The organism is Kitasatospora sp. NBC_01300, assembly GCF_041435235.1.
Classification (GTDB): domain Bacteria; phylum Actinomycetota; class Actinomycetes; order Streptomycetales; family Streptomycetaceae; genus Kitasatospora.
The window spans coordinates 6,920,269-6,977,939 of sequence record NZ_CP108408.1 but is presented as its reverse complement, the minus strand read 5'-3'; the positions used below and the strand labels follow the sequence as shown (position 1 = coordinate 6,977,939).

General features: G+C 73.0%; 46 protein-coding genes and 1 pseudogene (2 of these 47 only partly in view). 15 read left to right on the top strand and 32 right to left on the bottom strand.

Annotated elements, in window-relative coordinates; all coding sequences use genetic code 11:
- From OG556_RS30400 to OG556_RS30390, 3 genes are all read right to left on the bottom strand, one after another.
- Nucleotides 1–2,425: the 5' portion of a SpoIIE family protein phosphatase gene (locus tag OG556_RS30400; RefSeq protein ID WP_371521744.1), read on the bottom strand. It extends 233 nt beyond the left edge of the window; 2,425 of the gene's 2,658 nt are visible here — the first part of the coding sequence; it begins with the start codon at nt 2,423–2,425; the stop codon falls past the left edge of the window.
- A gap of 347 nt (nt 2,426–2,772) precedes the next feature.
- A complete protein-coding gene (locus tag OG556_RS30395; protein WP_371521742.1) occupies nt 2,773–3,756 on the bottom strand; it encodes an alpha/beta hydrolase in 984 nt (327 codons plus the stop codon).
- 56 nt (nt 3,757–3,812) lie between these two features.
- Nucleotides 3,813–4,880, bottom strand: coding sequence for an alcohol dehydrogenase catalytic domain-containing protein (locus OG556_RS30390; RefSeq protein ID WP_371521740.1), 1,068 nt, complete (start codon nt 4,878–4,880; stop codon nt 3,813–3,815).
- Between the two features lie 128 nt (nt 4,881–5,008).
- Here OG556_RS30390 and OG556_RS30385 point away from each other — a divergent pair, with 128 nt between their 5' ends.
- On the top strand, nt 5,009–5,620 hold the full coding sequence (locus OG556_RS30385) for an ABATE domain-containing protein (RefSeq protein WP_371521738.1): 612 nt from the start codon (nt 5,009–5,011) through the stop codon (nt 5,618–5,620).
- Nucleotides 5,621–5,782: 162 nt separating this feature from the next.
- On the opposite strand, the pseudogene OG556_RS30380 reads toward OG556_RS30385, so the two are convergent.
- A pseudogene (locus OG556_RS30380) lies at nt 5,783–5,911 on the bottom strand (family 1 glycosylhydrolase); the annotation flags it as partial.
- A 374-nt stretch (nt 5,912–6,285) separates the two neighbouring features.
- Here OG556_RS30380 and OG556_RS30375 point away from each other — a divergent pair.
- The gene (locus tag OG556_RS30375) at nt 6,286–6,948 is read left to right on the top strand and encodes a DUF4011 domain-containing protein (protein WP_371521736.1); all 663 of its coding nucleotides are present in this window, start codon (nt 6,286–6,288) and stop codon (nt 6,946–6,948) included.
- Nucleotides 6,949–6,959: 11 nt separating this feature from the next.
- Here OG556_RS30375 and OG556_RS30370 read toward each other — a convergent pair whose 3' ends face one another.
- Entirely contained in the window at nt 6,960–7,844 is an 885-nt protein-coding gene (locus OG556_RS30370) for an IS982 family transposase (RefSeq protein WP_331744010.1), read from the bottom strand.
- Between the two features lie 98 nt (nt 7,845–7,942).
- On the opposite strand from OG556_RS30370, the gene OG556_RS30365 reads away from it, so the two are divergent.
- The 3 genes from OG556_RS30365 to OG556_RS30355 all read left to right on the top strand — a co-directional run bounded on the left by OG556_RS30365 (nt 7,943) and on the right by OG556_RS30355 (nt 13,577).
- Nucleotides 7,943–11,311, top strand: coding sequence for an AAA domain-containing protein (locus tag OG556_RS30365; protein WP_371521734.1), 3,369 nt, complete (start codon nt 7,943–7,945; stop codon nt 11,309–11,311).
- Nucleotides 11,311–12,150 carry a hypothetical protein gene (locus tag OG556_RS30360; RefSeq protein WP_371521732.1) on the top strand — a complete coding sequence of 280 codons (840 nt, stop codon included), beginning with the start codon at nt 11,311–11,313 and terminating at the stop codon, nt 12,148–12,150. Before OG556_RS30365 ends, OG556_RS30360 begins: the two co-directional genes overlap by 1 nt.
- 332 nt (nt 12,151–12,482) lie before the next feature.
- Nucleotides 12,483–13,577: a hypothetical protein gene (locus OG556_RS30355; protein ID WP_371521730.1), complete on the top strand. Its 1,095-nt coding sequence runs from the start codon at nt 12,483–12,485 to the stop codon at nt 13,575–13,577.
- A 12-nt stretch (nt 13,578–13,589) separates the two neighbouring features.
- Here the strand turns inward: OG556_RS30355 and OG556_RS30350 are convergent, their stop codons facing one another.
- Both OG556_RS30350 and OG556_RS30345 read right to left on the bottom strand, forming a co-directional pair.
- The gene (locus tag OG556_RS30350; RefSeq protein ID WP_371521728.1) at nt 13,590–14,201 is read right to left on the bottom strand and encodes a hypothetical protein; all 612 of its coding nucleotides are present in this window, start codon (nt 14,199–14,201) and stop codon (nt 13,590–13,592) included.
- Between the two features lie 367 nt (nt 14,202–14,568).
- The gene (locus OG556_RS30345) at nt 14,569–15,909 is read right to left on the bottom strand and encodes a GH1 family beta-glucosidase (RefSeq protein ID WP_371521725.1); all 1,341 of its coding nucleotides are present in this window, start codon (nt 15,907–15,909) and stop codon (nt 14,569–14,571) included.
- A 251-nt stretch (nt 15,910–16,160) separates the two neighbouring features.
- Here OG556_RS30345 and OG556_RS30340 point away from each other — a divergent pair, with 251 nt between their 5' ends.
- Nucleotides 16,161–16,385 carry a hypothetical protein gene (locus OG556_RS30340; RefSeq protein ID WP_363377142.1) on the top strand — a complete coding sequence of 75 codons (225 nt, stop codon included), beginning with the start codon at nt 16,161–16,163 and terminating at the stop codon, nt 16,383–16,385.
- A gap of 127 nt (nt 16,386–16,512) precedes the next feature.
- Here OG556_RS30340 and OG556_RS30335 read toward each other — a convergent pair whose 3' ends face one another.
- Genes OG556_RS30335 through OG556_RS30325 form a run of 3 tightly spaced genes read right to left on the bottom strand, consistent with a single transcriptional unit; the run spans nt 16,513 to nt 20,440 of the window.
- On the bottom strand, nt 16,513–17,910 hold the full coding sequence (locus OG556_RS30335) for an NAD(P)/FAD-dependent oxidoreductase (RefSeq protein ID WP_371521723.1): 1,398 nt from the start codon (nt 17,908–17,910) through the stop codon (nt 16,513–16,515).
- Nucleotides 17,907–19,352: a cytochrome P450 gene (locus OG556_RS30330; protein WP_371521722.1), complete on the bottom strand. Its 1,446-nt coding sequence runs from the start codon at nt 19,350–19,352 to the stop codon at nt 17,907–17,909. The genes OG556_RS30335 and OG556_RS30330 overlap by 4 nt, the downstream gene beginning before the upstream one ends.
- Nucleotides 19,349–20,440, bottom strand: a complete 1,092-nt coding sequence (locus tag OG556_RS30325) for a terpene synthase family protein (RefSeq protein ID WP_371521720.1) — start codon at nt 20,438–20,440, stop codon at nt 19,349–19,351. The genes OG556_RS30330 and OG556_RS30325 overlap by 4 nt, the downstream gene beginning before the upstream one ends.
- Nucleotides 20,441–20,690: 250 nt before the next feature.
- Here OG556_RS30325 and cpt point away from each other — a divergent pair, with 250 nt between their 5' ends.
- Nucleotides 20,691–21,257, top strand: a complete 567-nt coding sequence (gene cpt / locus OG556_RS30320; protein ID WP_371521718.1) for a chloramphenicol phosphotransferase CPT — start codon at nt 20,691–20,693, stop codon at nt 21,255–21,257.
- 102 nt (nt 21,258–21,359) lie between these two features.
- Here the strand turns inward: cpt and OG556_RS30315 are convergent, their stop codons facing one another.
- From OG556_RS30315 to OG556_RS30285, 7 genes are all read right to left on the bottom strand, one after another.
- Nucleotides 21,360–22,130, bottom strand: coding sequence for a class I SAM-dependent methyltransferase (locus OG556_RS30315; RefSeq protein ID WP_371521716.1), 771 nt, complete (start codon nt 22,128–22,130; stop codon nt 21,360–21,362).
- 3 nt (nt 22,131–22,133) lie between these two features.
- The gene (locus OG556_RS30310) at nt 22,134–22,904 is read right to left on the bottom strand and encodes an SDR family oxidoreductase (protein WP_371521715.1); all 771 of its coding nucleotides are present in this window, start codon (nt 22,902–22,904) and stop codon (nt 22,134–22,136) included.
- Nucleotides 22,901–23,761, bottom strand: coding sequence for a TauD/TfdA family dioxygenase (locus OG556_RS30305; RefSeq protein ID WP_371521713.1), 861 nt, complete (start codon nt 23,759–23,761; stop codon nt 22,901–22,903). Before OG556_RS30305 ends, OG556_RS30310 begins: the two co-directional genes overlap by 4 nt.
- 18 nt (nt 23,762–23,779) lie before the next feature.
- The gene (locus OG556_RS30300) at nt 23,780–25,054 is read right to left on the bottom strand and encodes an aspartate aminotransferase family protein (RefSeq protein WP_371521711.1); all 1,275 of its coding nucleotides are present in this window, start codon (nt 25,052–25,054) and stop codon (nt 23,780–23,782) included.
- Between the two features lie 160 nt (nt 25,055–25,214).
- Nucleotides 25,215–29,621, bottom strand: a complete 4,407-nt coding sequence (locus tag OG556_RS30295) for an amino acid adenylation domain-containing protein (RefSeq protein ID WP_371521709.1) — start codon at nt 29,619–29,621, stop codon at nt 25,215–25,217.
- A complete protein-coding gene (locus tag OG556_RS30290; protein ID WP_371521707.1) occupies nt 29,618–30,208 on the bottom strand; it encodes a DUF6309 family protein in 591 nt (196 codons plus the stop codon). Before OG556_RS30290 ends, OG556_RS30295 begins: the two co-directional genes overlap by 4 nt.
- Before the next feature lie 92 nt (nt 30,209–30,300).
- Nucleotides 30,301–31,098: a phytanoyl-CoA dioxygenase family protein gene (locus OG556_RS30285; protein ID WP_371521705.1), complete on the bottom strand. Its 798-nt coding sequence runs from the start codon at nt 31,096–31,098 to the stop codon at nt 30,301–30,303.
- Between the two features lie 363 nt (nt 31,099–31,461).
- On the opposite strand from OG556_RS30285, the gene OG556_RS30280 reads away from it, so the two are divergent.
- Together OG556_RS30280 and OG556_RS30275 are read left to right on the top strand one after the other, a co-directional pair.
- A complete protein-coding gene (locus tag OG556_RS30280) occupies nt 31,462–32,139 on the top strand; it encodes a TetR/AcrR family transcriptional regulator (RefSeq protein WP_371521703.1) in 678 nt (225 codons plus the stop codon).
- A gap of 169 nt (nt 32,140–32,308) precedes the next feature.
- Complete coding sequence (locus tag OG556_RS30275) at nt 32,309–32,503, top strand: DUF1918 domain-containing protein (RefSeq protein WP_350883986.1); 195 nt, start codon at nt 32,309–32,311, stop codon at nt 32,501–32,503.
- Between the two features lie 197 nt (nt 32,504–32,700).
- Here OG556_RS30275 and OG556_RS30270 read toward each other — a convergent pair whose 3' ends face one another.
- The 7 genes from OG556_RS30270 to OG556_RS30240 form a co-directional block, all read right to left on the bottom strand.
- The gene (locus OG556_RS30270) at nt 32,701–33,450 is read right to left on the bottom strand and encodes a PIG-L deacetylase family protein (RefSeq protein ID WP_371521701.1); all 750 of its coding nucleotides are present in this window, start codon (nt 33,448–33,450) and stop codon (nt 32,701–32,703) included.
- Between the two features lie 225 nt (nt 33,451–33,675).
- On the bottom strand, nt 33,676–35,274 hold the full coding sequence (locus OG556_RS30265; RefSeq protein ID WP_331742799.1) for an IS1634 family transposase: 1,599 nt from the start codon (nt 35,272–35,274) through the stop codon (nt 33,676–33,678).
- Between the two features lie 151 nt (nt 35,275–35,425).
- Nucleotides 35,426–36,691 (bottom strand): MFS transporter, encoded by a 1,266-nt coding sequence (locus tag OG556_RS30260; RefSeq protein ID WP_371521699.1) that lies wholly within the window; start codon nt 36,689–36,691, stop codon nt 35,426–35,428.
- A gap of 5 nt (nt 36,692–36,696) precedes the next feature.
- Nucleotides 36,697–37,308, bottom strand: coding sequence for a GNAT family N-acetyltransferase (locus tag OG556_RS30255; RefSeq protein WP_371521698.1), 612 nt, complete (start codon nt 37,306–37,308; stop codon nt 36,697–36,699).
- Nucleotides 37,305–38,483 carry a type III PLP-dependent enzyme gene (locus OG556_RS30250; RefSeq protein WP_371522983.1) on the bottom strand — a complete coding sequence of 393 codons (1,179 nt, stop codon included), beginning with the start codon at nt 38,481–38,483 and terminating at the stop codon, nt 37,305–37,307. The genes OG556_RS30255 and OG556_RS30250 overlap by 4 nt, the downstream gene beginning before the upstream one ends.
- 114 nt (nt 38,484–38,597) lie before the next feature.
- Complete coding sequence (locus tag OG556_RS30245; RefSeq protein ID WP_371521696.1) at nt 38,598–39,977, bottom strand: DUF6271 family protein; 1,380 nt, start codon at nt 39,975–39,977, stop codon at nt 38,598–38,600.
- Nucleotides 39,959–41,053, bottom strand: coding sequence for a phytanoyl-CoA dioxygenase family protein (locus tag OG556_RS30240; protein ID WP_371521694.1), 1,095 nt, complete (start codon nt 41,051–41,053; stop codon nt 39,959–39,961). The genes OG556_RS30245 and OG556_RS30240 overlap by 19 nt, the downstream gene beginning before the upstream one ends.
- Before the next feature lie 453 nt (nt 41,054–41,506).
- Between OG556_RS30240 and OG556_RS30235 the strand changes: the two genes are divergently transcribed.
- On the top strand, nt 41,507–43,456 hold the full coding sequence (locus OG556_RS30235) for an FUSC family protein (RefSeq protein WP_371521692.1): 1,950 nt from the start codon (nt 41,507–41,509) through the stop codon (nt 43,454–43,456).
- 129 nt (nt 43,457–43,585) lie between these two features.
- Here the strand turns inward: OG556_RS30235 and OG556_RS30230 are convergent, their stop codons facing one another.
- Nucleotides 43,586–44,989 (bottom strand): amidase, encoded by a 1,404-nt coding sequence (locus OG556_RS30230; RefSeq protein ID WP_371521691.1) that lies wholly within the window; start codon nt 44,987–44,989, stop codon nt 43,586–43,588.
- Nucleotides 44,990–45,229: 240 nt separating this feature from the next.
- Between OG556_RS30230 and OG556_RS30225 the strand changes: the two genes are divergently transcribed.
- Nucleotides 45,230–46,561 (top strand): cytochrome P450, encoded by a 1,332-nt coding sequence (locus tag OG556_RS30225; RefSeq protein WP_371521689.1) that lies wholly within the window; start codon nt 45,230–45,232, stop codon nt 46,559–46,561.
- 51 nt (nt 46,562–46,612) lie between these two features.
- Here the strand turns inward: OG556_RS30225 and OG556_RS30220 are convergent, their stop codons facing one another.
- From OG556_RS30220 to OG556_RS30210, 3 genes are all read right to left on the bottom strand, one after another.
- Nucleotides 46,613–47,068, bottom strand: a complete 456-nt coding sequence (locus OG556_RS30220; RefSeq protein ID WP_371521687.1) for a hypothetical protein — start codon at nt 47,066–47,068, stop codon at nt 46,613–46,615.
- Between the two features lie 113 nt (nt 47,069–47,181).
- The gene (locus OG556_RS30215; RefSeq protein ID WP_371521685.1) at nt 47,182–47,763 is read right to left on the bottom strand and encodes a DUF421 domain-containing protein; all 582 of its coding nucleotides are present in this window, start codon (nt 47,761–47,763) and stop codon (nt 47,182–47,184) included.
- A 109-nt stretch (nt 47,764–47,872) separates the two neighbouring features.
- Nucleotides 47,873–48,682, bottom strand: coding sequence for a LysR family substrate-binding domain-containing protein (locus tag OG556_RS30210; RefSeq protein ID WP_371521684.1), 810 nt, complete (start codon nt 48,680–48,682; stop codon nt 47,873–47,875).
- Nucleotides 48,683–48,740: 58 nt separating this feature from the next.
- On the opposite strand from OG556_RS30210, the gene OG556_RS30205 reads away from it, so the two are divergent.
- The 4 genes from OG556_RS30205 (at nt 48,741) to OG556_RS30190 (ending at nt 53,122) form a co-directional block, all read left to right on the top strand.
- Nucleotides 48,741–49,169 (top strand): DUF5997 family protein, encoded by a 429-nt coding sequence (locus OG556_RS30205; RefSeq protein WP_371521682.1) that lies wholly within the window; start codon nt 48,741–48,743, stop codon nt 49,167–49,169.
- A gap of 121 nt (nt 49,170–49,290) precedes the next feature.
- On the top strand, nt 49,291–50,232 hold the full coding sequence (locus OG556_RS30200) for an SDR family oxidoreductase (RefSeq protein ID WP_371521680.1): 942 nt from the start codon (nt 49,291–49,293) through the stop codon (nt 50,230–50,232).
- Between the two features lie 153 nt (nt 50,233–50,385).
- On the top strand, nt 50,386–52,086 hold the full coding sequence (locus OG556_RS30195; protein ID WP_371521678.1) for a DUF885 family protein: 1,701 nt from the start codon (nt 50,386–50,388) through the stop codon (nt 52,084–52,086).
- Between the two features lie 274 nt (nt 52,087–52,360).
- Complete coding sequence (locus OG556_RS30190) at nt 52,361–53,122, top strand: hypothetical protein (protein WP_371521676.1); 762 nt, start codon at nt 52,361–52,363, stop codon at nt 53,120–53,122.
- A gap of 76 nt (nt 53,123–53,198) precedes the next feature.
- On the opposite strand, the gene nadE is transcribed toward OG556_RS30190, so the two are convergent.
- The 4 genes from nadE to OG556_RS30170 all read right to left on the bottom strand — a co-directional run.
- Entirely contained in the window at nt 53,199–54,032 is an 834-nt protein-coding gene (gene nadE / locus OG556_RS30185; protein WP_371521674.1) for an ammonia-dependent NAD(+) synthetase, read from the bottom strand.
- 301 nt (nt 54,033–54,333) lie between these two features.
- Nucleotides 54,334–56,250, bottom strand: coding sequence for an ATP-dependent zinc metalloprotease FtsH (gene ftsH, locus OG556_RS30180; RefSeq protein ID WP_371521673.1), 1,917 nt, complete (start codon nt 56,248–56,250; stop codon nt 54,334–54,336).
- Nucleotides 56,251–56,365: 115 nt separating this feature from the next.
- Nucleotides 56,366–57,025: a DsbA family protein gene (locus OG556_RS30175; RefSeq protein ID WP_371521671.1), complete on the bottom strand. Its 660-nt coding sequence runs from the start codon at nt 57,023–57,025 to the stop codon at nt 56,366–56,368.
- Between the two features lie 16 nt (nt 57,026–57,041).
- Nucleotides 57,042–57,671, bottom strand: the 3' end of a protein-coding gene (locus OG556_RS30170) for an alpha/beta fold hydrolase (RefSeq protein ID WP_371521669.1). It continues 966 nt past the right edge of the window; the window shows 630 of its 1,596 coding nt (coding positions 967–1,596); the start codon falls outside the window, past its right edge; it ends in the stop codon at nt 57,042–57,044.

Genomic DNA, 57,671 nt, shown 5'->3' with positions numbered 1-57,671 from the left:
TCGGTTCGGTCCCGTGGCGGATGGCATTGGTCACCAGCTCGCTGAGCACCAGTTCGGTGACGAACACGGCCTCCTCAAGGCCCCACTCGGTGAGCTGCCTGGTCGCCTCGGCCCGCGCCCGGCCCACGGCCTCGGGGGTCGCGGGCACGTCCCACTCGCTGGTCCGATCGGGCGCCAGCACCCGGGTCCGGGCGACGAGCAGGGCGATGTCGTCGGTCTGGCGGACGGGCAGCAGGGCGTCGAGCACGGCGTCGCAGATCTCCTGGGGCGACCGGTCGGCGCGGGCCAGAGTGGCGGTGAGGACGTCCAGGCCGACACCGATGTCGCGGGTGCGGTCCTCGATGAGGCCGTCGGTGTAGAGGACCAGGTTGCTGCCCTGCGGCACCCGCACCTCCGTGGCCTCGAAGGGCATCCCGCCCAGGCCGAGCGGCGGACCGGCGGGAAGGGTGAGGACCTCCACCGTGCCGTCCGGGTGAACGAGGGCGGGCGGCGGGTGGCCCGCCCGGGCCAGGACGCAGACGCCGGTGGTGGGGTCGTAGATGGCGTAGAGGCAGGTGGCACCGGTGATCGCGAGCTCGCCCTCGGCCGCCGCCGTCTCCTGGTCGATGTGGGCGACCAGTTCGTCCAGGTGTCCGAGGAGCTCGTCCGGCGGCAGGTCGAGGGTGGAGAAGTTCTGGACCGCGGTGCGCAGCCGGCCCATCGTCGCGGCCGCGTGCAGGCCGTGGCCGACCACGTCCCCGACGACGAGCGCGACCCGGGTGCCCGACAACGGGATGACGTCGAACCAGTCGCCGCCGACCCCCGCCTGGGCGGGGTGGTAGCGGTAGGCGACGTCGAGGGCGCTCTGCTCGGGCAACGCGCGCGGCAACAGGCTGTGCTGGAGGGTGACGGCCATCGTGTGCTCGTGCGTGTAGCGGCGGGCGTTGTCGATGGACACGGCCGCCCGGGCGGCCAGTTCCTCGGCCAGGGACAGGTCCTCCTCCTCGAAGGGGCCTCTGTCACGGCTGCGCCAGAAGCAGGCGATGCCCATCAGCACACCCCGTGCCGACAGCGGAACGGCGATCAGCGATGCCAGGCCGAACTCCAGCACCGCCTGCGTGCGCTCGGTGTCCTGCATGCGCCAGCCGGCGTCGGTCGCCAGCTCGGTGACCAGCGTGGGGCGCCCCCTGACGAAACCCGCCGCCTGCGGGGTGGCCCGGCCCCACCTGACGAGCTCCCCCTGGGGGTACAGCGGCGAATCGTCCCGGACGCCCGCGAGCGCCACCCGCCGCAGCTCCACCGGGGCATCGACCACCAGGGCCCGCGGGTCCTCGCCGTCCAGGACCGCCTCGGCGAGGTCGACGGTGGCGTAGTCGCAGAATTCGTGGGCGGCCGTCCGGACGAGCTCCTCCGCGGTGCGCCGGACGTCCAGGGTCGTGCCGATGGCCAGGCTCGCCTCGTACAGCAGCCTGAGCCGGCTGCGGGCGACCTCGGCCTTCCCCGCGAGGGCGCGCAGTTCGGTGGAGTCGCGCAGGGTGGTGACGCTGCCCGGCGGGCCTCCCCCGCTGTCGGTGGGGCGGCTGTTGACGGCCAGCAGGCGGTCTCCGACGGGGAGCACCTCGTCGGTGACCGCACGGTCGGAGATCAGCAGTTCGGCCGTGCGGGGGGCGAGGCCGAGGTCGGCGACGGGGCGCCCCTCCACGTCGGGGGGCAGGTCGAGCAGGCGGCGCGCCTCGTCGTTGGCGAGCAGGACCCGGCCGTCGCCACCGACGATGGCCACGCCCTCGCGCACCGCGTGCAGCACCGCGTCGTGGTGCTCGTACATCCGGGTCATCTCTTCCGGCCCCAGGCCGCGGGTCTGCCGCAGCAGCCGCCTGCCCACCAGCGCCGTACCGGCCGTGGCCAGGCCGAGCGCCAGGGCACCGACGCCCAGGACGACCGGCAGCTGGCGGTTGAACGCGCTGCTCACGTTGGAGACCTTCATCCCGGACGAGACGATGCCCACGACCGCCCCGTGGGAGTCCTCCACCGGGACGACCACCTGGTACTCGGAGCCGAGTGGCCCGTGCACGTCCTCGGTGGTGACCTGGCCGTGCAGCGACGGCGCGATGGTGCCGATGAACATCTTGCCGATCAGCTCCGGATCGGGGTGGGTGTAGCGGATGCCGTTGCGGTCGGTCACCACGATGAAGTCGACCCCGGCAGCCGTGCGGGCCGCTTCGGTCAGCGGCTGGAGCACCGCGCTGGGGTCGGGGCCCTGCATCGTCGCCACCAGGCCGGGACCGTGGGCGAACGCCTGGGCCGCGGCGAGCGTGCGGCCGTGCGCCGCGTCGAACCGGTCGCTGCGGGACTGGAGCAGCAGCACGACGACGGCCGTCACCACGAGCAACAGCACGATCAGCACCTGGAGGATGAACATCTGACCGGCGACACTCCGGATGCTCATCACCGACCACAGGCGATGCGCCGACTGCTCCCGCGGGGCTGAGCGTGGGTGTCGCCGCTCACGGCGGCTACCCGATCGGCGCAGGGGCAGCCAGGAGGAGCGGCCCGTGTCTCTGGCCATACACCCATGATCTACCGCGCCCCTCGCACGGGCGGGCCACACTACGCTGATGGGGGCGAAGCGCAGGTGGCAGCGTGTCCCGCCGCAACATCGAACGGCTCACCCGCCCCGCGGGACCGGCCGGGCGCACGCCGTTCCTCTCCTCTCGCCTCCTCTTGTTTCCTCTCGCCTCTCGCCTCTCGTCTCCTCTCGTCTCCTCCACGGTCGAACAGTCGTCGGCGCGGCTGTCAGGCGGGGGACGAAGCCGCGTGGAACTGGCGGGTGAGGTAGTTGGACCAGGTCTGGTGGAAGGTGGTGGCGAGCCGGGAGTCGGGGGCGATGAGGTCGAAGGCATGGTAGGCGCCGGGGTAGAGGTGGAATTCGACCGGGACGCCGTGGGCCCGCAGGCGGGCGGCGTAGTCGAGGTTCTCGTCGCGGAAGCAGTCGAGGTCGCCGACGGTGATGAAGGTGGGTGGCAGGGCGCTGAGGTCGGTGGTGCGGGAAGGGGCGGAATAGGGGCAGACGTCGTCGGTGCCGGCGCGGTCGCCCAGGATCGCCTGCCAGGCGAGGAGGTTGGTCGAGCGGTCCCAGATACCGATGTCGGTGATCTCGTGGCTCGACGCGGTGCGGTTGCGGTCGTCGAGCATGGGATACGTGAGTGATTGGAACAGCGGTGCCACGCCGCCGCGGTCGCGGATCAGGAGGGTCGTGGCCGCCGCGACGCCTCCGCCGCCGCTCTGGCCCCCGATGCCGATGCGGGTGCCGTCCAGGCCCAGGGCCTCCGCCTCGCGGCCGAGCCACTGGTAGGCGGTGAAGCCGTCCTCGGCGGCGCCGGGGGCGGGTGTCTCGGGGGCGAGCCGGTAGTCGACCACGGCGACGGCGCAGCCGAGGCTCGCGCCCAGCCGGGTGAGCCACGGGTCGTCCTGGGCCGCGAAGCCGAGGACCTGTCCGCCGCCGTGGAACCAGAGCAGGACCGGCAGCGGTCCGGGCGCTTCGGTGGGGCGCAGAAGGCGGATCGGTACGTCGGGGCCGTCCGCTCGGCTCGCGAGGTGCGTCTCGATGGTGACCGACGGGTCGCCGGGCTGGGCGTCGGCGGCGGCCTCGGCCTGCGCGCGGAACGCCGCGCGCGTTGCGGCGAGGTCCGTCAGGTCGAACGCGCCGTTGGGGGTCATGGGGACTGCGTCGAGGGCCAGGCTCAGTTCCTGGTCCATCAGTTGACGGGATGCGGGCATGGCCGTTCCTGCTCTCTGGGGGTGTTTCGGGGGGAGACGATTCAGGAGGAGACGTCTCAGGGGCGGAACGAGTCGATGACGACCACGCCGGTGGGTCCGTACGTCTCCAGGGACTCCAGGACCTCGCTCGCCTCGTGGAGGCCGACGGTGCGCGAGACGATGCGACCGGGGTCGAGGCGACCGGCGGCGATCATGTTCAACATCGTGCCGAAGCGCTGGCCCTGCATGCCGAAGGCGCTCAGGAACTCCAGTTCCTTGACCATCATGACGTCGACCGGCAGCGCGACGTCCCCCTGCTCCGCAGCGGTGGTGTGGCCGAGCTGGAGGTGGCGGCCGCGGGTGCGCAGGGAGAGGACGGAGTTGCGGCAGGCGGCGGCGATGCCCACGGCGTCGACCGACACGTGCGCACCGCCGCCGGTGAGGGTCTTCACCGCTTCGGCGGGATCGTCGGTCGCCGCGTTGACAGTGTGGACGGCGCCGAGTGCGCGGGCGGCGTCCAGCTTGTCGTCCGTGATGTCGATCGCGATGACGTTGGCACCCGTCGCCGCCGCGATCTCGACCGTCGACAGCCCCATGCCGCCCCCGGCGCCGTACACCGCGACCCATTCGCCGCCGCGGACCTTCGCCTGGTCGACGACGCCGTGGAAGGCCGTCATGTAGCGGCAGGCCAGCGCGGCGACGTCCACGAAGCCGACGCCCTCCGGCACTTCGACCAGGTTGACGTCGGCGAAGCGGACCATGACGTACTCGGCGAAGGCCCCCCAGTAGGACACCCCGGGGACGAGCGAGTCCACGTGCTCGCAGACGTGCTGATTGCCGCTGCGGCACATCTCGCACGAGCCCTCGCCGGGGTTCATCGGGAAGATGACGCGGTCGCCCTCCTTCCACCCCCGCACCTCGCGGCCGACCTCCACGACGGTGCCGGCGAACTCGTGGCCGAGGACGAACGGGGCCTCGACACGCGGTCCGCCCGTCCAGAACTCCCCGGCCCACAGGGCCCAGTCGGTCCGGCAGATCCCGTTCGCCCCGACGCGCACGATCGCGCCGTCCGGCGGGCAGGAGGGATCGGGCACGTCACGGATGACGAGCGGCTTGTGGAGTTCCTCGATGACTGCGGCGCGCATGGCGCGGCCTCCTCGTGCTGGGAGCTGGCGGGAGCGGAGAGCAACCGCCTGAAGTCCACCGGTTCAAGTGGTGGACTTGGAAGCTAGCCGCTTGCCCGGAGCCATGTCAACCGCATAAAGTGGTGGACATGGACGACAGAGACGGCAGCCGCGAGGGGCGCCAGCGCGCCAAGGCCGACTTCCGCTTCGACGACGCGCGGTTGTGCTTCGCCTTCGCCGGCACCCTGGCCGACCGCGGCGCGGACACGCCCTTCGAACGGCTCGCCCGCCCCGAGGACCTGAGCCGCTGGGCCGTCGAAAGCGACTGCACGACAACGGCGCCGCCCTGCACCGAGGCCGACCTCGACCGCGCCAGGCAACTGCGTGAGGCGATCCAGCGGACCGGCCGCGCCCTGGCGGACGCCGCGCCGCCCGCGCCCGAGGACATCGCCCTCGTCAACCGCGCCGCCGCCGAGCCCCCCTCGACACCCGAACTCACCCCCGACGCGACCACCGTGCACTGGCACGGCGACGCGCTCGCCGCGGTGCTCTCGATGGTCGCCCGGGACCTGATCGCCCTCTGCGCATCGGAGCACCGCACCCGCGTCCGCATCTGCGGAAACCCCGACTGCGGCGCCCCCTTCGTCGACACCTCCCGCGCAGGCGCCCGCCGCTGGTGCTCGATGAAGACCTGCGGCGCCCTCGTCAAGAAGCGCGCCTACCGGGCCAGGCACCAGACACCCACCGACGGCGCCCGGTAGCCCATAGGCCGCCGCACGGGCGATCGAAAGCAGCAAAGAGTCAGGCAGTAGCCAGGTCACCAGGCATTCGCAGTGCACCACGCAGACATGCGCTTACAGCCCTCGGATCCCCGCCGAACCCGCCCTGATCCCGCCGGGCGCTCCATCCGACCGGCGCCCCAACTACCGCACACACCGCGCCCGGTGGGCGGCGATCAGGTCGCGGTACCAGGTGTAGGAGGCTTTCGGGGTGCGTTCCAGGGTCTGGAAGTCGACGTGGATGAGGCCGAAGCGCTGGTGGTAGCCCTCGGCCCGTCGGACAGGCTGTCATTCTATCGGTCGACCATGAAGACCTCATTGTCTACGGTTCGGAGAGGTCAGCGCCTCTTTCGCAAACAAGCTGGCCGGTCGGCCGACCACGACCGAATGACACGGCCGGCAGGGCCGAACACCCGGCGGCCGTGGAACCTAGAACCCACACTTCGCCTGTCGCTGAGTGGGAGAGATGCCCGCTCCCCGCCCGGCGCACGGGGGCGCAAGACTTCAGGCAAGTGGCACTCCTATGCGCTCCCCCCAATCTCCGATCAAGCTCCGAATTCATACTCGTCCTCTCAAGTCGCGCCGTACCCTGGTGCGTTCGCCTACCGACCAGGTGAGCTCAGGACGACGGACCGGAGGGTCAGCAAGTGGACGGCACCGCCAGCCGCGCGAGGGAGGAGGCCGTGGCCTCCCAGGCTCAGCGATGGGCCGACGAACTCATTGATTTCGGACCGCGCAACACATTGCTGCACTTCAAGGACACCAAGACTGGCAGCCTCGACCTGACCACCGTCTCGATCGAGGCACAGCACGCGCTGCTGACCGGCCGGAAGGTCCGGCTCGCGAGTCTCGTCCCCGATTCATCCGATCACAAATCCGCCTGCCTCCGCGCACGCTACCTGCGGCGCCGGATCCTGGAACTGGACGAGGAACAGGGTATCGAGGCCGGTCGCCTAGCCTGTGGACTGCTCAACGTAGACCCGCCGAAGACACGTGGCACATCCACCGTCCTCCCGCTGCGCGCTCCCCTCGTGCTGCTGCCCCTGACGATCCAACCGCGCACAGCCACCGAGAACGACTTCGTCCTCCAGGTCGACGGCGAGCCGGAGATCAATCCGGTCCTGTTCTATGCGCTGAGCCGCCAGTACGGCCTGGACGCCGACATCGACCAACTGGCCGACCAGGCATCAAGCACGCTTGAGGACCAATCGGATCCGGGGACCCGGGTGCGCGCTGTATACGACCTCCTCGCCAAGACCCTCCACCGGAGCGGGCTGTCCGCGTCGTTCGAGGAACGCCTAGATGAATGAGTCCGATGTCCTCAGTGGTCATAGGCGATGAGTGAGCGCTTGAGCGCGGCGCCGGTGTTCCAGTTGTGCCAGATCGCGGCGGCGAGGGCGAGCAGGCGTTGACCGGTGCGGGCGAAGACGCCGGCCTCGGTTCGTGCGCCGTGCTGTTCGAGACTGAGCTGGCCCTTGAGGGTGTCGATGACCGCCTCGATCCACTGGCGGACGCGGGCGAGCCTGCCGAATCGGGCAGGCTCGCCCTTGCGGTCGGGCCGGACCAGGTGCGCGCCGAGCTCGTCGGTGACGAAGGCCTCGAACGCGGCTCCGGCGAAGCCTTTGTCGCCGAGGATCACCTGGCCCCGGCGCACGAGGTGTCGGTCACGGCCGAGCATGGCCTCCATGACCTCGCGCTCGCCGAGTTTCGGGTTGGCCAGGCACCAGCTGACCGGCATGCCCTCGGCCGTGGTCAACAGGTAGAGCCGCAGACCCCAGAAGAAGCGGGAGTGACTGGCGCAGTAGCCGTACCCTGCGGTGCCGGCCAGGGCCGAGCGCTTGACCGTCTCACGGGAGGCCGCGCAGGGCAGCGGCGTGGAGTCGATCAGCCGCAGGTCGTCGTGCCAGGTCGGCACCTGCCGGGCCAGTGCGCCGACGACCTGCGGGATGAGCGGGCCGGCCGCGTTCAGACGCTTGTTGTAGCCGGACTGCCCCGGCAGGTACGGGAACAGGTGCCGCAGCCGGCCACTCGCGAAGCGGTGCCAGTGCCTCGCCGACGGGAAGCCGAGCAGTACCTGCGCCACGGCCAGGCACAGCAGTTCCGCATCCGAGAGCCTCGGAGGTCGCCCGATCCGGTGACGAGGGGCCATGTGATCGTCGATGAACACGTACAGTGCCGTCAGAAGGGTGTCCAGGTTCGTCTTCACAAACCAACCAACGGGCACCCTTCGTCATGGTCGCGGCCAGCCCAACAATCGGACTCATTCATCTAGTGGTCGGGGCCTTCAGCTTTGACCGGCTGCCCATGGTCAACGACCTGAAGAACTCGAGCTCATTGCTTGCCGAGCACCCCGTCATCGCCGCCATCGCCGGTGACAGCACGGCGGCCCACTCACTGCTGGAGGACTCGGAGGACCCTCCCGCGGGAGGCGAGGTCCCGCCGCAACAGGAGTTCCTCGTCCACGACGCCGATGCCTCTCAGCAGCAGGCGATCCGCGCCGTACTGGCCGGCCGGCACGTGGTCATCGAGGGCCCTCCCGGAACGGGCAAGAGCCAGACCATCGCCAACCTCATCGCCGCACTGGCTGCTGAGGGACGCCGCGTCCTCTTCGTCGCGGAGAAGCGCGCCGCGATCGAGGCGGTCACCGACCGGCTCGCCCAAGTCGACCTCGACGGACTCGTTCTCGATCTTCACGGGAACAAGCTGAACCGCCGCCAGCTCGCCCAACAGCTTCTTGAGACCCTCGACCGGTCCGGCCAGGAGCCGCCGCCGCGCCCTGATCAGTTGCACACCTCGCTCGAGCACTTCCGCGGTCAGATCGGCCAGCACGTCTCCGAGTTCCACCAGCCGAGGTCCCCGTGGGGGGTCAGCGCCTACCAAGCGCTGACGGAGCTGTCGGGAGTTCCGTCCGAGCAACAGACCCGCTGGCGCCTGCGCGGTGGTGTCCTGCAACACCTGGACCGGGCTGCCCGGCAACACGTGGAGCAGGACCTGCACAAGTTCGTCAGCCGGAAGGGGCTGCAGATTCGGCGCGGCCAATCTCCTTGGGCGCGCACCCGCGTACGGGACGCCACGGAACTCCGTCCCGTCCTCGAACGACTCGACCACCTGGCGGGCACGGCCTTCGTGGACACCCGCCGGGAGATCGAGGCGCTCATCACCGCAGCGGGGCTGTGCCAGGCACAAGACATCGACGGCTGGCAGCACTTGCTGGACCTTCTGCAAGCCGTGTCCGGCACCTTCGAGGAATTCACTGCGGAGGTCTTCGGACCGCAGCTCGACCGGCTCGTCGCCGCCACCGCCGACCGAACTTGGCGCAAGCAGCATGGGCAACCCATCGGCTGGTGGCAGCAGCGCTCCTTGGTCCGTGAAGCCAGGGCCGTCCATCGGGACGGACTGCGCGACCACCGGGCACTCCACACCCGGCTGGTCCAGGCACAGGAGCAACGGGCCCGCTGGCAGAGCGTGTCGTTGGACGGCGCACCGCCGTCCGCCGTCCCTGAGCTCGGCGCCGCTCTGAAAAACTTCACCGAACTTCGCGACCGGCTCGCCGCAGTGGCCCTCTTTGCCGGTGTCGACGACTGGGCGAAGAAGCCCGCCGACGAGGTCGCCGAGATCGTGCGAGAACTCGACGCCCACCGCGCGACGCTGTACCAGATGCCCGAACTCAATCAGCTGACCGACCGCTTGGAGGCCGCCGGTCTTGGCCCGCTGCTCGACGAGTTGACCAAGAGCCTCCCCACGCCCGAGGCGGCGGTCGCCCGGTTCCAGTACGCCTGGTGGTCATCCGTTCTCGACGAGATCAAGATGCATTCCCAGCACGTTCGCACCTTCGCCGGACGGGAACACGATCACGCCGTCACACAGTTCCGCCGCACCGACAGCGACCACATGACCGCCAACGCCGGCCGCGTGCGGTACTCCGTGGCGGCCCAACTGCGAAAGGCCCGCGATGCCTACCGCGAACAGAACGCCGTCGTCCGCGACCAGGCCGCCCGCAAGACTCGGCACCTGCCCCTGCGCAAACTGGTCGCCAAAGCCCCCGACGTGCTGCTGGCAGCCAAACCCTGCTGGGCCATGTCGCCGCTCGTGGTCAGCCGAGTGCTACCGGCCACCCGGCTGTTCGACGTGGTGGTCTTCGACGAAGCCAGCCAGATCCTGCCACACGACGCCATGACGTCGATCATGCGGGGCCGCCAGGTCGTCGTCGCGGGTGACCGGAACCAACTGCCGCCTACCTCGTTCTTCAGCCGCGTGCTAAGCGGCACCGACAGCCAGGAGAACACTGATGAGGAGGACGGGAACGATCCCGGCGTCTTCGAATCGCTCCTGGACCTGCTCAGCAGTCGGCTGCCCAACGTCCACACCCTCCGCTGGCACTACCGGAGCAGTGACGAGAGACTGATCGCCTTCTCCAACCGCGAGATCTACGGCGACCGGCTCGTCACCTTCCCCGGGACCGCCGTCGAGAGTCCGATCCGTCTGGAAGTCGTCGACGGCCATACGCTACCCGGCCAAGACGGCTCCGCACCTCAGGAGGTCGAACGAGTGGTGGAGCTGGCGCTCGACCACGCCGCCCGCACCCCCGACCTCAGCCTCGGCATCATCACCATGGGCCAACGGCACGCCGATCGCATCGATCTCGCCTTGCGCAGAGCCCTCGAGGAGCAGCCGGACCTACAGGAGTACTTCAGCCCCGAGGCGGGCCCCGGCCGACGCTTCTTCATCAAGAACCTCGAACGCGTGCAGGGTGACGAACGCGACGCGATCATCCTCAGCATCGGATACGCCAAGGCCGCCAACGGCCGGCTTGCCCAACGTTTCGGGCCGCTCAACAACGAAGGGGGAGAGCGTCGGCTCAACGTCGCCGTCACGCGCGCCCGCAAGCGTATGACGGTCGTCAGCTCGTTCTCCCATCACGACTTCGACCCGCGTGCCGAGACGAAGAACCGCGGCCCCGAACTGCTGCGCCTGTTCCTCGAGTACTGCGCTGTCCAGGGTGACCTCTCCCGGTCGGGCGGCCGCCAGGAGACGTACGAGCTGAACCCGTTCGAGCGGGAGGTTCTGGAGGCCCTGCAGTCCTCGGGCGTCCCCGCCGTCCCGCAATGGGGCGTTTCCGGCTACCGTATCGACTTCGCACTGGCCCATCCGGAGCGACCCGGTCAGATGCTGCTCGCTGTGGAGACGGATGGCGACCGCTACCACCGCACAGTGAGCGCACGAGACCGTGACCGACTCCGCCAGGCACACCTGGAACGGCTCGGATGGCAGTTCCATCGAATCTGGGCCGCGGACTGGTTCGCTGACCCCCAGGCCGAGACGGACCGCCTCGTCGGTATCTGGCAGGACATCGTCCGCGCGGCCGATGAGCCGCCGAGCTGCAGAGTGATTCAGGACCCAGTCCCCGCTCCGCGCCGGGCAGAAGAGCCGTCGACTCGGCGAGGACCTAAACCATCGTTGAGGCCCGGTGGCAGCATCGGCACCTACTCCGATATGGACCTCCGAGCGCTCGCTGGCTGGATTCTCAGCGACGGTTACCAGCTCGACCGTGATACCCGGATCAGTCAGGCCATGACCGAACTCGGCTTCCGGAAGCGAGGACGGGTCATCGTCGAACGCCTCAACCAGGCCTTCGATCACTCTCAGCAGTTCGCGGACAAGGAGCACATCTGATGCCCCAGCTCGATCCCATGACAATCCAGCGCATCGCGCGACTCGTCGTGGACACGGACGGTCCTTTCGAACGCCCTGGCTACCAGCTGGCCGAGCTTCTGAAACGCGCGGCCTGGCCGGTACCCGTTGAATACGACGGCACGGCGAGGGTGCCCTGGCTGACCGAGACGATCATGGAATCGGCCCATGACGAAGCCGCCGTCAGCCGCTTCGTCTGCCGCATCTGCAATCCGCTGGAGTACGAGGACGGCATGGCGTCCGCCGACCTCCTCCGGCAGGGACTCAACCAGGTCCTCGCCGCAGAGCAGCTGTCGATCACGTACGTCGGCGGCCGCCCGATGCTGGGTGCGCTCGGCGAGGACGGTCGATCGACCACCTTCAGTCCACCCGACGACTTGGAGGCACGTGTCCGACGACTGGTCAGCAGCGACGAGATCACTCGTCAGCTCATGCAGCGGGTGAACGAGACCCGTATCTGCGCGGACAACGGTGCGCACGTCTTCGCCCTCATCGGCATCGGGAGCTTCACCGAAGGTCTACTGCTCGACGTGCTGACCAAACGCGAACCGAGCCTGGCGCAGGGATTCCCGAATCCCAACGGAGGAAGGCCGGTGCTGGCGGCGAAGGCCAGCCTGGCACTGCTACTCGACACTGCACGGTCCCGGGGCTGGATTCAGGTCGACGCTCACGACTTCATGAAGATCGTCCGCGAGTACCGCAACTTCGTCCACCTTCGTCAGCAGCGGGAACGCGGGATCGACCCCGACCACGACACTGTCATGATGTGCTGGGGCCCGGTCCTAGCCGTTCTCAACGATCTCGAGTCGAGCCTGCAATGACTACTGCCTGGCATATCGCGCCCGGTGGGTGGCGACCGGGTCGCAGTACCAGCCGCACGACGACCCCTTCCCCGCAACACATGACGTCGTCCTGGCCACAGTCACCTGACCTTCGGCCAACTCTTGTGTTCTCTCCGATGACTGGTATCGCTGCGAACCGCGGAGTGTCGCTCCGCTCCGTACAGTAGAACCACGAGTACGTCGTCGAGTGTTTCCGCCGATTCGAAGGCGAGGCAATGTCCGACTCCTCCATCCCGCGCTCCCGTCCACGCGGATCCTCCCGACGCCGGAGGTCCCGTTTCATCGACCAAGCTCGTTTCACTCAACCCGAGTTGCTCGCCGAACGGCTGCTCATCCACGTGGACGCCGCGCGAGTGGGTTGGGTGCGGGACCAGCTCAACACCGGCCGGAGCGGGCTCGTGATCGGTGGGCCGAAGGCCCTCAGGAGGACACTGGACCTGCGGGAGGAGGGCTACGAGGACGTACTCCTCGCCGACCCGGCGTTCTACGAGGTCGGCATCGCGACGGCAGACCTGCCCTATCTGCAGCGGACCGATGAGTTCCCCGCCATCGACCCGCTCGGTCAGGCAGTCCAGGAGCAGCTCGCCGTCGGCGCGACGGCGGCTCTCACGCCAACCGGGTACCTCCGAGCCGGGGACACGGCCGCCGTACGGGCCGCCGTACGCGAGGTGGCCGTGCGCGAGGATCCCCGAATCGTGCTCGCGCTACCGATCGACGTCGGCTGGCTGCAGATCGACCTGGTCGACCGTCTCATCGAAGAACTGAGCGCAGCACCGGGTTCCAAGGCCATCATGCTCGGCGGCCAGTTGGACCCGCTGGCGAGCTTCCCCGAGGCTCTCCGCGGCCTGACCCGGGTCCTGGCCCAGGTGCCGGGCGCCGCCCTGCTACGGGCCGATCTCGCGGCGTTCGGTGCGCTCGCCGGGGGCGCGGCATTCGCCGGCTACGGGCTTTCGGGGCGCCTCCGGCACGTCGTCCCGCCCGGCGAGCCGGCGGAGAGTTCGGGCTTCGCCGACTCCCCGTCCGTTCTGTTCCCCGAGTTGATGGCCCTGTTCCTCGGAAAGACCCTCGCACGCCGCTTCGCCGCGACGCACGCACCCGTTTGTGAGTGCACGGCCTGCGAACATCGACCACTGGACAGCTTCCCGAGCAATCGCGACGCCCGATCAGCAGCCCAGCACAACACATCCGTGTTGTTGTCCTGGCAGCAGACGTTGCAGACCCTGGCCCCCGGGCCCGATCGCCAACGGTGGTGGCAGGAACGCTGCCGTGCCGCAGTGAACCGCTATCCGCTCGTCAACGCCGCCATCCAGCAGCCGAACGGCTTCAAGGTCCAGCCGCAACTACTGCGGTGGTCCCTCCTCGATGCGGCGGCGCCTTCGACATCGACGGGCGCAGGAGCGGACTGAGGCGCGGGCGGTTCAGCCAAGTCGTCCGTACAACTCCTCGACGAAGTGCCAGGCCGCTGCGGTGTGCCTCAGCGGCCGGTACGCCTCGGGCTGCAGGGCCATTCGGATCCCGTCCTGCTCATGGACGAACACGCCGATGCCGTAGAAGGCAGCTTCCGTCAAGATCTCGTCCAGCCCTGCGTACGGAGCCGAGCGGAGCAGGACGGCTCGACGGCAGAACGGCGCAAATCGGCCCGCACGCTCAAGACCCGTCCGCCAGTCGGTGGCCGACACAACCGCGAGGTCAACGGTGAGCGGCCGGACCGCTCGACGCGTCACCAGCTCCGCGTCCCGCTCGACCGCACCACGAGGGATACGACGAAGCTCTACCCGATGCGGGAGAGAGCCCACCGAAACGGGAAGGTCGACCGGAAGGCCGAGCAGGCACTCCAACACGGGGATGCTGTCCAACTTCTCAGCACCAACCGCTTCCCGCCTGCGGTGCTCAGCTTCGTCGATCCGGTACAGCAGGAGGGCACGGGTACCCAGGACCGAAAGCGCGACGCCTTCGCTGTTCGAGGGCACCTGCAACAAGGCCGCCTCGCGGACCGAGCGCCAAGCCGCAGGATTCGCCACACTTGCCATGGACCCCACCTTGCCCTACCGCGCGGTACGACGGCGAGGCGCCCCTCCGCTCGGACCTCAGAAGAGTCCACGGGTGGATCTCGCATCCTCAGGACAGCACGATCCGGGCCTCGTCAGTACCGAAAGGATTCTCCTGGCACCGAAATCCCTTCGGCTGGGCGCGCGATTGTGATGTTCTCGCAGCCGCAAGGGCACCCCGCCATGCGCAGCCGGCCCACAGCCGAACCACTGGAGGCGGGGTCCGGAATCGTCGAGCACCCTGTCTTCTGCTCTGAGTCCGGGGCGCAGCTGCTACGGGCCACTCCATCCGGATGGCCTCTCGGCCGACGCCGAGAGGCCGCACATCCTGCGGTCGTGGGAGGGCCAACTACAGCGAGCGAAGGGCCCGGTGGGCGGCGATCAGGTCGCGGTACCAGGTGTACGAGGCTTTCGGGGTGCGCTGTTGGGTCGCGAAGTCGACGTGGATGAGGCCGAAGCGCTGGTGGTAGCCCTCGGCCCACTCGTAGTTGTCGAGGAGGGACCAGGTGTAGTAGCCGCGGATGTCGATGCCTTCGGCGGTGGCGCGGGCGAGGGCGTCGAGGTGGGCGGACATGAAGTCGATGCGGGGTTGGTCGGGGGTGGTGGACTCGGTGACGGAGCAGCCGTTTTCGGTGATGGTGATGGGTGGGAGGGCTTTGTCGTAGGTGTCGCGGAGGTTGAGGAGGAGTTGGCGGAGGGCGTCGGGGACGACGGGCCAGCCGAAGGCGGTGTGGGGGACGTCGGGGATGTCGACGAAGTCGAAGGGGAGGCCCGGTTCGGTGGGGGCGGCGATGCGGGTGGGGTTGTAGAAGTTGAGGCCGAGGCCGTCGAGGCCGGGGGCGGCGATGAGGTCGGTGTCGCCGGGGTGGATGGCGCCGTAGAGGTCGTCGGGGACGCCCAGGGCGGAGAGGTCGGGGTAGCGGCCGAGGAGGACGGGGTCGGTGAACAGGCGGTTGTGGAGGGCGTCGTAGGCCTGGGCGGCGGCGCGGTCGGCGGCGGAGGAGGTGGCCGGCTCGACCGGGGTGAGGTTGTTGGAGAGCATCACCTCCAGGCCGTGGTCGTGGAGCACCGAGGCGGCCAGGCCGTGGGCGAGGAGCTGGTGGTGGGCGGCCGGGAGGGCCTCCAGCATCAGGGTGCGGCCGGGGGCGTGGGTGCCGAGGGCGTAGCCGAAGACGGTGTGGACGAAGGGCTCGTTGAGGGTGATCCAGGCGGGGACGCGGTCGCCGAGGCGGTCGGCCATGACGGTGGCGTACTCGGCGAAGCGGTACGCGGTGTCGCGGTTCAGCCAGCCGCCGTTGTCCTCCAGGGCCTGTGGGAGGTCCCAGTGGAAGAGGGTGGGGAGCGGGGTGATGCCCGCTTCCAGCAGGGCGTCCACCAGGCGGTCGTAGAAGGCGAGTCCGGCGGGGTTGACGGTGCCAGCGCCGGTGGGGAGCACGCGGGGCCAGGCGATGGAGAAGCGATAGCCGTCCAGCCCGAGGTCCTTCATCAGCGCGATGTCCTCGGGGTACCGGTGGTAGTGGTCGCAGGCCACCGCGCCCGTGTGGCCGTCGCGGACGGTGCCGGGGCGGGCGGCGAAGACGTCCCAGACGGAGGGCCCGCGGCCGTCCTCGGTCACCGCACCCTCGATCTGGTAGGCGGCGGTGGCGGCGCCCCAGCGGAACCCCGTCGGCAGGTCGTAGCGGTCCGGCATGACTGCCTCCTGACGTGAACGTGAGGAGAACTCATGTTACTGGCGCGACACCGAAACGCCAGGGCCAACCGGCCACCGCCACAAGGGAACAGCCGCCACCCGAGCGGAGGAGCGCGGCGCACCCCCGGCGGGCGCGGTCGGACAGGCCCCTACCCGCCCGCGCGCCATCCCACCGGGCCCCGTCCGGTGGCCGACCGCCGGGGAGGGGGGTTGCATGGGGTGACCGGGCCCCAGCGATTCGGGAGGCTACCGTGTACGAGATGTGGGCCGAGCACGACCCGGCGGTGTCACCGCCGGCCGTGGTGTGGCACGTGGTGACGAAGAACGACTCGTCGACGTCCCTGTGCGGACGCTTCCTCGAACCCGCCCAGCGCGTCGCGCCGGCTGCGGGCGTCGAGGAGTCGGCGGGCCCGGACCGCTACTGCGATCCATGCCTGATCACCGTTCGCGAGGCCATGGCCGCGGCGGCTCGGTGAGCGGAGCCGCTTGGCCGCCCCAGGCCTGTCCGACCGATCTGGACGGGACAGAGCCTGGGCGTTCGACGGCGGCGACGGCGTGAGCTGTGGTACCGGAGCGCAAGGTTGGGCGGACCGGTCGGTACGGTCAGTACGGCCCGGCCAGTGCGGCCACCCCCGGGAAACGGGCGATCGCCTGGCCGGCGGTCGGCGGGTGGGCGCGCCGGGGTCTCAGTGCGCCGAGGGCCACCGCGGGCCTGGCCAGCCGGGCGGGTCTGGCGGCGAGGGAGAACACCTCGAAGTAGGCGGCTGAGACAGCGGGGTCGGTGAGGGCCGCGCCCAGCACCCGGCGGGTGTACCAGCGGGTGAACACGGCGGCGGGCCCGGCGGCGGTGGCGGGGTGGCTCGACAGCGCGTCCGGGAAGCCCTCGTCCTGGTCCTTGGCCATGTCCCAGGGCGTGTCGACGACCCTGGCGATCCGCCGCTGGATCAGTCCGCTCACCCCCGGGTGCAGGCCTTCGCTGTCGACGGCGGCGCGGATGGCGGCCGCGCACTGGGCGGCGACCGTCATGCCGTGTCCGTACACCGGGTTCAGCGCCGCCACCGCGTCGCCGGTGGCGGCGAACCCGGCCAGCGGGCCGCCCTCGTAGCACTCGTAGCGGCGCCGGCGGTTCAGTGTCCCGTGGCAGGTGCGGATCGGGCCGAGCGGGCGGGCGGCGCGGGCGAGGTCGTGGACGACCGGGTGGTCCAGCGCCTTCAGGAAGTCGTGGAACTCGCGCTCGCCCCGGGCGGGTTCGCCGCCCCGGGTGCCGGAGAGCGTGACGATCCAGCGCCCGTCCTCGATCGGGATGATGGTGGCGCCCCGGCCGGGCCGGCCACGCCCCGGGACGGGCACGATGCTCACCACCGGGAAGCCCTCGTTCCCGCCCGGCGTCTCGAACACCCGGGCGGCGTAGGCGAGTCCGGCGTCCACCGTCTCCTCGCACAGGCCCTTGACCCCCAGCGCGCGCAGCCACTCCGGAGCACGGGAGCGGCGGCCGGTCGCGTCCACGACCAGGTCGGCCCGCAGGGTCTCCCGCGAGCCGTCCGGGTTCTCGATGTGGACCCCGACGATCCGGCCCGGGCCGCCCACCAGGCCGAGGACGGAGGTGCGTTCGCGGACCGTCACGTTCGGCTGCTCGCGCAGCCGCCGACGCACGACGTGGTCGAGCAGGTGGCGGCTGCACGCGATCAGGTAGGCCGGCGAGTCGAAGCCCTGCAGCCAGCCCGGCCCGAGGCGCATCAGCAGGCCGGCGGGGATCGAGCGGTAGTGGGCGCCGGCGGCGAGCAGGGCGTCGAGCGTCCCGGGCAGGACCTCCTCGACGGCGTCCGCGCCGCCGCCGAGCAGGATGTGGCTGAACTCGCCCTGCGGCAGGCCCCGGCGCGGGCCGGGCAGGACGGGCAGGACGTCCTGTTCGAGAACGGTGACGGTCCGGGCGTGCGGCGCCAGGGCGGCGGCCGCCAGCGTGCCGGCCAGGCCGCCGCCGAGGACGAGGGCCGTGCTCACCCGGCGGCTCCGGTGGGGGCGAGGCCGTCCCGGCGGGTCGCGCGCATCCACACCGGGCCGGGGCGCAGCGTGGCGAGCGGCAGCTCGCGGACGGTCCGGCCGGGGACGTGCTCCAGCCGCCAGGCCCGCATGATCGTGGCGAGCAGCAGGACGGACTCGGTCATCCCGAACTGCTCGCCGACGCAGCGGCGCGGTCCCGCGCCGAAGCCGATGAACGGGCCGCGCTGCGGGTGGACGCCCACCCACCGCTCGGGGTCGAAGCGGTCGGGGTCGGGGAACAGGGCGGACTGGCGGTGCAGGAGGTAGGGGCTGTAGACGACCGTCGTGCCCTCGCGCAGGCGGTGCGCGCCGAGTTCGGTGTCGGTGGCCGTGACGCGGGTGAGCAGCCAGCCCGGGGAGTACAGCCGGACGGCCTCGCGGACGACCCGGGTGGTGAGCTCCAGCCCGTCGACGCTCGCTGACGTGCCGGCCGCCGGGGTGGCGTCGGTCTCGGCCGCGTCCACTCCGGCCGCGTCCGCCTCGGCCGCGTTCACTCCGAGCACGTTCACTCCAGCCGCGTCCACCCCGGCCGCGTCCACCGCGGCCGCGCCCACGTGGGCCGCGTCCACCTCGGCCCGGACCCGATCGGCGATGTCCGGGTGCTGGGCGAGCAGGTGCAGGGCCCACACGGTGGAGTTGGCGATGGTGTCGAAGCCGGCGGCGAAGATCGTCATCACCTGGTCGGTGACCTCCGCGTTGGAGAGCGCCTGCCCGCCCGCGTCGGCGGCCACCAGGGTCGACACCAGGTCGCCCCGGTCCTCCGGATCCGCGCGGTAGGCGGTGACGACCTCGTCGACCAGGCGCACCAGCCGGGTGCGGGCGGCGTCGTAGCGGCGGTTGGCCGGCAGCGGAAGCCGGTTGATCCGGTGGGGCAGCAGCATGCGCCGGTAGGAGCCGCCGATCAGCAGCACGAAGTCCTCGACGGTCTCCTGGAGGCCGGTGAACGGCAGCCGGGTGAACAGGGTCGAGACCAGGCTGCGCCCGGCGGCCAGGCTCAACTCGGCGGTGATGTCGACCTCCTGCCCGTCGCTCCAGGACCCGGCCAGCCGCCGGGCCTCCCGGGCCATCACCTCCGTGTACCGCGCGATCCGGTCGGCGCGGAAGGCGGGCTGGACGTAGCGGCGCTGGCGGCGGTGGTCGGCGTGCGGGCAGGTCACCAGGCCGTTGCCGGCGAAGTCGCGGACCCGTTCGAACAGGAACCCGCCCTTGTCGAAGACCCGGTCCTCGCGCAGGACGTGCCGGGTCAGCTCCAGGTCGCAGACCACCACCGCCGAGACCGGCCCCAGTCTGATCTGGACGAGGCCGCCGTACCGGGGCAGGGAGCGCAGGAACGCCAGCGGGTCGCGCAGGAACGGCACCAGGTGCCCGAGCAGCGGCAGGCCGCCGGGCGGACGGGGGATCATCGCGGTGACTCCGTACGGTAGCGGGCGGCCGTCGCCGTCCAGTGGATGAGCGCGCGGGTGAAGCGGACCAGTCCGAGGGCGAAGGCCCGCACCTCGCCGGGCGCCGAGGGGTCGCGGGCGATGCCGTCCGCCAGGAACTCCAGCGTCGTCGACTCGGCCTCGCACAGCGCCCCGAGCCGGGCCGACGCCTCCTTGGGGGCCAGGCCCTCGTGGACGGTGAACGAGCGCAGCAGGTTCTTGCCGTTCCCGGCGGCGGACTCCCCCTCGGCGGAGTAGAGGTCGTTGACCCAGCAGACGACGTGGTTGAAGCGCATCAGCAGGTCCGCCACCCTCGGGTGCCGGAACACCTCGTCGGCGAGGTCCAGGCCGTGGGCGAGCTCGATCCAGCCAGCCGCGCACGACACGGCGCCGTCCTGGTCCCGTCGGCGCAGGTACTCGGGGACGGTCTGCACGGCGCCGGCCGGGGCGGCGGCCCCGGGGGCGTGGAACGGGGTGTCGCGGAAGGGAGTGCCGTGGGAGGAGGAGTCGCTTAAGGGGGTGTCGCGGAGCGCGGCCTCGTCGAGGTAGCCGAGGGAGGTGTCCAGGTACGCGCGGAAGTACGCCGCGTAGCGTGCCTGCCACTGCGGCGGTGTCAGCTCGACCGTGTCACGCCACAGCACCGCGAACGCCTCGACGAGTGCGTCGCCGTCCGGAACACCACCTCGAACGCCCTCCAAGCCCGCGTCCAGGACGTCCGTGAGCGCCCGGACGGTCCGCCGGGCCGCCGTGACGGGCCCGCCGATCCACTGGTCGTCGAAGCGGTCGTCGAGGATCCAGGTGAGCACCAGCCACTTCGCCGCCGCGACCAGCCGCGGACCCCGGGGAACGTCGCCCCACGCCTCCGCCACCAGGTCCAGGTGGCCCTGTGCCAGGAACCCTTGGACGTCACCGCCGAGCGCGCCGCTCGCCACCAGCCACGCCCCGACGTCCCGGCGGAGGGCGTCGGCCTCGCCGTGCGGCGCCGGTCTGGCGACTCCCGCGAGGAGGTCGGGGCCTCCGGGGTGCTCGGCGGCGAGGCCACACATGCCGCGGTACGGCGAAATGCCCATGCCCGTGCTCCCCCTCGCTCACCACCTCCGACCGGCCGGTCGGAGAAGGACCAGTCTGGCCAGCCACCGCGACTGTTCAAAGCGCAACCATCGCTTTTCCCCCGCACGAGTGACCGCGCCGTCACCACGTCGACACGGACCGTGACCAATCCCGCTCCCTCCCGACCCGCCCCGCCCGTCGGCGGCCGGTCTCCCGCCGGACGTCCGATATCCGGTTGGGCCGTGGTGCCGGAGTGGCTACGGTGGCGGGATGGCGACTCAGGTGGTTGTGCTGAACGGTGGTTCCAGCTCGGGCAAGTCCGGGATCGCCCGGTGTCTGCAGGCGGTGCTGCCGGAGCCCTGGCTGACGGTCGGGGTCGACACCCTGATCGAGGCGATGCCCGCGTCCCTGCACGATGCGGACGGGGGCATCGGCTTCGCGGCCGATGGCGGGGTGAGCGTCGGGGCGGCGTTCCGGGCCCTGCAGGAGGCGTGGATCGCGGGGGTCGCGGCCATGGCGGGGGCGGGCGCGCGGGTGATCGTCGACGAGGTCTTCCTCGGCCGGGCGGAGTCCCAACTGCGCTGGGAGAAGGCGCTCGTGGGCCTGGACGTGCTGTGGGTCGGGGTCCGCTGCGAGGCGGCGGTGGCCACCGGCCGGGAGCTCGCCCGGGGGAACCGGATCCTGGGGATGGCCGCTTCGCAGGCGGAGCTGGTCCACCAGGGCGTGCGCTACGACCTGGAGGTGGACACCTCGCGCACCGAGTCGCTGGAGTGCGCGCGGAGGATTGCCGCCCACCTCGGAGGCGGCGCCGCCGGATCCGCCCCCGCCGGCGGGTGACCCGGGGCCGGGTCCTGGTCCTGACCGACGCAGAATCAGAGTCGGCGTCGGCCAGGACCAGAACCACGGATCACAGACAGGCCTCAGGCCTCAGGCCTCAGGTCAGGGCTTCTCTCGGTGCCGCCACCGCACCGGGTCGGCGGCGCTCGGCGCCGACGCGTCGGCGCCCGGCGCTCCGGCCCCGGTCCGCGCCAGCGGCCGGTAGCCTGCGCACGACAGCACGAGCAACTCGTTGTCCCCCGGCTGGAATTCGTACTCCACCCGCTCCACCCGGCTCGTGATCCCGAGGGTGTCCAGGTGTCGGCGCAGCCCGTCCAGCTCCCCGTAGCGGACACCGGTGTCGTACACCATGACGGGGAAGAGCCTGACTTCACCGCGGGCGATCCGGGCGAGTTCCAGGAGGGCCGCCAGGTGGAAGTCCCCGTCCAGCCGGTTGCCGTACGAGAAGAGCAGGTGCGAGCTGAGGACCAGGTCGAAGGAGTCGTCGGCGAACGGGAGTTCGGGCAGTGAGCCGGCGACGTAGCGGTCCGGACGGGCGGCGATGTCGGCCCGGAAGTCGCGGGCGTTGGCGATCCACTGCCGGGTGAGGCGGTCGGGGTCGCCGTACCACGTCCAGACGAAGTCCGATGCCTCCCGGACCAGTTGGTCGCGCTTGTGCCGGGTCTCCCGTTCGACGAGGACGCCGAGGTCCTCCCGGTGGTGGGCGTACTCGCGGTCGACGGCCACCGCGTCGATGCCGCGCCGGCCGGCCTCGGCCGTGAAGGCGGCCGCGCCGCCCGGGCAGTCCAGGATGCGCCGGCCGGGGGCGAGGTCGTCGTCGGCGAGCGCGAACATCGCGCGGTACTCGTCGAAGGAACGTGCGCTGACCAGCACGGTTCAGCCCCTCCCGACGTACGGCATGGTGGTGGGCAGGACGGTCAGGGACTGGACGTTGGTGTCCGGCGGCATCGAGGCCATCAGCAGGACGGCCTCGGTGAAGCGTTCCACCGGGATGGTCGCCTCGACCGCCATCGTGCCGTCCGCCTGCATGGCGGCGGGCTGCGGGCCGCCGTCGACGGGGGTGACGTTGCCGACGTCGATCTGGCCGACCGCGATGCCGTGCGCGCGGCCGTCCAGGGAGAGCACCTTGGTGAGGCCCAGGACGGCGTGCTTGGCGGCCGTGTAGGCGATGGAGTTGGGGCGCGGGACGTGGGCGGACGGCGCGCCGTTGTTGATGATGCGCCCGCCCTGCGGGGACTGGGTGCTCATCACCCGGAAGGCCTCGCGGGCGCAGAGGAAGCCGCCGGTGACGATGGTGTCCAGGACGCGGTTCCAGTCCTCGAACGGGGTCTCGGTGATGGGTCGGCGCGGGGCGGCGGCGCCGGCGTTGTTGAACAGCAGGTCGACCCGGCCGAAGTGGTCGCGGGCGGCGTCGAACAGGGCCGCGACCTCCTCCGGTCGGCGGATGTCGGTCGGGACGGCCAGCACCCGGGCGGGGTCGACGTCCGCGAGGGCGATGGTCTCCTGGAGGGCGTCCTTGCGCCGCCCGGCCAGTGCGACGGACCAGCCGGCGCCCAGCAGGGCCAGGGACACGGCCCGGCCGAGCCCGCTGCCGCCGCCGGTGACGACGGCGGTACGCCCGTGCGGTGCCTGCGCGCTCCCGGTCACATGTCCTCCGTGTTCATCCAGATCCGCAGCATCCGCCGGGAGTTGGGCGCCGGCTCGTCCACGTAGGCCGAACGCCCGTGCAGGACCCTGCTGTTGCGGATGATCAGCAGGTCTCCGGCGGCCATCGGGAGGCCGAAGGCGATCTCGGGCCGGTAGAGCACCTCGTCGAGCACGCCGAGCGCGTCCCACTGGCGGTCCGTCAGCGGCGGGCCGCCGCGGTCGGGGGACGAGCGGACGGTGCGGGTCTGGTAGTAGCAGGCGATGGTCCCGTCCTTCTGGGTGTAGAGGATCGGGGAGACCACGACCTGGGGCCCGGCCCGACCGGTCCGGTCGAAGGTCCAGTCCTCGGTGAGGGTGGCCAGGGCGTCCGGCCGCTCCCGCCTGATCAGGTCGTAGACGTGCCGCGCGCTCGCCAGCTTGGTCAACCCTCCACCGTTGTAGGCGGGTTGGATGCAGAGCAGGACGAGCAGGTCGCAGGTGTCGCAGTGGAAGCCGAGCTCGGTGTTGCCGTCGCCGTCCTGGTCGCGCAGCACCTGGGTGAGGTCGCCGCGCCCGTTCTGCGGGACGATCTCGCCGAAGTCCCGCAGCAGGAAGGACAGGGCGGCCGCGACCTCCTCCTCCGGGGCGGTCGGATCCATCAGCCCGGTGACGTGGGCGACGCCGACGGAACGGGCGCCGCCCTGGACGAGCGCGCGCAGCTTCGCCCGGACCGGCTCGGCCGCGCCCCACCGCTCGGCCCGCGCGTCCGCCCAGAGCAGTTGTCGCTCACCCTCGTCGAGCGGGAGCGACCACTGCTCCCGCCGCGCCTCCAACTCCTCGCTGCTCCAGCCGATTTCGGACACCGTGTCGTCGTACATGTGCGGAACCACTCCTCTCTACCGCTGGGCGGCGGCCGCCGCCACCGCCTTGGACCAGAGCGCCAGCGCCTCGTCGACCTGTCCGGCCGTGACGGTCAGCGCCGGGATCATCCTGACCACGTTCAGGTGGACACCGCAGATCAGCAGCAGCAGGCCGAGGTCGGCCGCCGCCTGCTGGGCGCGCTTGGCGGTGTCCGGGTCCGGGGAGCCGTCCGGGTGGCAGAACTCGTTGCCGATCATCAGCCCGAGGCCCCGGACGTCGGCGATGCCCGGCGCTCCGGCGGCGACCGCCCGCAGGCCGTCCAGCAGCCGCGATCCCTGTTCGGCGGCGTTGTCGACCAGCTGCTCGTCCCGGATGACGTCCAGCGTGGCCAGCGCGGCGGCGCAGGCCACCGGGTTGCCGCCGTAGGTGCCGCCCTGCGAGCCGGGCCAGGCCCGCCGCATCAGGTCGGTCGGCGCGGCGATCGCGGACAGCGGGAAGCCGCTGGCCAGGCCCTTGGCGGTGATCAGGACGTCGGGCACCACGCCGTCGTGGTGCAGGTGGGCCCAGAACCGGCCGGTGCGGCCGAAGCCGGTCTGGATCTCGTCGACGACCAGCAGGATGCCGTGCCGGTCCGCGCGCTCGCGCAGCCCGGCGAGGAACCCGGCGGGCGCGGGCACGTAGCCGCCCTCGCCGAGCACCGGTTCGACGAACATCGCGGCGGTCTCGGAGGGAGCGCTGACGGTCGCGAGCACCTGGTCGAGTCCGCGCAGGGCGTGCTCCACGGCCTGCTCCTCGCTCAGCCCGAGGCTCAGGCCGAGCCGGAAGGCGTCGGGGAACGGCGCCACCGCGACACCGGGCATCACCGGGCCGATGCCCGCGCGGAAGCGGCTGCCGGCCGTGGTGAGCGCGGCCGCGCCCATGGTGCGGCCGTGGAAAGAGCCCTCGAAGACGATCACGTTCTGCCGGCCGGTGGCGTGCCGGGCGAGCCGCAGCGCCGCCTCCACCGCCTCGGTGCCGGCGGTGGCATAGAACAGCGAGTCCAGGCCGGGCGGCAGCACCTCGCCGAGCCGCTCGGTGAGGGTGAGCAGGGGGTCGTGCAGCACGGTGGTGTACTGGCCGTGGATCAGCCGGCCGGCCTGCTCGCGCACCGCCTCCACCACGCGCGGGTGGCAGTGGCCGGTGCTGGTCACCCCCACGCCGGAGGTGAAGTCGAGGTAGCGGCGGCCGTCGGCGTCGAAGAGGTGGAGCCCTTCGCCGCGGGTGGCGACGACGGGGGTGGCCTGCTTGAGCACCGGGGAGAGCTGGGACACGAGGTCCGCCTTCCATGGGTCTGGGGGTACGGATCGGTGGGGGCGCGGCTCACGGGGCGGCGGCGCGCCGGACGAGTCGGTGCGGCGGACGGGGGTCGGGGGTCGGTCCTGCGGACGGGAGTGAGTGCGGCGGACGGGAGTGAGTGCGGCGGGACGGGGGTCAGTGCGGCGGCGCGACGGGCGGCAGGTAGCCTGCCTCGGCGGCCCGGGTGAGCGCGGCCGACCACCACTGCGGGGTGGGCTCGGCGAACCGGACGCCCAGCCGGTCCAGCACGGAGGTGGTGTACGCGCGGTCCACGAGGACGTTGCGCTCCTCCTGGAGGGACCACGCGGCGGCCAGCCCCGCCGCCGTCGGGTGGTCGCGTTCGGCCCGGGCGATCGCCGCCGCGAAGGCCTCGTCGTCGGTGAGCCGGACGGGGTGGCCGTGGCCGGCGAGCCAGCGGACGAGTTCGTCGTGCGGCGTCTCGTGCGGGCTCTCGACGTGGTAGGCGCCGGGCGCGGCGTACGGGTCCAGCGCGATCGCGGCGATCCCGGCGGCCACGGTGTCGACGTAGGAGAACGCGTAGGTGGTGTGCGGCCGGCGCGGGGCGGCGCCGGCCAGCAGGTAGCCGCGGATCAGCTGGTAGATCCGGTTGTCGCCGATGTTGGCCTGGAAGGCGCCGGTCCGGCTGTGCGCCGCGATGTGGCCGCTGCGGTACAGGTAGGCGGCCCGCCCGGTGGCCGCCCAGGCGCGGACGGTCTGCTCGGCGGCGAACTTGGTCCGCTCGTACGGGGTGCGGAAGTGCTGGCCGATCCGCAGGTCGGCCTCGCTGAAGCGGCGGGGCGGGCCGTCCACGCCGCCCGCGACGGCGAGCGTGGAGACGTGGTGGACGCGGGCCGCCGGGGCGTGCTCGTCGATCCAGCCGAGCAGCCGCCGCACCGCGGTGTGGTTGGTCCGCTCCAGGTCGTCGGGCGAGGCCACCAGCCGGACGTCCGCAGCGGCGTGCACGACGAGCTGCGCGCCCCGGGCCCACGCCAGTCCGGCCGGGGACAGGCCCAGCCCCTCCCGGTCGATGTCCCCGGCGACGACCTGGATCCGGCCGTCGTCGGCGCCCGCGCCCGCGCCCAACCGCCGGACGGCGCCGGCGTCGTGCTCGGCCCGGACCAGGCAGGTGACGTGGGCGCCCCGCTGGACGAAGGCGTCGAGCAGGTGCCGCCCCAGGTAGCCGGTGGCGCCCGTGAGCAGCACCCGGGCGGGTTCGCGCACCGTGGTGCGGGCCGCCGGTACGGCGGGCGCCCGGGTGCCGGGGTGGAGCAGCTGGCCGGAGGTCGACAGCGGCTCCCGGACGGGACGGGTGGCGGCTTCGGTACCGGCACCGCCACCGGCCTCGGCGGCCACCGTCCCGGCGAACGCGGCGACGATCCGCTCGGCGGCGGGGTGCGGCAGACCGGGCCACCCGTACACCAGGTCGGCGACCAGCCGGTTCTCCACGATGCGGGCGGTGAGCCGCAGGTCGTACAGCGGGTCTCCGCCGGTGCAACGGGCTACTCCGGCCTGCTCGTCCGCGACGGTCCAGTCCAGTGCGGGCTCGTCGGGCAGCCGGAAGGTGCCGAGGAAGTTGAACCCGGCGGCGGGGCGGGTGCCGGGGGCGTCCATCGCCTGGACGGGGGCCTCGCGCAGGCGCTGCGCGGCCCCCTCGGGGCCGGCCGACGCCTCGACCACCAGCCGCTTGACGGCGGTGAACCAGCCGACGGTGTCCAGGAATTCACCCGGATCGCCGGCGGTGTCCCGGCCGTGGGTCTCCACCTCGACGGGCAGCCGCGGGTGGCCGCTCCAGCCGGTCACGGCGTCGGCGAAGGCGGCCAGCAGGAAGGCCTCCAGGCCCGTCCCGCCGCCGTGGCGGCCGACCAGCCGGGCGGTGCCGTCCTCGTCGAGCGTCCAGCCGACGGCCGCCGGCTGCGCGCGGACCACGGGCTCCGGCGCGGACTTCGGAGAAACGGACTCCGGCGCGGACTCCAGAGAAGCGGACTCCGGAGAAGGCGACACCGGCGCCGGGGGCGGCGGCGCGGCGGCGGCCCACTGGTAGAAGTCCGGGGTCGGCGGCAGGTCGGCCGGCTTCTGGTCGAGCACCGCCCGGTAGGCGTGGGCGAGGTCGTCCAGCAGGATGCGCCAGGACAGCCCGTCGACCACCAGGTGGTGCGCGATCAGGGCGAGCCGGTCGTCGGTGCCGGGCGGGCCGGTGAACAGGTGGGCGCGCAGCAGCCGACCGGCCAACGGGTCCAGGCTGCGGTGGAGTTCGGTGCAGACCCCGGCGACGGTCTCGGCGATCGGGGCCGCCCCGCGCGGGATCCGGGAGAAGGACAGCGGGTCGAGGTCGGCCACCGGCCGGGGTGCCTCGTAGCCCTCCGGCGAGACGGGCCGCCGCAGCGCCGGGTGGCGTTCCAGGACGGCTGCGAGCGCGGCCGAGAGCGCGGCCGGGTCGACGGCCGTCCGGCAGCGCAGCAGCACGGACTGGTTCCAGTGCCGCAGGTCGTCGACGGACTCCTGGCGGTACAACCACCGCTGGGCGGGGGCGAGTTGACTTCCCCGGTCGCCGCTTCCGGCCCGTCCGGCCCGCCCGGCCGAAGCGGCGGCCGGAACCGGTACGGCTGCGGCGGCCGCGGCCAGGCCGTGCGCGGTCGGGTGCCGGTAGAAGTCGTCGTAGTGGACGCGCAGGCCCGACCGGCGCAGGAAGGCGACGGTGCGCATGGCGAGGATGGAGTCCCCGCCGAGGTCCAGCACGTCGGTGTGCGGCCCGACCCCGGGCAGCCCAAGTGCGGCCGCCCAGAACCCGGCGATCGACCGGGCCAGTGCGTCCCCGCCCGAGGACGGCCCCGACTCCGCCCGGGCCTCGACCAGTTCGGCGACCAGCTCGGCCAGCCGCTCCCGGTCGAGCTTGCCGTTCGGCCCGACCGGAAACTCCGGCAGGGTCAGGACCGGCTGCGGAACGGAGTAGCCGGGCAGCCGGTCGCGCAGGTAGGAGCCGAGCCCGGCCAGCCCGGCGCCGTCGGCCGACAACCGTACGGCGGCCAGGAGTTGGTTCCCCATGGCAGTCTCCCGGACCAGCACCGCGGACCGGGCGACGCCCGGGAAGTCGTCCATCGCCCGCTCGATCTCGGCGAGGTCGACCCGGTAGCCCCGGATCTTGACCTGGCGGTCCACCCGGCCGAGGAAGACCAGGCTCCCGTCGGCCCGGCGGCGACACAAGTCGCCGGTGCGGTACATGCGTTCACCGTCGTGACGGACGAAGCCGCGCGCCGTCTCGGCGGGCCGGCCGAAGTAGCCGGCGCTGACGCCCCGGCCGCCGATCAGCAGCTCCCCCACCGTGCCGTCGGGCACCGGCCGCCCGTCGCCGTCCAGCAGGACGAGCCGGACCTCGCCGATCCCGGTGCCGATCGGGACGGTCGGCTCCTCGGCCGGCAGCTGGCGGGCGGTGGCGGCGAGGAAGCAGGTGGCGCCGACGGTCGTCTCGGTCGGGCCGTAGTGGTTGACCAGCCGGGCGGTGACGCCGGTGTCGAGCAGGGCGGCCGCGAACGGGCGCGGCAGCGCCTCCCCGCCGAGCAGCACGGTGTGCAGGGGCGGGGCGTCGCCGGGACGGCCCTCCAGCAGGACGGTCAGGTGCGAGGGGGTGGTCTTCAGCACGGACACCCCGGCGCGCCGCAGCGACGCCCAGAACGCCTCCGGGTCGCGCACCTCGGCGTCCGGCACCACGTGCACCGAACCGCCGACCGCGAGGGCCAGCAGCCAGGCGGTGTGGCCAAGGTCGGCGGCCAGCGTGGTGACGTGCGCGACGCACGGGGCGTCGGCCTCGGTGAAGCCCAGCCGGTCGGCCAGCGCCCGCGCGTAGTGCACCGCGTTGGCGTGGGTGACGGCCACCGCCTTGGGCTCGCCGCTCGACCCCGAGGTGAAGGACAGGTACGCGGGGTCCTCGGCCGCGCCGAGCAAAAGCTCCTCGGCCCCGCAGAGCATGAGGTCACCAACCCCGCCGGGCACGAGGTCACCGGCCCCGCCGGACACGAGGTCACCGGTCGTGCCGGGCGCGCTGCCCGGTGCGTCGGGCAGGCCCTCCGGCCCGGCCAGCCGGTCGACGTCCACCACCTCGGCCGGATGGCCCTCCGGCCCGGGGAAGGCCGCCTCGGTGCTGAGCACCCGGCCGATCCGGACGGCCGCCAGCCGCCGGGCGAGGTCCGCCGCCGACCAGTCCGGGTCGGCCATCACCGCCGCCGCGCCCGAGCGCAGCACGCCGTGCAGCAGCACCAGCATGCGGGCGTCCCGGGGGCCGAGCAGGGCGACCCGGTCGCCCGGGCCGGTGCCGGACGCGGCCAGCCGGGCCGCGATCCGGCCCGCTGCGGCGTCGAGGGTGCGGTAGTCGAGGGTGCGGTCGCCATCCGTCAGGGCGGTCCGGTCCGGGTGCTCCCGGGCGAGCCGTAACAGGAACCCGGACAGCGACCGGGCGGACAGCGCGGCAAACGCGGCCTGGTCGGACGGCGTGGACGGTGTGGGCGATGCGGACGGCGTGGACCGGACGTGCTGCGTCGCGAAGGTCACTCCGGCTCGCCTCCCGTCCGGGTCGCCCGCCCGGCGCGGACCGCCCCGGTCGCGTGCGGGTCCGCGACCAGGGGGTCGCCCGCGAGGAACGCGTCCAGGCGCGGCCGGTCGGGCAGGCGTCCGGCCAGCTCCCAGGCCAGCATGCGGTGCAGGCCGTCGATGTGGATCAGTCCCTCCCGGACCAGCAGGTCCGTGTAGTCGGAGTGGTCGACCGCGCCGGTGCTCAGGTAGACGGGGGTGAACGGGGCCCACCTCAGCAGCCGGAGCTTGGCGGCGCAGACCGGGTTCGCGGCCGACCAGGCGGCCTCGTCGGAGCGGATGCGCTCGGCCGCCTCGGCCACCGTCAGGCCGGAGCGGGGCACGAGTTCGCGCGCGCCGCCCTCGCTCAGGTGCCAGGGCAGGACGACGCCGAGGACGTCCGAGCGCGAGAGCCGGACGCGCCACCAGCCGCCGGGGATCCGGCCGGCGCGTTCGACGTTCTCCTCGCCGTCCCGGTTGCTGTTCGCCTCGTGGGTGCGCTCCGCCGGGTGGTCCCGCAGGTAGGCGTGGTGGACCTCGGCGTAGGCGACGGCGGTGACGATCTCCACGCGGTGCTCCTCAGACAGTTCCGATCAGGCTGTTCCGATCAGCGTTCCGGTCAGGGCGGTCCGGTCAGGCTGTTCCGATCGACCGGTTCCGGTCAGGCGGTTCCGACGTACTCGGTGAAGTGCCGTTCCGCGAACAGTTCCGGCCACCGGCCCCCCGCCAGGCCGAGTTCACGGGCCCGGGCGAGCATCAGCCGCCAGTGCGGCTTCACCGGGCGCCAGCGCGCCCCCACCTGGCAGTAGGACGCGTCGATGAAGTACCGGGGCCTGCCCGGGCCGTCCGGCGCCGGTCTGCGGGTGTGGAACAGCGCCGAGTTGAGCAGCACCGTGGAGCCGGGCGGCAGCCGGTCGATGACCACCTCGCCGGGCAGTTCGGCGGTGCCGTGGTGGGCGTAGGCCGTCTTCCCGACGGTGCGCCGGTGCGAGCCGGGCAGGACGGCCAGGCTGCCGACCTTCTCGTCCAGGCCGCCGAGGTAGTGCAGCGCGTGGACCATCAGCAGCGACGGGTCGGCGCGGTCGTTGGGTTCGCAGTCGTGGTGCCAGGCCTTGCCGGGGATCCCCGGGGCCTGGCGGTCGCTGTGCAGGTGGTGGAAGACGAAGGACGGCCCCATCAGACCGGACAGCGTCCGTAACAGCGGCGGGTGGGTGAGGAGTTCGCCGTGGGCCGGCAGTTCCAGTTCCAGCACCGGGGGCGGGCCGTGCCGGGCGGGGTCGGTGCAGGCGGCGATCGAGCGGGCCCGCAGGCCCTCGTCCACCCAGCGGTCGACCTCGGGGGCGAGCCTGGCCCCGAGCGGCTCCGGCACCAGGCCGGGCAGGACCAGGTATCCGGATTCCAGGAACTGGCGGTGTTGCTCGGTGTCTAGGGCTTCACGCCCTCCGGAAGTCTGCGTCACCGAACCGGCCCCCTCCTTCCGGATGACGGGTCGCACAGTCGGGCTCGGCGGATCGGACCTGAACGGGTTGTATGAAACGCACGGGATCATCCAGACCTCGGGTGGCGCCGGGTTCGTCCGTCGTCGCCACAGCTGACACACGTTCACCACGAAAGGGCACGAGTTGATCACGCAAGGTAGTCCGCTGAGGAGTATGAACCGTTGTTCGTGTCCACCACAAGACCATCGCCGACTCCTGGACACCTTCCCGCCACCGTGACGTTCAGCTCCAGCCACCGATCGACTCGTTCCCCACCCGAAACTCCAGACCCGTTGCGCCCCGATGATTCGCCGCTGACACAGCGGATGCGGCACAGTGACGTCATGAGCGGCGACACCAGGAGTCACGAGAGCGCCGGGCGGGGCCCCGTGACCAGGCGCCGTCCGGTCCAGCAGCGCAGCCAGGAGCGGTACGGCCGGATCCTCGACGCCTGCGCCGGGCTGCTCGACGAGGTCGGCGCCACCGCGCTCACCACGAAGGAGGTCGCCCAGCGCGCCCAGGTGCCGATCGGCACCCTGTACCAGTTCTTCGCCGGCAAGGAGGACCTGCTGGCCGCCCTCGCCGGCCGCAACCTCGACCGCTACCTCCAGCGGCTCGACCACCGGCTGGCGACCGCCACGCCCCTCGGCCCGGCCGGGTTCACCGACCTCGCGGTGGAGGAGTTCGTCGCGATGAAGCGCGAGGTGCCCGGTTTCGGCCAGCTCGACTTCGGCCTCGCCGACGCGGCCGCCCCCGCCGGGCTGCGGGACGACCGGCACCTGCTCGACCCGGGCGTGGACAACAACACCGCCGTCGCGCTGCGCCTCCAGGCGCTCGGCGGCGAGGTATTCACCACCGGCGACCCGGCGGCGCTCACCCTCGCCCTGCGGGTCGCCCTGGAGGCCGCCGACGCGGTGCTCAAACTGGCCTTCCGCGGCGATCCGCAGGGCGATCCGGCGCTGATCGCCGAGTGCAAGCGGCTGGTCCGCGGCTACCTCGCGGAGCAGCCGCCCGCCGGCTGAGACCGGTCTCCTCACGCCCCTCGTGTCCCGTTCCACCCCTTTCGTCCCGTCCGTCCTTCGGGGCCCGTCCGCCCGCGCCGTTGCGAGCCCGCCGCCGCCGCAGCACAGTGGAGAGCAGTGGAAAGCGGAACGGCCGCGGAGGCGGCCGCCACGACCCGAGGAGCAGACCATGCAGGCAGCGGTAGGTGACCAGCTCCACATCCACAGCAGGTCGGTGGGCATGACGGACCAGAAGGGCGAGATCGTCGAGGTGCGCGGCACCGACGGCGAACCGCCGTACGTGGTCCGCTTCGAGGACGGCCACGAGGGCCTGATCTACCCCGGCCCCGACTGCAACATCGAGCACCGCACGGCGGACCGCTGACCGACTCCCCCACCGCCCCGCACCCCACCCGGGCGAGGTGGTGAGCAGCGGTGCCCGCCCCCCGCGACCCCGCTGCCCGGAGCGCTCGCCGGGCTCGGCAGCCTCGGCAGGCTCGGCTACCTGATCGGCCGTACCGGCGGGCGCGCCTTCGTCCGCCGCTGGGGCCGCTTCGTGCTGCTCACAGCCGGCCGCGCGGCTCAGCGCAGCGGGAACACCTCGAACGGCGCCGCGAACCGTACCCCGAGACGGCCGCCCGCTCCCCGCCCGGCACCCTCCAGGAACTCGCGCGCGTCCGCCATCGTCCCGCCCAGCCCGGCGAGCCCGGCCAGGTACGCCTTGTGCTCCTCCAGCGAGGCCACGCCCAGGTCGAAGTGCTCGGTGGTGTCCACCGCGTGTCCCGACTCCGGCGAGGCCGCCGCCCACACCTGCCGGACGCCGTTCCACGGCTCGTGGCCCTCGGCCAGCAGCTCCCGGAACACCCACCGGTTGCCGGCGTCCCGAGCCCCGTCCAGGGCGGCCCGGCCGACCGCGATGTGGTCGGCCTGGTTGGGGGCGGTCCCGCCGTACGTGTCCCGGAAGTTGCTGGTGATCACGATGTCCGGCCGGTGCCGGCGCACCGCCCGGGCGATGTCGCGGCGCAGCGGCAGCCCGTACTCCACCATCCCGTCCGGGTACCCGAGGAACTCGACCACGTCGACGCCGACCACCCGCGCCGAGGCGATCTGCTCCGCCTCCCGCAGCGGCCCGCACTCCTCGGGGTCCATCGAGTCGATCCCGGCCTCGCCACTGGTGACCATCACGTAGACGACCTTCTTGCCCTGCGAGGTCCACCGTGCGACGGCCGCGGCGGCGCCGTACTCCATGTCGTCCGGGTGCGCGACGACGGCCAGCGCGGTCTGCCAGTCCTCGTCGACGGGCTGGTAGGGCTCGACGGCCTGCTCACTCATGGTGTTCGTCCCTCTCGGCGCGGCTCACGGTCGCCTGGTCCTGCGGTGGTTTCGCAGGCGACTCTAGAAGACCCCCCACGCCGACACCCCGCCGGACACCGCCCCGGGCCGGCGGGGTTGCCCCTGACGCAGCACGGCTCGCCCGGAACACCGCGACGGGGGAGGCGCGGTGTTCCGGGCGAGGTCTGTGGGGGGAGCTAGCCCCGTACTTCGCGGGTCGCCGTTTCAGGTCATTGGCCAGCGGGTTTGAGTGACTTCGATGCCGAGGAGGTCGAGGAGGTGGAGCTGGACTCCTCGGCTGATCTGGACGGTGGGTGGATCGGTGACATTGCCGATCCGCAGGGTGAGTTCGCTCAGGTGGTAGAGGATCATGCGGCCTGTGGGCCGCACCCGGCGGTTGTCCGGGTAGAGGCCGACCATCGTCTGCTCGGGGCCCAGGGCTTGTCTGACCTGGCGCTCGATCAGGCTGAAGACCAGCAGGGCCAGGCAGATGACCTGGATCAAGGCGGCGACGCGGTGGTTGTGCTGCACGAACAGCGGGGTGACCGCCAGGGGGCCCTTGAAGTCCGCGTAACGGCGCTCGACCGATCCCTGGCCCTTGTACTGGATCAGGACCTGCCCAGGGTCGGCCTGCTCGGGGGCCAGCGCCGTCAGCAGCGCGTACCAGCCGTCGGCTGCCGCCTCGTCGTCCAAGACCTGCTGGTCGAAGTGCCAGGCCAGGGTGGGCCTGCCGTTGTCGTCCTCGCCGATCTCGGTACGCAGGCAGGAGGCGACCCGCCGGGTCTTGGCGATCACGCCGATACGGGCCGCGATCTTCTCGACGGTGTTGTAGTACTTGCCGCCGGCTCCGCGCTGGACCTTGTCCAGGTCCTCGGCCGCGCGGGTGAGACGTTTGTTGCGGGCGGCCTGCTGGCCCGCAGCGTTGCCGGTGGAGTGGACCAGGATTCGGCGAACGCTCAGGACCGGGTCGCGCTTGCGCGGACCGTTCAGGGTGTGGACGTCCTCCAGCACCCGGTAGACCTCGCGCCGGGCGGGGTCCTTGCCCGCGTCGCGGTCGGGCACCCAGTCCACGACAGTGGCGGCCTCCAGGTCCAAGGCGGCATAGAAACCGTCCTTGACCTGGGCCGCCGGGACAGGGGCGATGAACGCCGTCCCGGCTGCCAGCAGTGCGGCGACGTTCGGGTAGGAGACCAGTTTGGAATCGGCAACCAGCAGGAAGTCCTGTTCGCCGGCCAGCTTCCGCAGATCCTTCATCGCCCCGACCACCTGGGACACCTCAGCCGCGCCCCCGCCGAAGACCCGGGCGTGGACCGGGATACCGCCGTCACCGGTAACCGCGAGCCCGGCCTGGACCTGCTTCAGGTCCACCCGGCGGTCCTTGGGATGACCGTGCTTGATCACCGGGAACGCGTCGTCCTGGTCTTCCAGCGGGTAGGCCCCGTGGACGGACATGGACGTCATGTCCCAGTGCAACCGCGACACGTCGATGCCGAACTCGGTGATCGCCCGCGCGCCGACGGTGCCCGCGAGTTGCTCCAGCTTCGGGGCGATCGCGTCCAGTGCCCGCGCGAGGCGGTCGTCGTTGAGCAGGCCCGCCTCGATGCCCAGGACCTCCTCCACTGCCCAGGTCCGGGCCCAGTCGCCAACCCGGAACAGCGGTATCGGCGAGGTCAGCCGGTTCGCGACCAGCGCCTCGATGACCTGCCCGTGCGTCAGGTGAGCGCTCGGCGCGGACGGGCACAACCCGTCGACGATCCCGGCCACGTCCAGCCGGCGCAGAAACTCGGCAGCGACAGGCAGAGCGCCCAGACGCTTCTCCACCACAGACGTCACCACGCACTCAAGGCGCTGACGCTGGGACCGAGGCCGCGGGGACCGGGAAGTCATCGACACACCCGGCTAACGCCCACAGCCTCGCCCCGGATACGACCGAACCCCCTACTCCAACCGATTCAACGACCCGCGAAGTACGGGGCTAGCCGGCGTCCGGGGCGAGTCGGCCGTCGAGGGGCTCGGCGTGGGACTCGGGATGGGCCTCGGAGTGGGCCTCGGGGCGGGGCTCCGGGACGGGCCAGCCGATCCGGGTGGCGCAGAGCGAGACGACCGCGGCGGAGACGGCGACGGCGGCCATGCCCCACACCAGGCTGGTGGCGTCGGCGATGAAGCCGATCACGGCGGGCCCGGCGAGCAGCCCGGTGGTGCCCATCGCGGCGACCAGGGAGAGCGCGTCCGGGCCCTGACGGGCCGCGGCGACGTAGACGCACGGGGTGACCGCCGCGACGCCGAGGCCGACGCAGGCGAAGCCGATCAGGGTCGGCACGACGCCGCCGACGAGCAGGGCGAGGGCCAGTCCGGCGCCGGCCAGCAGGCTGCCGGTCCGTACGATCCGGCCGTCGCCGAAGCGGGTGCGCCAGCCGTCCGCGAAGATCCGGGCGAGCACCATCATCACCGAGACGACGGCGATGCCCAGCGGGGCGAGCCCGGCGCCGGCGTTCACGACGTCCTTGAGGTACAGCGCGGACCAGTCGTTCATGGCGCCCTCGGTGACGGTGCCGAACACCATCGCCAGGCCCATCCAGAGGGTCGCCGCGGCCGGGAGGGCGAAGCGGCGGCGGTCCTTCTTCGCGGCCGACGCCTGCTCCTGGTCCGTCCCGTCCTGCGCCGCGGCCGGCGCGTCGTCCGTGAGCAGTCCGGGCCGGGCGGCCACGACCAGCACCGCGAGCAGCGCGGCGGCGATCCCGAAGTGCACGGCGAGCGTGCCGGTGAAGGCGGTGACGCCGGAGGCGAGCAGCGCGGCGAGCAGCGAGCCGGCGCTGAAGGTGGCGTGCAGGCGGGACATGGTGGTCCGCGCGTAGCGGGCCTCCAGCGCCGCGCCCTGGGCGTTCATCGCGACGTTCAGGCAGCCCACGGCGACGCCGTCGCAGAACAGCACCAGCAGGGTGAGCGGGTAGTTGGGCACCACGGACAGGGCGACCAGGACGACGCCGAGGGCGAGCGCGGAGAGCACGGACAGCAGGCGGGAGCCGAACCGCCGCATCAGCACCGCGACCAGCGGGAAGGACACCGCGGCGCCGACCCCGCAGGTCATCAGCAGCAGGCCGATCTGGGCCTCGCCGAGGTCGAGCCGGGTCTTCAGCGCGGGGATCCGGGAGACCCAGGTCGCGTACTGGAATCCGAGCAGGAAGAACAGTGCGGCGATGGCCAGTTGGGACCGGCGGAAGTCGTCGCGAACGGGGGACATGTGCATCAGCCCACTTCGGCTCTGGGTGGGAACCCGAGGGACGGGTCGGTGGAGGGGGTCGACGCCTGGACGGCGGCCGGGGAGGCGGCCGGGGCAGCGACGGCGGCCGGGGAGGCGGCCGGGCTCAGCGGCTTCGCCATGTAGAGCGCCTCGGGGCCGTAGCTCCCGGGCAGTCCGATCTCGGGGCGGGCGCGGTAGCCCAGCGGGGCCCACACCACCTGCGAGCCGCGGACGGCGACCAGGGACATGGTGCGGTAGCCGCGGGCCCGGGCGGTCTCCTCCAGGCCGCGCAGCATCCGGTGGGCCAGGCGGCGGCCGCGCAGTTCCTCGGCGACGACCAGGTCGTGGAGGTGCATGTTGGTCGCGCGGACGCCGCCGGCCTCGGCCCGGCTGAGGTCCGGGCACTGGAACAGCGGGTAGGGCAGGGCCAGCAGGTAGCCGCCGAGGCCGCCGGCGTGCTCCAGGACGAAGCAGGTGTCGGGCGAGGCGCGGTGGCGGGAGCGCAGCGCCTCGCGGCCTTCGGACAGGCCGCTGGCGGCGTAGGCGCGCTCCTCCAGCGCGACGACGCCGTCCCAGTCGTCCTCCTGGAGCAGCCGGATGCGGAGGTCGGTCGTCATCTGCCGGTGTCTCCGTCCGGGCCGCCGGTCCCGCCGATGCAGGTGTAGGGCAGCGGCTCGAAGCCGTTGAACCCCCGGGTGGTGTAGGCGGTGGCGTAGGCGCCGCAGGAGTGGATCCAGACCGGTTCGCCGGAGGCGATCGCGCGCGGGACGCGGACCAGGCCGTCCTCCTGGGCGTACGCGTCGTCGCTGTCGCAGGTCGGGCCGGCGACGACGGCGTTGACGAACTGGCCGCCGGGGTGGGTGGGGAATTCGAGCCGGTACTGGAGCTCGTCCATCTCGTACAGGCCGTTGAACTTGCCGCAGCTCAGGAAGAGCCAGTCCTCGCGGGTGCCGTCGAGCTGGTGCCGGGAGGAGAGCCGGGCGACGTGGGCGCGGATCGCGCCGTGGTCGGCGACCAGGTGCCGGCCGGGCTCCAGCAGGAAATCCAGCGGCGCGGCGTTGACGGTGCGCAGCCGGTCCATGCCCTCGCGGATGACCGCGAACATCTTGTCCAGCGGCGGGTCGAGCGGGCGGCCGTGCCGGTCCAGGACGCCGAGGGCGGGCAGGCCGCCGCCGAGGTTGATCCGCTGCGGGGTGATGCCGCGCCAGTTGAGCGCCTCCAGGACGGCGGCGAGCGAGTCCACGGCGGCGCCCCAGGCTTCGGCGGTCATCTGCTGGGAGCCGACGTGCACGGAGAGTCCGGACGGGGTGAGGCCGGCCGAGCGGGCGGCGTCCAGGACGCGCAGGGCGTCCTCGGGCGAGCAGCCGAACTTGCGGCTCAGGCCCCACAGGGCGCCGTCGCCCGAGGTGGCGACCCGGCAGAACACCCGGGAGCCGGGGGCGTGTTCGGCGATGGCGGCGACGTCCTCCAGGCTGTCGGTGGCGAAGTCGCGCACGCCCAGCCGGTAGGCCTCGGCGATGTTGCGGTCGGACTTGATGGTGTTGCCGTAGTGGATGCGGTCGGGGCTCACCCCGGTGCGAAGGGCCTGGGCGATCTCCTGGGGGCTGGCCGCGTCGAAGCCGGAGCCGAGGGCGGCGAGGCGGCCGAGCACCTCGTCCACCGGGCAGGCCTTCATGGCGAACCGGACGGCGACGTCGGGCAGTTCGCCGATCAGGTCGGTGTACTGGCGCTCGATACCGTCGAGGTCGTAGATGATCCGGTCGTCGGTGGCGGCGGCGAGGGCGGCGCGGATCGCCGTCCGGTCGTGCGCGGCCGGGTCGGGCGCGACGCCGGTGTGGGCGGTGGTGTGGTGCGCCGGGGCGCGGTGGGCGATGGTCTGACGTATCACGAATGGCTCCCGGTGCGGCTACCGCGGCAGCCGGTCGGCGGGCGTGGCCTTGCTCGCCCGCATGAGCGGGCCCCACGCGTCGATCAGCAGCGCGAAGTCCTCGATGTCCGCCTGCGCTTCGTCGAGCAGACGCGCCCGCTCGGGCGCCAGGTGGTCGGCGAACTCGGCGTACTTCCCGCCGAGTCGCCGGTAGCAGTGGTCCAGCGCGTCGAGCCGTCGGTGGTTCTCCGCGCGGTCCGTCGCGGCGCTGCGGCGGGCGGAGTCGGCGATGACGTCGGCGCGGATGCGGTTCGCCTCGTCGAGGAGGGCCCCGCCGGCCGCCTCCATCTCGGAGTAGACCGGGTACAGGTAGAGCATGGAGAGCAGGAACTTGGCGTAGCGCAGCTGATAGGCGGTGAAGCCCGCGCCGGTGCGCCGTTCCGGGGTGTAGTAGTTGACGATGTGCCGGTTGTGGACGACGCCGGGCAGGGTGGCGTCGCGGACGAGGTGCAGCAGGAAGTAGTCGCTGCCGATGGTGGCGGTGGCGGGCGGCAGCGGGACGCGGTCGTAGACCTCGTGGTCGAGGGCGACGTTGCACATGTCGATCCGCCAGATGTCGGGCAGGTCGAGCACGGCGCGGTCGTGGCGGAAGGGGTCGGTGCCGCCGCCGGTGAAGGAGTCGGCGACGAGTTCGCGGCGTTCCTGCTCGCTCGCGCCGGTGGGCGCCCAGAGCCCGACGACCTGGTGGTAGGCGTCCGGGTCGAGTTCGCGGATCTCGCCGATGTCGACGGAGAGTTCACCGACGAAGGAGCCGCCGACCAGGGCGACGGGCTTGTCGGCGTGCACCGGGTCGAGGGCGACCTCGGTGACGGCGGCGGCCGCGTCGGCCGCCTTGAGGCCGAGCGTGGCGAGCTCGTGCTCGATCGGGAACACCGGTTCGCCGTCGAGCAGTTGGTACGCGCTGTCGGAGTCGCGGCGGTGCACGGAGGCGCAGCCGAGCGCGCCGGCGAGCAGGAACGCCCGGTTGGTGCAGGCGCCGTAGGAGACGGCGTCGGGGAGCATCAGGTCGAGCAGGTGCTCGCCGAGCGGCCCGTCCGCCGGGCCGACGGCGCCGGAGCGCTCGATCACGTCGCGCAGGAAGCCGCGTTGGGCGGCCTCGTCGAGGTGGTGGACGACCACCTCCCCGGCCCCGGAAGCGGTGCCGGGCGCGGCACCGAGCGCTTCACCGGACCCGACGGCACGCAGCGCGGCGACGGCCTCGGCGTGCCGCCGGTAGATGGCCGGATCGGCGGAGTCCAGGATCAGCAGGTGCACCCGGACGCCGAACCGCCGTGCGGCGTAGGCGGCTTCGGCGCCGATCGCGGCGATGGTGGCCGCGCACTCGCGGTTGGTGGGCAGGGTCAGGCAGACGGCGCGCATGCCGGCTCCCCCGCGGACTCGGCGGGCTGCTGCGGGGCGGACCGGTCGTCCGTGGACGCCGGATCGTGCCAGGAGCGCAGGCCGAGCAACCGCTCACCGAGTTCGGTGAGTTCGGCGGGCCCGTAGCGCAGCGACTCGTGGCGGGTCGCGTCGCCGACCAGGGTGCGGTTCCAGTCCGGGGTGGCGAGGGTGCGCCAGGACTCCACCCGGGAGCGGCGCATCTGCGCGGCCTCCTCCAGCGCGGGCATCATCGACAGGTACTGCACGGCGCGGACGCCGTTCTCGGAGGTGTTGCGGGCGACGCCGTGGGCGAGCAGGCCGTTCCAGATCAGCAGGTCGCCGGCCTTCAACTCGGGCCGCACCACCGGGAACTCCGTGCGGTCGACGTCCGGGCGGATCGGGTCGCGGTCGGCGGCCTGGGCGGCCTGCCACTCGTTGAAGCGGCGGAACAGCTCCGGGTTGCACTGGAAGCCGCCGTGGTCGGGGCGGGTGTCGTCGAGCGCGATGATGCCCTGGACTCGCTGGGGCAGCATGCCCTGGGTGGTGTCGACGTCCCAGTGCAGTTCGATGTCGAAGCCCCGGTCGGTGGGCTCGATCAGCGCGCGGTCGCGGTTGCGGATGTTCGGCGGGTTGAGGTTGAGCCGGTCGAGGGTGACCCAGAGCTCCTCGCAGTCCCAGACGTCGACGAAGGCGTCGTAGACCCGCCGGGCCTGTCTGCTGTCCCAGATCAGCTGGTGGTGGTAGGCCTCGACGAAGCCGTAGATGTGCAGTTCCCGGTCGAGGTCGTCGCGGTAGTCGCGTTCGCGGTACCAGTCCTCGGGGCGGTCGGGCGAGAGGCCCTGGAAGTCCCAGGCGAAGTCGAGCAGGCGCCGGGCGGCCTCGGCCGGGATGGCCTCCTTGACCACGACGTAGCCGTAGGTCTGCCAGAACGCGAAGTCCTCCTCGGAGAGCACCCGCAGCGGACGCTCCTTGCGGACCTCGCGCAGCGCCGTGCGCGCGAGGTAGCTCTCCCCGTCCTCGCTGAAGTAGGGGCGCGCCGAGGCGGCTCGGTGCAGATATCCGTCAGGGCTCGGCATGGGCAGTCACTCCATGGTTCGTAGTCGACGCAGCGCTTCCTGGACGCACAGTGCGGGCACGGCGAGCCGACGGCCCGTCACCGGCCGTGCGTGGAATTCAGCTCGTGGACCGCATGCCGTCCGCATACGCTCCGCCTCGCCCGGGCCCCGACCGTGCGAGGTTCCGCCACGTCAGGGGGCCAACTCGTCGGTCCGGCACGGCCTCTCACCCTGCCTCAGCCCCGGCCGAACCGCGCCCCTCATACGTTGGACTAGACCAACTAATGGTGTCAACCCTCGACGGCTGGTTACCAATAGGGAAATCCGCGCAGTTCAGATGGCCCCTCGGGGTTCGCTTTATGTTTCGGAGAGTGACATAAGTCGGGGTATGTTTCGGGAATTGACATACCCGGACGTGAACCGAAACGAGTTCCCCAGCGTTGCGCCCCGTCCTTCGCGCCGTACGTTGGGCCTATGGCACACCGCCCCGCCGCCACCCGGCTCACCCCGCCCGGCTGGCTGACCGCGAGCCTGCGCCCCAAGGCCGCGCCGGTCCCCTGGGCCGCCGCCGCCCGGGCCTCGGTGGCGCTGGCCGCGCCGCTCGCGGTCGGCACGGCCACCGGCCGGCCCGGGTACGGCGCGCTGGTGTCGATGGGCGCGCTGTCCGGAGTCATCGGGGACACCGCGGACGCCTACCGGATGCGGGTGTTCAACATCGCCGTGCCGCAGCTCTTCGGCGCCCTCGGGATCCTGCTCGGCACCCTGGTGTACGGTGCGGGCTGGACGGCCGTCGCCGTGCTGACCGCCGTCGCCCTGGTCTCCGGCATGATCTCCTCGATCGGCGCGGTCGCCTCGGTGTCCGGACTGCTCCTGCTGCTCAACGCGGTGGTCGGCGCCGGACTGCCGCTGCCCTCCCCCTGGTGGCTGCCGCCCGGACTGCTGCTGCTCGGCGGCCTGTTGGTGCTCGGCCTCACCCTGCTCGCCTGGCCGCTGCGCGGCGGCGCGCCGGAGCGCTCCGCCGTGGCCGGCACCTACCGGTCGGTCGCCGACTTCCTGGAGGCCGCCGGCACCCCCGGCGCCGACGACGCGCGGCAGGCGCTCACCCAGTCGCTGAACCAGTCCTACGACCTGCTGCTCGCCCGGCGGGCCCGCCGGCACGGCCGCTCCCCCACCCTGGTCCGGCTGCTCGCCCAGCTCAACGCCGCCATCCCGGTGGTGGAGGCCGCCTCGGCGGCGCAGCTGCGCCCGCGCGAGTACGGTCCGCTGCCGCCCGACTACCCGGCGGCGGTGCGCGAGCTGGCCGCGGCCGTCGAGCGGGGCCGCGTCGGATCGACCCCGCCGCCCGCACTGCCCGATCCGGCCGGACCGTCCACCCGCGCCCTGGTCGCCGCGATCGGCCACGCCCGGGCCGTCGCGCACGAGCCCGCACCCGACCCGTACGCCGGCGACGACCCGCTCGGCCGTCCCGCCGCACTGCAGGTCCGCGCCCGCCGGGCCACCCACGCGCTGCTGCTGTCCCGGGCGTCCTGGCGGTACGGGCTGCGGCTGGCGCTGTGCATCGGCCTCGCCCAGATCCTGGTGTCGGTGATCGCGGTGCCCCGCTCGTACTGGGTGTCACTGACCGTCACCTTCGTGCTGAAGCCCGACTTCGGCTCGGTGTTCTCCCGGGCGGTGCTGCGCGCGCTCGGCACCGCCGCCGGGCTGCTGATCGCCATTCCGGTGCTGGCCGAGGTGCCGCACGGCTGGTGGGACGTGCCGGTGATGGCGGCGCTGGCGACCCTGATCCCGGTGCTGTCGGCGAAGGGGTACGCATTCCAGACCGCGGCGATCACCCCGGTGATCCTGCTGCTCTCCGACCTGCTCAACCACCGGGGCTTCCACCTGGTGCTGCCCCGGCTGTACGACTCGCTGATCGGCTGCGGCATCGCGCTGCTGACCGGCTACCTGCTGTGGCCGGACTCCTGGCACACCCGGATCGGGGAGCGGCTGGCCGACGCCGTCGCGGACACCGCCGCGTACGTCTCGCTGGCCTTCACCACCGCGCCCGGGGCCGACCAGCCGGCCCGCGCCCGGTACCGGCGGCGGCTCTACCGGGACCTGTCCGCCGTGCGCAGCGAGTTCCAGCGGGCGCTCACCGAACCGCCGCCGGTCGGGGCCCGGGCCGAGGCCTGGTGGCCGCTGGTGATCGCGGTCGAGCGGATCGTGGACACCACGACCGCCACCCGGGTCCGGGTCGAGCACGGCGCTCCGGCGCCGTCCCCGGCCGAGGTCGGCGCCGTCGTCCGGGAGCTGGGCGACCTGGCCGGGGCGCTGCGCAGCGGCGGGCCGCTGCCCGAGGCCGGGCCGGACGTCCTGCCGCCCGACTGCGCGCTGGGCCGGCTGCACCGCGAGGTGCAGGCGGCGCGGGCGGTGGTGCCCAGCTGAGGGCCGGGCCGGCCGGGGGCCGGGTCGGTCCTGGAGCACCCGCCTGGCGCTCGTCCCGCCGGAGGCCCGGCCCGTCCCCTCGAACGCCCGGCCCGTCCCGTCGAAGCCCGGGCCAGCCCCGCGGAGGGGTCAGTCCTGGATCCGGCGCCAGGGCCGGTCCGCCTCCAGTTCGAAGGCCAGCTCCAGCAGCAGCCGCTCCTGCCCGTGCGCGGCCGAGAGGTGCACGCCGATCGGCAGACCGCTCGGCGCGGCGCCGGTGGGCAGGGCGATGCCGGGGCCGCCGGTCACGTTGTTGACCGGGGTGAAGGCCACGTAGCGCTGGAGGCGCTCGATCAGCTCGTCGAAGGCCACGTTCGGGCTGAGGTGGCCGATCGGCGGGGCGGCGTGCGCGAGGACCGGCGAGAGGATCGCGTCGTGGGCGCGGAAGAGGCCCGCGTACGCGGCTTCGGCGGCGCGCAGCCGGCGCAGCACGGCCGGGGTGTGCAGGAACTCCCGCTGGTAGAGCCGGCGCAGCCCGGTGGTCAGGCCGTCGAGCCGGTTGATCCGGAAGCTGCGGTCCAGCACCAGCCGGCCGCTGACCGCGATGGCGAAGGCGATGTAGCCCCAGTAGAGGACGAAGTCGCGGGAGAACTCCTCGCCGAACGGCAGGGTGGTCTCCTCGACGTGGTGGCCCAGCGCCTCCAGTCGGGCGGCGGTCTGCTCGACGGCGGTGCGGGTGGGTCCGTCGGTGGTGGCGAGCGGCGAGTCCACGACCAGCCCGATCCGCAGCCGGCGCTGCCCCGGGCCTTCGACCAGGCCGAGCGGGGGCAGCGCGGGGTTGCGGTGGTGGCGCTCGGCGGCGGCGTAGAAGGCGGCGGTGTCGCGGACGGAGCGGGTGAGCACGCCGTCGGTGACGAGGTCGATCGGCAGCTTGCCGCCCTGGGCGTTGGTGACCAGGCGGCCCCGGGTGGGCTTGAGTCCGACCAGTCCGCAGCAGGCGGCCGGGATGCGGATCGATCCGCCGCCGTCGTTGGCGTGCGCGATCGGCACCACTCCGGCGGCGACCAGCGCGGCCGAGCCGCCGGAGGAGGCGCCGGCCGAGTGCGAGGGCTTCCACGGGTTGCGCACCGGCTGGGCGGTGGCGAACTCGGTGGAGGCGTTGAGGCCGAACTCGGGCAGCCTGGTCTTGCCGAGGACGGCGAGGCCGGTGGCGAGGAACTGGTCGGTGAAGCGGGAGTTGCGCCGGGCCGGGCGGGCCTGGAAGGCCTCGCTGCCCATGCCGGTCGGCAGGCCGCGCAGGTCGACGTTGTCCTTGAGGAAGGTGGGGACGCCGTACAGCGGGCCGTCGGTGCCGTCCGGGCCGAGCCGGGGCCGGTCGTAGGACGGGTGGGCGACGGGGGTGAGCGTCCGGTCGACCCGGGCGGCGCGGGCGGCGGCGGCCGCGGCCAGTTCGGCGGGGGCCACCTCGCCGGCGCGGACGAGGGCGGCCAGGGCCACGGCGTCGTGCGCGCCGAGGGCGTCGTCGGTGAACCCGTGGGCCCGCTCGTCGGTCATCCGAACTCCCCAATCCCTACTGACCGGTAGTCGCGCAAGAGTTCGCAGTGTAGGCGCGGGGCCGCGCCGAGGGATACCCCGCCCCCGGCTCCCGCCGCCGGACCCTGACGGCGCACGGGCGTTCGGCATGCGCCCCCATGTTCACCCCACCCGCCGGTCGGAGATCGTTTCGCCGACCGCCCCGGGGAAAGGCCGGATCACGAACCGATCCGGTCCACCTCCCACCCCAAGGTGACGCCCGTGCCCACCACATACACCTCGGCCACCGCCCCCGGTGCCCTCCCCCTGCTCGGCCACGCCCCCGCCTTCGTCCGCCGGCCGCTGGAGTTCGTCGCCGGCCTGCCCGCCCACGGCGACCTCGTCCGACTACGGCTCGGCCCGCTCGACGCGTACGTCGCCTGCCACCCCGATCTGGTCCGCCAACTGCTCACCGAGGACCGCACCTACGACAAGGGCGGGCTCGTCCTCGACAAGGCCCGCGAGGTCTTCGGCGACGGCCTGGCCACCTGCCCGGCCGCCGCGCACCGGCGCCAACGCCGCATGCTGCAACCCGCGTTCCACCGCGACCGGCTGCCCGGCTACGCCGCGATGATGGCCGAGGAGATCGTCGGCACCACCGCCTCCTGGAGCGACGGCGACGTGGTCGACGTCCCCGCCACGATGTACCGCCTCACCACCGCGGTGACCGCCCGCTGCCTGTTCGCCGCCCACGAGCGGGCCGGCGCGCTGCCCGTCCACGACAGCATGGACGTCATCACCCGCGGCGTCGGCCGGCGCGTCATGATGCCGCTGCCCGGCACCGACCGCATCCCCACCCCGGGCAACCGCCGCTTCCGCCGCGCCCGGCAGGACCTCAAGGAGGTCACCCGGCGGCTGATCGCCGACTACCGCGCCGCCGGCACCGACCACAACGACCTGCTGTCCATGCTGCTCAGCGCCCGCGACGAGGAAGGGCGGGGGCTCACCGACGCCGAGATCCACGACCAGGTGGTCACCTTCCTGCTCGCCGGCATGGAGACCACCGCCGCCACCCTCTCCTGGGCCTGGACCCTGCTCGCCGCCCACCCGGCCATCCGCGACCGCCTGCACGCCGAGCTGGACACCGTGCTCGACGGCCGCCCCGCCCGCCACGAGGACCTGCCCGCCCTGCCGCTCACCGCCCGCGTCGTCACCGAGACGCTGCGGCTCTACCCGCCGGTGTGGATCCTCAGCCGCGTCGCCGCCGCCGACGCCGAACTCGGCGGCCACCGCGTCCCGGCCGGCGCGACCATCCTGTTCAGCCCGTACCTGCTGCACCGCCGCGCCGACGTCTTCGCCTGCCCCGCCCGCTTCGACCCCGACCGCTGGCTCACCAACACCCGCCCCTCCCCCGGCACCTACGCCCCCTTCGGCCTCGGCGCCCGCCGCTGCATCGGCGACGTGTTCGGCACCACCGAGGCCGCCCTCGCCATCGCCACCATCGCGGCCCGCTGGACCGTCACCCCCACCCCCGGACGCCCGGTCCGCCCGACCCGCAGCTCCTCGCTGTCCCCCCGCCCCTTCACGGCCACCCTCGCCCGTCGGCCGTGGTGACCGGGGCTCCCGCCCCGCACGGCGCGGACGGGAGCCATGCCTGACGGAACGTCACGTGCGCGGCGGGCGGGGGATGCCCTGCCAGCGGTAGAGCGTGGACTCCCACGTGTAGGTGTAGGCGAAGGTGACGTCGAAGCTGGTGGTCCGCTCCAGGTGCGGCTGCCCGGGGGTCTCCGGGTCGAGCCAGGTGGTCGCACCGTAGACGGACGCCCGCGGGTACACGCAGATCGTCCAGCGGAACCAGCCCGAGGAGAGCTGGACGTCCTGGGACGGCACGTTGCCGCCCGGCGTGCTGAAGCTCCAGGCGTACGTGCCGGCGTCCAGGAACAGCCGCCGCTCGACGCACTGCTGCGCCGGCGTCACCGGGGCCGGCAGCGGCACCAACTGCCCGTAGCCCTGGAGGAATTCACGTTCGGTCGCGGCGGATGCCGTACCGGCCGTCGGCCCGGCCACCAGGGCGAGCAGGACGGCCGTCAGGGCCGGGATCCAGGAGAGTCTGCGCAGCATGCGTTCCTCCGGCCGGACGGCGGTCCGGCGAGTGTGGACGGAAGTGGTCTACGCCAATACTGCCGGGCCGGACGCGGCCGTTCCCATCCCAGACCTCTGGGATGGCCGCCGGGTCAGTCCTCGCCGCGCCGCTCGGCCGCCAGGGTGGTGAGCAGCCGCTCGATGGCCTCCAGCCGTCGGTGCAGGTCCTCGACGTCGCCGCGGGTGGCGCTCTGCTCGGTGGGCTTGAGGGTGATCACCAGCTGGCCGTCGGGCTCCAGCCGCCCGACCGCGACGTCGCGGATGGTGTCGCCGTTCTGGACGCGGACGGCGTGCTCGATCTCGGACGCGCGAAGCGCCAGCCCGCGCAGCGCGCCCGGGACGAGCTTGCCGTCGCGCACCACGGTGGTCGGGGTGCCCTCCAACAGCCGGGCGGCACGCGGGTCGTGGGCCAGCCAGCGGGTGACGGCGGCGTTCACCGCGATCAGGGTGACCGCGCCGATGGCGCCGCCGAGCAGGCTGTTGTCATTGCCGATGATCGCGTTCTGCACCACGTTGGACAGCAGGAAGATGACCACCATGTCGAAGGTGTTCAGGCCCGCCAGCCCGCGCTTCCCCGCGATCCGGAACAGGATCAGGATCAGCGCGTAGACCGCGATCGTGCGGAGGATCTTCTCCACGATCGAAATCTGAACGATCATCAGGTCGTGCCACATGGCCCCGCTCCTTCAACCCCTCGGCCGGACGGGGCGGGCAGCGCCCGGGGACCGACGGTACGCGCCCCGCCGGTCCCCGGCCACCACCCGGACGAACCCGGGGTTCCGACTAGGAACGGCGCTTCGGCTTGCCGCGCTTGGCGGCGGCCGCACCCCGGCCGCCCGCCGCGGGCTTCGGCCGGCCCTTCTGCTGGCCGCCCTTGTGCTGACCCGCCTTCTGCTGGCCGGACTTCTGCTGGCCGCCCTTCTGCGGCTGGGACTTGCGCGCCGCCGCGGCCTTCTGGGGCTCGGCCGCCGGCTGGGCGCCGCGCCCGCGCGAGCTGTTGACCGTGCGCCCCCGGACGATGCCGATGAACTCCTCGATCAGGTCCGTCGTGCGGTCCTCCAGCCAGGCGAGTGCCACCTGGGACTGCGGCGCCTCGACGACCGGCCGGAAGGTGAGGTCCCTGCGGTGGTGCAGCCGGGCCAGCGACTGCGGCACCAGCAGCACGCCGACGTTGGCCGCGACCAGCTCGACGGCGTCGGCGGTGCTCGCCGGGCGCTCGATCGCCGGGCGTCCGGGCAGCCCGCCCGGCCAGCCGAGGGTGTCGTCGAGCGGGTGGAACACCACCTCCTCCGCGAGGTCGCCGAGCGCGACCTCCTCGGCGGCCGCGAGCCAGTGGTCCTTGGGGAAGACCACGACGGTGGTCTCGGCGTAGAGCGGGATCGCGCTGAGCACGCCCCGGTCGACGGGCAGCCGGACGAGCCCGGCGTCCGCGGTGCCCTCGCGCAGGGTCGCCTCGCCGTCCCCGGCCGGGACGGCGAGGAGGTCGAGCGGCACGTCCGGGAGCCGCTCGGACCACACCCGGACCCATTTGCCGGGGGTCACGCCCGGGACGTACGCGAGCCGGAAGGACGGGTTCACCTGCATGTCTGTCACAGGGCAAGGCTACCGACCGTGACCGGGAGCGCCCGCGCACTCCCTTACCCTTGTCACCATGACATCGCTCAAGCAGAAGACCAGCCAGACCATGAAGCCGGCCACCGCCGCCAAGAAGCTGGGGATCTACCTCGACGCGGCGCCGACCGGCTTCCAGGAGGGTGTGGTCTCCCGCGAGGAGCTCAACGCGCTTCAGGCCGACCCGCCGCAGTGGCTCCAGGAGCTGCGCCAGAACGGCCCGCACCCCCGCCCGGTGGTCGCCGCCAAGCTCGGCGTCTCCATCGCCGGCCTGGCCCGCGGCGGCGTGACCGAGGCGCTCACCACCGAGCAGATCGAGGCCCTCAAGGCCGAGAACCCGCTCTGGCTGCAGCACGAGCGCGCCAACCAGGTGGACGTCCGCAAGGAGGCCGTCCGGATCAAGGAGAAGCAGGAGAAGGACGCCGCGGCGCTCGCCGCCAAGGCTGCCAAGGCCGCCAAGGCCGGCTGACCCGCGCGCTCCGGCCGCCGGCCGGGCCCGATTGTCAGACCCCTGCGCAAGGCTGGTGCCGACGTCCGTTCCACGGGCGTCGGCACAGTCGTCGGCGGACATGCGGGCAGGGAGCTTGCGGATGGCACAGACAGCAGAGGCAGCAGGGGCAGCGGGGGCGCTGGACGGTCGGATCGCCCTGGTCGCGGGGGCGACCAGGGGAGCCGGCCGGGGCATCGCGGTGGAGCTGGGCGCCGCCGGGGCGACGGTGTACGTCACCGGGCGCAGCACCCGCGAGAAGCGCTCGGAGTACGACCGGCCGGAGACCATCGAGGACACCGCCGACCTGGTCACCGCGGCCGGCGGCCGGGGCATCGCGGTGCCGACCGACCACCTGGTCCCGTCCCAGGTGGCCGCCCTGGTGCAGCGGATCGACGCCGAGCAGGGCCGGCTGGACGTCCTGGTGAACGACATCTGGGGCGGCGAGAACCTGTTCGGCTGGAACGTCCCGGTCTGGGAGCACGACCTGGACGACGGCCTGCGGCTGCTCCGCCTCGCGGTGGAGACGCACGCCGTCACCAGCCACCACGCCCTCCCGCTGCTGCTGCGCAGCCCGGGCGGCCTGGTCGTCGAGATGACCGACGGCACCACCGAGTACAACCGCGAGACCTACCGCAACTCGTTCTTCTACGACCTCGCCAAGGCCTCCGTGCTGCGGATGGCCTTCGCGCTCGGCCACGAGCTGGGCCCGCGCGGCGCCACCGCCCTGGCGCTCACCCCCGGCTGGATGCGCTCGGAGATCATGCTGGGCCACTTCGGCGTGACCGAGGAGAACTGGCGCGACGCCGTGGCCCGGGAGCCGCACTTCGGCATCTCCGAGAGCCCGTACTTCGTCGGCCGGGCGGTCGCCGCCCTCGCCGCCGACCCCGAGGTCTCCCGCTGGAACGGCGGGTCGGTGTCCAGCGGGCAGCTGGCCCAGGAGTACGGCTTCACCGACCGCGACGGCAGCCGGCCGGACTGCTGGCGCTACCTGGTCGAGGTGCAGGACGCGGGCAAGCCGGCCGCGCCGGAGGGCTACCGCTGACGGGGCGTCGGCGGCGGCGCCACCGCGCGCCGGGGAGAACCCCTTTCCCCGCGCCGCGTATTGACCGCGCCGCCGCCGACTCCGAATAATCGGCGCCACCGGGGCGCCCAGGCAACCCTCGTCACTCTGACCACACCGGACCGGGGAGCGCGCATGACCGACCGACCGCACCACGACGAACCCGCCGCGCTCGCCGCCCCCACCGCACTCGCCGCCCTGGCCGAGGAGTACTTCGCCGCCGAGAACGCCCACGCCCCGTTCGACGCGACGCTGAGCGGGGTCGAGGGCTACGCCCACGAGGTGCCCGACCCGTCCCGCGCGGCCGCACTGCGCCACCGGGACGCGCTGGCGGGCTTCGGGGCGCGACTGGCCGCGATCCCGGAGGACGCGCTGGCCGGCGAGGACCTGGTCACCCACCGCGTGCTCGCGCGGCTGATCGACAACGGCACCGGCCGGATCACCCACGGGCTGGGCGACTTCGGCATCTCGGCGACCATCACCGCGCCGCAGAACGAGGCCTTCACCTCGCTCGCCATGACCTCCGTCGACCAGGAGGGCGCCGACGCGTACCTGGAGCGGCTGGCCGGCCTGCCGGGCTACTTCGACGCCGCCCTGCAGCTCCACCTGGACGCCGCCGCCGAGGGCCGCACGCCGCTGCGCAGCGGCGTCGACGCCGCCCTCGACCAGCTCGACGCCTACCTGGTCACCGGCCCGGACGACGACCAGCTGCTGCGCGCGCTGCACGGCCGGCCGGAGTTCGACCGGGGCCGGGTGATCGTCCTCGACGGCGTGCGCCCGGCCGTGGCCCGCTACCGGGCCGGCCTGGCCCAGCGGCTGGCCGCGGACGCCCGGCCGGACGACCGGGCCGGGGTCTGCCACGTGCCCGGCGGCACCGAGGGCTACGCCGACGCCGTCACGCGCTACACCCGGCCCGGGCTCACCCCGGAGGAGGTCCACCGGATCGGCCTGGACACCCTCGCGGGGCTGCGCGAGGAGTTCGCCGAGCTGGGCGGCAAGGTGCTCGGCATCACCGGCCCCGACGCCGTGCTGGCCGCGCTGCGGGAGGACCGCGCGCTGCGCTTCGGCAGCGCCGAGGAGATCATCGCCCTGGTCGACGACGCGCTGGAGCGCGCCCGCCGCGCCTCGGCCGACTACTTCCGGGCCTACCCGATCGCCGACTGCGTGACCCGGGAGATCGACCCGATCGAGGCGGAGACCGGGCCGCTGGCCTACTACCAGCCGCCGGGCCCGGGCGGCCTGCCCGGCACCCACTGGATCAACACGCTGCGCCCGCAGACCAGGTTCAGGTACGAGTACGAGGCGATCGCCTTCCACGAGAGCGTGCCCGGGCACCACCTGCAGATCGCCGTCGCCCAGACGCTGCACCACCTGCCGGAGTTCCGGCGCCGGCCGAGCGGCCAGCTGACCGCCCACGTCGAGGGCTGGGGCCTGTACACCGAGCGGCTCGCGGACGAGATGGGGCTGTACAGCTCGGACCTCTCCCGTTTCGGCATGCTGTCGCTCGACGCGCTGCGGGCCGTACGCCTGGTCGTGGACACCGGGCTGCACCACTACGGCTGGTCCCGGGAGCGGGCGATCGCCTTCATGCGGGACAACACGGCCACCACCGAGGCCAACGTCCGCAACGAGATCGACCGCTACCTCGCCTGGCCGGGCCAGGCGACGGCGTACCTGATCGGCCGCCGGGAGATCGTCCGGCACCGCGAGCGCGCGCAGGCCGCGCTGGGTGCCCGGTTCGACATCCGGGAGTTCCACCACCAGCTGATCGGGCACGGCAGCCTGCCGCTGGGAGTGCTGGACACGCTGGTCACGGACTGGATCGCGGCGCAGTAGGGCCCGCCGACGCGGTGGGGCCCGCCGCTGCGGGGCCGGGTTCAGCCCCGCAGCGGCACCGCGGTCAGAAGCCGACCACCCGGCCGCCTCGGCTGCCCGGGCGCACGGCCCGGGGGCGGTACTGGTCGACGATTCCGCACGCCCTGGGCGGTCCTCCCGCGCCCGGACGTGCCGTCACCCCTTCGGCCCCTCCAGGCGGTAGTGTCCGCTGGCGCGGCAACCGGCAGGTCCGTCGGCCCGCCCCGCGCCCCACCGCCCCGATCTGGAGGAACCCGTGCCGGCTCCCGCCCGTGCCGCCCTGGCCATAGCCGTGGCCGCCCTGCTCGCCGCAGCCTCAGGCTGCTCGTCCGGCGGCGGCCACACCGCCCGGCCGGCCGGACACGGCCCGGCCTCTTCCTCAGCCGACGCCCCGCCCGCAGCCGACGCCGCTGCCGCTGCCGCTGCCGCTGCCGCCGGAGCGCCGCCCGCCCCGGCGGCGATCGTCACCGGCGCCGGCCCGAAGAGCTCCTACGACGTCCAGCCGCAGCCCGCGCCGGGCAGTTGCACGTACCGCTACACCGCGGACAAGCAGCCGCTGCCCGACCCGAAGTGCACCCCGGGCGCGATCAGCCCGGCGGTCAACCAGGGCAACATCAACGACACCATCTGCAAGCCGGGCGGCTACACCTCGACGATCCGCCCGCCGGCGAACATCACCGGCAAGGAGAAGGCCGAGAACGCCAAGTCCTACGGCTACACCGGCCCGATGGGCGACGCCGAGTACGACCACCTGATCAGCCTGCAACTCGGCGGCGACCCCAACGACCCGCGCAACCTGTGGGTGCAGCCGCCCTCCCCCGGCCATGTCCCGGGCAAGGGCCCCAACAACCCCAAGGACTCGGTGGAGACGCACCTGCACACCGCGATCTGCAAGGGCCAGGCCACCCTCGCCGCCGCCCAGCAGGCCATCGCCACCGACTGGACCACCGCCGAGGCCAAGCTCGGCATCAAGTCCGGCGGCTCGCCCACCCCGGCCGCCGACACCGACGGGGACTGACCGCCCCGGGGCCCGTCCCGGCGACGTCGGCGGGGGCTGCCGACGGCGGCGTCCCCGCCCGGCCCGACGACGCGCCCTACGCCGGGGTGGCGGGCGGGCGGCGCTTGTGCTCGGTGCGGCGGTAGTGGCCGAGGACGGTGCGGAAGACCTCCTCGCTCACCGGCCGCTCCTCCAGGAAGTCGTCCAGGGCCTCGTAGGGGACGCCGAGGGCGTCCTCGTCGGGGCGGCCGGGGGCGAGGTTCTCCAGGTCGGCGGTCGGGACCTTGTGGACGAGGTCCGCCGGAGCCCCCAGGGCCTCGGCCAGCGAACGGACCTGACGCTTCGTCAGTCCGTCCAGGGGCATCACGTCGGCGGCGCCGTCACCGTACTTGGTGAAGAAGCCGACGGCCGCCTCGGCGGCGTGGTCGGTGCCGACGACCAGGCCGCCGGTGGCGCCCGCGACCGCGTACTGGGCCACCATCCGCTGGCGGGCCTTGACGTTGCCGCGGACGAAGTCCTCGTGGGCGCGGTCGGCGAAGGTGAGGCCGGCGGACGTCAGTGTGTCGAGGGCGGCGTCGGTCGCGGGCCTGATGTCGACGGTCAGGGTCCGGTCCGGCCGGATGAAGTCGAGTGCGCGGCGAGCGTCCGCCTCGTCCGCCTGGGTGCCGTAGGGCAGCCGCATGGCGCAGAACTCGGCCTGGTGTCCGGCGGCGCGCAACCGGTCGACGGCGAGCTGGCAGAGCCGCCCGGCGGTGGTGGAGTCGACGCCGCCGCTGATGCCGAGCACCAGCGTGCGGGCGCCGGCCGCCCGGAGCTGGTCGACGAGGAAGTCGACCCGGCGCTTCGCCTCCTGCTCGGGGCTGGGCACGAGGGCCACCCGCAGGGTGCGGGCGATCTCCCGCTGGAGGTCGGCGGACAGGGGTTCGGTCATATCGACTCCCGGGTGAAGGTGACACGGTGGGTGCCCGCCCTGGACGCTACCAGCGGGTTCGACGCGTTCGACGAGGTGGTGGCGGTGCTGCGGCAGACCGGGGCCAGGGGCTCGCTTTCGGATCACGTCGGATCAGCGCGCGGCGTCGGGGTGCGTGCATCGCAAGGCGGAGGAGGGAGTCCATGCGGTGGGGGCACCTCCCGGCCGGAGGCTGGGGGCCATCGGCGACCGACGACAACGCGGCGAGGTGCGTGCTCCGGCGTCGCGCGCCCGGCGTGATCCGAAAGAGAGCCCCTAGCGCCTACACGGGGTGCCGCAGGATGTCGAGGACGACGGCGCCGTCGACGGTCTCCTGGGCGACCAGCAGGGCGGCCAGTTCGTCGAGGTGGTGGCGGTGTTCGCGGAGCAGGTCGACGGCGCGGCGTTCGGCGCGGCGCAGCAGGCGGGCCACCGCCTCGTCGACGGCGCGCTGGGTCTGCTCGGAGTACGGGCGGCGGAACAGGTCCTCGGGGCCGTCGCCGAGGTAGTTCGGGGAGCCGCTGGAGTAGCCGACCGGGCCGAGTTCCGGGGAGAGGCCGAATTCGCGGACCATCCGGGTGGCGACGCCGGTGGCGTGGGCGAGGTCGTTGGCGGCGCCGGTGGAGCCCTCGCCGAAGACCACCAGCTCGGCCGCCCGCCCGCCGAGCTGGACGGTGATCAGGTCGGTGAGGTAGCCCTCGGTGTACAGGTGGCGTTCCGCTTCGGGGAGTTGTTCGGTCGCGCCGAGGGCGACGCCGGCCGGGAGGATGGTCACCTTGGCGACGGGGTCGGCGTGTTCGCAGAGCGCGGCGGTCAGGGCGTGCCCGGACTCGTGGACGGCGACGGCGTGGCGCTCCTCGGGCAGCAGCGCGTTGGAGGAGTCCCGGCGGCCGAGCAGGACGCGGTCGCGGGCGGCGTCGAGGTCGTCGGCGGTGAGGGTGGCGCGGTCGGCGCGGACGGCGTTGATGGCGGCCTCGTTGACCAGGTTGGCGAGGTCGGCACCGGAGAAGCCGGGTGTGCCGCGGGCGATGCGGTTCAGGTCGGCGTCGGGGGCGAGGGTCTTGCCGCGGACGTGGACGGCGAGGATCGCGGCCCGTTCCGCCTGGTTGGGCAGCGGGACGGTGACCTGGCGGTCGAACCGGCCGGGGCGCAGCAGGGCCGGGTCGAGCGCGTCCGGGCGGTTGGTGGCGGCGATGACGACGATGCCGGTGGTCGGGTCGAAGCCGTCCATCTCGGAGAGCAGCTGGTTGAGGGTCTGTTCGCGCTCGTCGTTGCCGCCGAGCCGGGTGCCGCCCGCGCGGCGGCCGCCGACGGCGTCGATCTCGTCGATGAAGATGATGGACGGCGCGCGTTTGCGGGCATCGTCGAAGAGGTCGCGGACGCGGGAGGCACCGACGCCGACGAACATCTCGACGAAGCCGGAGCCGGTCACGGAGAGGAAGGGCACCTCGGCCTCGCCGGCGACGGCCCGGGCGAGCAGGGTCTTTCCGGTGCCGGGCGGGCCGACCATGATCACCCCGCGCGGGCCCTTGGCGCCGGCGGCGGCGTAGCGTTCGGGGCTGCGCAGGAAGTCGACCACCTCGCTGACCTCCTGCTTGACGCCCTCGTACCCGGCGACGTCGGCGAAGCGGGTGGCGGGCCGCTCGGCCTCGATGATCTTGGCGCGGGAGCGGCCGATGGCGCTCAGGCCGCCGCCGAGCGAGCGGGCGGCCATCCGGCCGGACCACAGGAACAGCCCGCCGAAGAGCAGCAGCGGCAGGAACAGCAGCAGCGTGGACCAGATCGAGCTGCCGCCGCTGCGGCTGGCGGTGATGTCGACGTGCTGGCCGGCCAGCTCGCCGCTGAGCTGGGAGGTGTCCAGGGCGGTCGGGATCTGGCTGGTGAAGTGCGTGCCGTCCTTGAGGGTGCCGGTGACCCCGCCGGTGTCGGTGATGTCCACGGTCTGCACCTGGCCGGCGCCGACCCGGTTGAGGAAGTCGGTGTAGCCGTAGTTGGCGCCGGTCGAGCCGGAGCGCGAGAACAGGATGAGCAGCAGCAGGGTCACCAGGACGGCGACGGGCAGCAGCCAGCGGCGCATCGCGGGCGGGGGCGGCTTGGGCGGCGGCGGGCCGCCGGGGGTGCGGGGCCGCTGGGGGCCCCCGCCCGGGGGCGGCGGGGTCGCGGGGTGGCGGGCGGCGCGCAGCCGGATTCGGGTGATCATCCACGCTCACCGCCTCTCCGCCGCCGGGCCTTCCTCTCCATGGTGGGGCGAGAAGGGCCCGGACGGGAGGTCCAGGACGAACCGGCCGGCCCCGGCGCGGGGCCGGCCGGGGCCGTCAGGAGAAGTCGAGCGAGCCGGTCCGGGTCCGCTTGAGCTCGAAGAAGTTCGGGTAGCCGGCCAGCAGCCGCACCCCGTCGAAGACCCGGACGGCGTCCTCGCCGCGCGGGATGGCGCTCAGCACCGGGCCGAAGAAGGCGACGCCGTCGACGTGGATGGTCGGCGTGCCGACCTCCTCGCCGACCGGGTCCATGCCCTCGTGGTGGCTCTTGCGCAGCGCGACGTCGTACGCCGTGCTGTCGGCCGCGGCGGCGAGTTCCTCCGGCAGCCCGGCCGCGACCAGGGCCTCCCGGAGGACGGCGTCGTCGGCGGGCCGGTCCTGGTCGTGCAGGCGGGTGCCGAGTTCGGTGTACAGGTCGCGCAGCACGTGCTCGCCGTGCTGTTCGGCGGCGGCGATGCAGACCCGGACGGGGCCCCAGCCGGTGGTCATCAGGCGCTGGTAGCGCTCGGGCAGGTCGGTGCGGCCCTCGTTGAGGACGGACAGGCTCATCACCCGGAACGTGAGGTCGAGCTCGCGGTGGCGCTCGACCTCCAGGATCCACCGGGAGGTGATCCAGGCGAACGGGCAGATCGGATCGAAGTAGAAATCGACTTTGGTGGTCACGGTGAGGAGCCTAGGCGCCGAGTGGACCGCTTTCCAGGGCCAATCGATCACCATCGCGGTAGGCCACTTCTCAGCTGCAGGTCTTCCCGTCGGCCGGCACGGTGCCGTCCAGCAGGTAGGCGTCCACGGCCTGCTTCAGACACGGGTCGCCGGTGTTGTAGCCGCCGTGGCCCTCGCCCTGGAGGGTGATGTTGACGCCGACGCCGGGGCCGAGCTGCTGCGCCATCGCGTGGGCGCCCTCGACCGGGGTGGCCGGGTCGCCGGTGGTGCCGACCACCAGGATCGGGGCCGCGCCGGCGGCGGAGACGTCCGGGTGGTCGGCCTTGCCCGGCACCGGCCAGCCGGTGCAGCTCGTCAGGCCCCAGGCGGAGTAGGGCCCGAACACCGGGGAGGCGTCGCGGAACTGCGGCAGCTGCTGTTCGACGTCCTGGTCGGAGTAGCGCTGCCGGGCGTCCACGCAGTTGATCGCCCGGTTGGCGGCGCTCAGGTTGGTGTAGCGCCCCTGCGCGTCGCGCCCGAACATGTCGTCGGAGAGCTGGAGCAGCGTGTTGCCGGTGCCCTGCTGCATCGCCTCGGTGAGCCCGGCGGCCAGGACGGGCCAGGTCTCCTCGCTGTACAGGGCCGCGGCGATGCCGGTGACGGCCAGGGTCTCGGTGAGCTGCCGCCCGCTGGAGGTGGGCAGCGGGGACTGCTCCAGCTT

Bases quoted from the DNA above. Each gene is read 5' to 3' on its own strand.
- nadE (WP_371521674.1), bottom strand. From the start codon at position 54,032: ATGACCGAACCCCTGTCCGCCGACCTCCAGCGGGAGATCGCCCGCACC.
- OG556_RS30200 (WP_371521680.1), top strand. From the start codon at position 49,291: ATGGCACAGACAGCAGAGGCAGCAGGGGCAGCGGGGGCGCTGGACGGT.
- OG556_RS30360 (WP_371521732.1), top strand. From the start codon at position 11,311: ATGCCCCAGCTCGATCCCATGACAATCCAGCGCATCGCGCGACTCGTC.
- OG556_RS30235 (WP_371521692.1), top strand. From the start codon at position 41,507: ATGGCACACCGCCCCGCCGCCACCCGGCTCACCCCGCCCGGCTGGCTG.
- OG556_RS30245 (WP_371521696.1), bottom strand. From the start codon at position 39,977: ATGCGCGCCGTCTGCCTGACCCTGCCCACCAACCGCGAGTGCGCGGCC.
- OG556_RS30280 (WP_371521703.1), top strand. From the start codon at position 31,462: ATGAGCGGCGACACCAGGAGTCACGAGAGCGCCGGGCGGGGCCCCGTG.
- OG556_RS30270 (WP_371521701.1), bottom strand. From the start codon at position 33,450: ATGAGTGAGCAGGCCGTCGAGCCCTACCAGCCCGTCGACGAGGACTGG.
- OG556_RS30255 (WP_371521698.1), bottom strand. From the start codon at position 37,308: ATGACGACCGACCTCCGCATCCGGCTGCTCCAGGAGGACGACTGGGAC.
- OG556_RS30195 (WP_371521678.1), top strand. From the start codon at position 50,386: ATGACCGACCGACCGCACCACGACGAACCCGCCGCGCTCGCCGCCCCC.
- OG556_RS30395 (WP_371521742.1), bottom strand. From the start codon at position 3,756: ATGCCCGCATCCCGTCAACTGATGGACCAGGAACTGAGCCTGGCCCTC.
- OG556_RS30325 (WP_371521720.1), bottom strand. From the start codon at position 20,440: ATGGGCATTTCGCCGTACCGCGGCATGTGTGGCCTCGCCGCCGAGCAC.
- OG556_RS30240 (WP_371521694.1), bottom strand. From the start codon at position 41,053: ATGCCGAGCCCTGACGGATATCTGCACCGAGCCGCCTCGGCGCGCCCC.
- OG556_RS30260 (WP_371521699.1), bottom strand. From the start codon at position 36,691: ATGTCCCCCGTTCGCGACGACTTCCGCCGGTCCCAACTGGCCATCGCC.
- OG556_RS30345 (WP_371521725.1), bottom strand. From the start codon at position 15,909: ATGCCGGACCGCTACGACCTGCCGACGGGGTTCCGCTGGGGCGCCGCC.
- OG556_RS30220 (WP_371521687.1), bottom strand. From the start codon at position 47,068: ATGCTGCGCAGACTCTCCTGGATCCCGGCCCTGACGGCCGTCCTGCTC.
- OG556_RS30365 (WP_371521734.1), top strand. From the start codon at position 7,943: ATGGTCAACGACCTGAAGAACTCGAGCTCATTGCTTGCCGAGCACCCC.
- cpt (WP_371521718.1), top strand. From the start codon at position 20,691: ATGGCGACTCAGGTGGTTGTGCTGAACGGTGGTTCCAGCTCGGGCAAG.
- OG556_RS30175 (WP_371521671.1), bottom strand. From the start codon at position 57,025: ATGGTGATCGATTGGCCCTGGAAAGCGGTCCACTCGGCGCCTAGGCTC.
- OG556_RS30305 (WP_371521713.1), bottom strand. From the start codon at position 23,761: ATGTACGACGACACGGTGTCCGAAATCGGCTGGAGCAGCGAGGAGTTG.
- OG556_RS30275 (WP_350883986.1), top strand. From the start codon at position 32,309: ATGCAGGCAGCGGTAGGTGACCAGCTCCACATCCACAGCAGGTCGGTG.
- OG556_RS30350 (WP_371521728.1), bottom strand. From the start codon at position 14,201: ATGGCAAGTGTGGCGAATCCTGCGGCTTGGCGCTCGGTCCGCGAGGCG.
- OG556_RS30230 (WP_371521691.1), bottom strand. From the start codon at position 44,989: ATGACCGACGAGCGGGCCCACGGGTTCACCGACGACGCCCTCGGCGCG.
- OG556_RS30205 (WP_371521682.1), top strand. From the start codon at position 48,741: ATGACATCGCTCAAGCAGAAGACCAGCCAGACCATGAAGCCGGCCACC.
- OG556_RS30215 (WP_371521685.1), bottom strand. From the start codon at position 47,763: ATGTGGCACGACCTGATGATCGTTCAGATTTCGATCGTGGAGAAGATC.
- OG556_RS30385 (WP_371521738.1), top strand. From the start codon at position 5,009: ATGGACGACAGAGACGGCAGCCGCGAGGGGCGCCAGCGCGCCAAGGCC.
- ftsH (WP_371521673.1), bottom strand. From the start codon at position 56,250: ATGATCACCCGAATCCGGCTGCGCGCCGCCCGCCACCCCGCGACCCCG.
- OG556_RS30330 (WP_371521722.1), bottom strand. From the start codon at position 19,352: ATGATCCCCCGTCCGCCCGGCGGCCTGCCGCTGCTCGGGCACCTGGTG.
- OG556_RS30390 (WP_371521740.1), bottom strand. From the start codon at position 4,880: ATGCGCGCCGCAGTCATCGAGGAACTCCACAAGCCGCTCGTCATCCGT.